Consider the following 57,671-nt stretch of genomic DNA (forward strand, 5'->3'; position numbering starts at 1 on the left):
GTCGTCGAATCACTGATGCGCAAGGACCCGACCGAGCGCCCCGAGTTCGAGGAACTCCGCGGCTGGCTGCGTTCCCTCATCCGGTCCGCACCCGAACCCGACATCGGCAGCCGCACGGTCACCGTCCCGTCGCCCGCGGCGCCCGTGGCCGCCGACCCCCGCCGCCTGCCCGTGGTCCGGCGCCGGGGCGAACTGGTGGGCCGCCGCACGCGCAAGCCCGCCGGTGCCCCGGCCCTCGCCCATGGGCGGCACAAGCGCACGGCCGGCCCACCGGACCGCGAGCGGGCCGCGGTCGCTGCGGCCCCCGCGCCGCAGCGTCTCGGCCGCCTCCTCGTAGGGCTGGTCCTCCTCGCCCTCCTGGGCGCCGTGCTGTACGCGTTGCTGTTCATGCCCCGCGCCAGCGAGAGCGCGGGCCAGGCCCCTCAGGACCGCACGGGCTCTGCCGGGGCCCTGAGCGCTGCCCCCGGCAGCGGTGCCTCCTTGGGCAGGGTGGGCCAGACGTCCGCCGCCGAGTCCCAGGACGGTGCGAACACCGACGCCGCCGCCTCCGGTGCGGCCAAGGGCTTCTCCCTCCGCGAGGACCCCAAGGGGTTCACCGTGGCCGTCGCCAAGGACTGGCAGCGCCGCGGCGCGAACGAGCGCGGCCAGGTCGTGTACGCCGGCGGCGACTACGAGCTCGTCGTCGTGCCCGGCCGCGACACCGTCGAACGGTTCGGCAACGACCCCATGGCCTACCAGCAGGACCGGGAGCCCGAGCTCGACCCCTACCGGACCTCCACCTGGTCGGGCGCTTCGGGGCTGCGGCGCATCGACGTCGGCGGCACCGCGTCGGCCGAGGGCACCTTCAACTGGAACGACCGCAGCGGCCGCCAGGTGTACGTACGCAACCTCGCCATGATCATGGACGGCCGCTACCACGTGCTTCTCGTCCGCGGCCCCATGGACGAACAGCGCTCGGTGGACGCCTTCTTCGAGCAGGCGACCGCCACCTACCGCGCCCACGGGTGACCCGGGGCCAGTTCCCGGCCGGCCCGCCGCTCAGACCGGGCCGCTCCTGAACCGCTCGCGCAACCGGTCCTTGCGCACCTTCCGCAGCGTCCCGTCCCGCGGCAGCTCGTCGACGAGTTCCAGCTGCTCGGGCAGCTTGTGCGCCGCCAGCCCGGCAGCCCTGAGATGGGCCACCACGGCCGGCAGGGTCAGCGGCACGGCGCCGGCGCGCTGCTGGATCACCGCACAGACCCGCTCGCCCCGCACCGCGTCCGGCAGGCCGATCACCGCGACGTCCGCGACTGCCGGATGAGTCCGCACCAGCTGCTCGACCTCGGCCGCCGAGACCGTCTCGCCCTTGCGGATGACGACGTCCTTCACCCGCCCAGTGAGCACCAGATACCCGTCCGCGGTGAACCGTCCGACGTCCCCGGTGCGCAGGAACCCGTCGGCGTCGAAGGACTCGGCGGTGGCGGCCGGATCGAGATAGCCCCGGCACACCGCCTCACCCCGTATCCGTACCTCTCCCTGTGCGCCGTCCGGCACGGGACCACCACCCGGACCGGTCACGCGGACCTCCACGCCGGCGGCCGGCCGCCCCTCGGAACCCGCCAGCCGTTCCGGCGGGTCCTCGCCCGGTGCACCCATGGTGATCACCGGCGCCTCCGTCATGCCGTACCCGTGCGCCAGCTCGCACCCCAGCTCCTTTGCCACCGCCTCGTGCAGCTCCGGCGGCCGTGGCGCGCCCCCACCGGCCAGCAGCCGCAGCGTCGGGACGATCCTCCGGCCCGGCTGCTTCCGCTGCGCGGCGAGGAACAGCTCGTAGAACGCCGTCGACCCGCCTGCCACGGTGACCCCGTTCCGGCGGTAGGCGCCGAGCGAGCCGGGGAGTGCGAAGTGCTCCACCAGCAGCACCGGCATGCCGCTCAGCAGCGCCGCCATCGTGTAGACGACGCCACCGACGTGCCCGTACGGGAAGGCGATCGATCCCACGTCACCGGGGCCGAGACCGAGCGCGTCCGTAAGGGCCGCCCCGCACCTGATCAAGGAGCGGTCGGTGTGCAGGACGCCTTTGGGAGCCGCCGTGGTGCCCGAGGTCCAGTGGACCCAACGGGGCCGGTCCCCTCCGTCGGGCGGTGGCGGGAGAACGGCCGGGTCGGCCTCCGGGAGCGGCTCGTACGCGTGCAGCACGAGCGGCGGCACCCGCAGGGCCCGGGCCAGCCGGCGGGCCATGGCGCTGTGGTCGAAGCCCCGCCACTCACCGGGAACGGCGCAGAACCCGGCACCCGTGGCCTTGAGCGCATGGCCGGCCTCGTGATCGCGGCACGCCGTGATGAGGGGGCTCTGCACCGCGCCGAGACGGGCCAGGGCCAAGGAGAGGACCACCGTCTCGATACGTGTGGGCAACTGCCACACGAACCGGCTCCCCGGCCGGACCCCCACCGTGTGCAGCCAGGCCGCCACGCGCTCGGCCCGCTCCCGCAGTGCGGCGAAGGACAGCCGCCGGTCGTCCGTGCCGGGGGGCTCCTGGGCGGCGCCGGCATCACCGGCGGGATCGGTGGCCTGGAGGAGTGCTGGAGCGTGCGGGGTGAGCGCGGCACGCTGCTCCACCAGCTCCCACAGGGTGCGGGACGACACCAGGGCAGGAATGGTGCGGGTGTGGGACATGGCCGCCGCCCCTCGACTGATTTGTATCTGACGAAGCGTCAGATACTTCGGACGTTAGGACTGGGCGCCTTGTCGGTCCAGGGGTGCGGAGCTAGCCTGCGCACACAGCAGCGAGCTGACGTGGTGTCAGACAGCGCGTCGGCTCGGGACAGCGCTCACCGGGGACGAGGACCGCCTCATGGACCTGCCGCGCATCGTCAGCGTCGACGACCACGTGATCGAACCGGCCCACCTCTTCTCGACGTGGCTGCCGGCCCGCTACCGCGACCGTGGCCCCCGCCCCGTCACCCAAGGCATCGGACCCCTGGTGTACCAAGGCGGGAAGTACCGCTTCACCACGGACCCCGACGGGCCGCCCACGGACTGGTGGGTCTACGAGGACCTGCTCTTCCCCTACAAGCGGGTGATCGCCGCCGTGGGCTTCGACCGGGACGCGATGACGCTGGAGGGCATCACCCGGGCCGAGATGCGGCCGGGCTGCTGGGACCCGGCGGAGCGGTTGAAGGACATGGACCTCAACCACGTCGAGGCCTCGCTGTGCTTCCCGACCTTTCCGCGCTTCTGCGGCCAGACGTTCGCCGAGGCACGTGACAAGGAGGTCGCGCTGGCCTGCGTGCGGGCATACAACGACTGGATGGTCGAGGAGTGGTGCGGCGACAGCGGTGGCCGGCTGATCCCGCTGTGCCTCATTCCGCTGTGGGACGTCGAGCTGGCCGTCGCCGAGATCCACCGCAACGCCGCCCGCGGGGTGCGTGCCGTCACCTTCAGCGAACTGCCCACCCACCTCGGGCTGCCCAGCATCCACACCGGCTACTGGGACCCCTTCTTCGCCGCCTGCGCCGAGACCCGCACGGTGATCAACCTGCACATCGGTTCGTCGTCCCAGATGCCCGCCGCGTCCCCCGACGCACCCCCCGCCGTCCAGGCCACCCTCTCCTTCAACAACGCGATGGCTTCCCTGGCCGACTACCTCTTCAGCGGCGTCCTCGTCCGCCACCCGGACCTGCGCCTGGCCTACAGCGAGGGACAGATGGGCTGGATCCCCTACGCCCTGGAACGCGCCGACGACGTCTGGCGCGAGCACCGCGCCTGGGGCGGCGTGCGCGACCTGATCCCCGAACCGCCGTCGGCCTACTACTACCGCCAGGTCTACTGCTGCTTCTTCCGGGACAGGCACGGTGTCGACTCGATCGACGTCGTCGGCCGCGACAACGCCACCTTCGAGACCGACTACCCCCACGTCGACTCCACCTTCCCCCACACGCGCGAGGTCGCCCTCGACCACGTACGGGGACTCGACGAGGAGACGATCCACAAGCTGATGCGCGGCAACGCCATCCGCATGCTCGGCCTCGACCTCGACGCCACACCGCACTCCGGCGTCTGAACCGGCCATGGACCTCACCGACACCGAGGACGAGCGGGACTTCCGCCTCCGCCTGCGCGACTGGCTGCGCCGCACCCTTCCCACCCTGCCTCCACCGCCCCCGGCCCACGACTGGCCGGCACGCCGCGCCTACGACTGCGGCTGGCAGCGCGCCTTGTACGACGCGGGGTACGCGGGCCTGCACTGGCCCACCGAAGCCGGCGGACACGGCGCCACACCTGCCGTCCACCTCATCTTCCTGGAGGAGACCGAACGCGCCGGCGCGCCCTACGTCGGCGCCAACTTCGTCGGCCTGCTGCACGCCGGCCCCACCATCGCGGCCGAAGGAACCCCGGCGCAGCGGGCCCGCTGGCTGCCGGCCATCCTGCGCGGCGACGAGGTGTGGTGCCAGGGGTTCTCCGAACCCGAGGCGGGCTCCGACCTCGCCGCCCTGCGGACCTGGGCGGTGCGCGAGGACGACACCTACGTCGTCACGGGCAGCAAGATCTGGACGTCGCACGCGGAGGTCGCCGACTGGTGCGAGCTCCTCGTCCGCACCGACTCCGCCGCGCCCCGGCACAAGGGGATCTCCTGGCTCGCCATGCCGATGAGCGCCCCCGGGGTCACCGTGCGCCCCTTGAGGACGCTGGCCGGGTCGACGGAGTTCGCCGAGCTGGTCCTGGACCGGGTGTCCGTGCCGGTCGGCCACCGGGTGGGGGAGGAGAACGACGGCTGGCGCGTCAGCATGGTCACCCTCTCCTTCGAACGCGGCACCGCCTTCGCCGGCGAGGTCGTGGCCTGCCGCCGCACCCTGGCGGACATGGCACGGACGGCACGGGACAACGGCCGCTGGGACGACAGCTCGCTCCGGAGACGACTCGGCCGCCTGAACGCCCAGTTCACCGCCCTCTGGCGCATGACGCAGTGGCACGCCTGCGCCGGCGACGCGCCACGTACCGGCGCAGCCGCGGTGAGCGGGTCGGTCTTCAAACTGCTCTACTCCCACGCACGCCAGGAGCTCTACGACACCGCTGCGGACCTGCTCGGCCCTGCCGCTCTCGATGCAGGCCACCCCTGGACCGCCGCCCGCCTGTCGTCCCTCTCCTACACGATCGCCGCGGGTACGTCGCAGATCCAGCAGAACATCATCGCCGAGCGCGGGCTCGGGCTCCCCAAGGGACGGTGAGCACCCCGTGGACTTCCGGCCGACCAGCGACCAACAGGCCCTCCGCGCGACCGCGCGCCGTTTTCTGGCCGCCCGGTTCCCCCGCGATCGGTTGCGCCGCACCGTCGATGCGGACGCGGCTGCCGGCGCCGACGACCGTCTGGACCGCGGCCTGTGGCGGGCCCTCGGCGAGGCCGGCTTCTTCTCGCTGCGGCTGCCCGAGAAGGAGGGTGGCGCCGGCCTGGGGATGCCCGAGGCCGTACTCGTCTTCGAGGAGGCCGGCCGGGCGCTCGTGCCTGGCCCCATGGCCGCCACACACGTCGCGGCCGGCCTGGTGCCCGGTGCCGCCGACGGAGCCGCCGTGGTCACCGCCCTGGACGGGCCGGGCGTCGTGGAGCACCTCGCCTCCGCCGACGCGGTACTGCTGACCGGCGGTCCCACCGTGCACGTCCTGCCCGCCGGCCGCGGCCCACGCCCCGCGCCGGACCTGCCCACCACCGTGCCGCTGCGTCCGCTCGACCCCACGACGCCGCTACATCGCATCCCCGGCCCGTTGCCCGGCGACGCGGGCCAGAGGCTCACGGGTACGGACGCGCAGCAGCTCCGGTTGCACGCCACTCTGCTCACCGCCGCCCAACAGCTCGGAAGCGCGGCCAGAACGCTGGACATGGCGGTGGAGCACGCCAGGAACCGCAAGCAATTCGGCCGCCCCATCGGCGCATTCCAAGCCGTGCAGCATGTCTGTTCGCGCATGCTCGCGCGTACGGACCTCGCACGCAGTGGCGTGTATGCCGCCTCTGTGACGATGACGGTGAGTGAGGTGTCGGCAGCCAAGCTGCTGGCCGACGAGGCCGCCGTCCGTAATGCCCGCGACTGTTTGCAACTGCACGGTGGCATGGGCTTCTCCTGGGAGGCCGATGTGCACCTTCACCTGAAGCGCGCCTGGGTCAGGCGAGAACAGTGGCAGCCACCCGCCCAGGCGGAGGAGCTCCTCGCACTCGCGCTCCTCGACGACGGGGGAATTGCTCCACGGAATGTGTGAAGAGGGCCCCGTGTCCTGCTGTCCTCGATGTGGGTGAAATACCGGATCGACCAGGGAAATGGTCACTCTGTGTCGATATCGACTTGTGTTCTTCGCGTTACTCGTCACGCTGCGGAGTCGGCGTGCGGCTCGGGTACTCTCCGTGGGACGCGAAGCGCTTGGGGAAGCGGCTGAGCGTCAACCAGGCTGTCCCGGCCGGGCCTCACTTACGGTGACGCCCTCGGGGCGTGAGGCGTTGTGTCCGCCGGTTCGGATGGTGTGAGCGGTGCAGGTGCTGCAGGTGCAGATGGAGGTCGGGCCCGACCCCGCGGAAGTGGGACGGGCTCGCCGGTGGGCCCGCTCACGGCTCACCGGTACGGGCATAGGGGCCGATGAGCCGCTGGTGGAGACGCTGCTTCTGCTGGTCTCCGAATTGGTCACCAACGCCGTGGTCCACACGGGCGGCCCGGCGGTCCTCCGGATGCTGTTCCCCGGCGGCGGAGGGGCGGCCGCGGCCGGCGTCACGGCGGGGTGTCGTGGCGTCAGGGGCGGGTCGGCCCTGCGGACCGTGCGGGTGGAAGTCGCGGACGTCAGCGCCCGCCCGCCCCGTCCGCGGTGCGCGGCGCGCGGGGACACCGGCGGCCGCGGTCTCGAGCTGGTCGAGGGTCTCGCCGACCGTTGGGGCTGGCATCGGGAGGGTGCCGGAAAGCGCATCTGGTGCGAGGTCGATGGCGGAGTCTCGCTGTTGAGTGGTGCTTTTGGGCCACAACGTGCCGCGACAAACCGGGCGTAGTCGACAAAGTCCAGACCAGGTGTTGACGTGAAGTGGTCACGTGATCACCCTTGGATGCAGCGATTCGTTGCGAGGGGACGTCGAGGGGCCCGTACAGGGTCGCTTGGCGAGTTCGGGTCGCGGCCCGGCGCGATACAGGGCTCAGGCGCCGGCAGCTGGGTGGCGGCGTACGGTGCCGTGCTCGGGGCGCGCATCCTCTACGCCGCCGCCCGCAGCCCTGTTCCTGCCCGGTGCTCAGAGCACGGCGACCGGTGCCACGGGTGACCCGACCCCGCCCACGAAGGGCTCGGGCGTCGCCATGAGCAGGAAGGCGTAGCGCCCTTCGTCCGCGCACGCCCGGGACAGCTCCTCCAGGTTCCAGTTCTGGCCCTGGAGCATGCCCATCTCGACCAGGTGCAGTGCGTGGACCGGCAGCCACAGGTCCGGCACCTCGGGCGGGACGATCTCGAACGTGAGCGTGTCGTTGGCCACCGCTGCCACGTCACGGGCGTGGAACCACTCCGGAGTGCGCAGCGAGAGTCCCGGTGAGGGGTGCGCGTAGGCGTCCTTCTCGCCCGCAAGATACCGCTGGATCTGGCCGGTCCGGACGAGCACGATGTCGCCGGGCCGAATCCTTGTCCCCGCCCACTCCTCCGCCGCCTCCAGGTCCTCCGGGGTGACCGCGTGGTCGCCCGCCAGTCGGTCCGTGCCACGCGCTGCGGCCACGTCGAGGAGGACGCCACGGGAGACGACGGGACCGGTCTTCTCGACGCCGTGGAAGGAGGCTCCGTCGTGGGGTGTGATGGAGTCGGCGGGGCGGCCGTTGTAGAGCCGGCCGCCGTGGGAGACGTGGGCGAGGCCGTCCCAGTGGGTGGCTGCCTGCAGCCCCATGGTCACGATGTCGTCGCTGGTCGCGACGGTCCCGGCCCCGAACAGTTCCCTGTTGACCGCCACCATGGTGTGCAGGGGGTTGATCCGTCCGGGGATCACTCCTGTCTGCACTCCGTCGTGTCGCAGCGGCAGTGCCAGCGGTACGCGCCGGCCGGACCGGACGGTTGCGACGGCATCGCGGACGACCGCGTCGGTGATCAGGTTGAGCGTTCCCTTCTCGTCGGAGTCGCCCCATCGGCCCCAGTTGTTGACGCGTCCGGCCAGGTCGTGGAACTCGGTGGGCAACGACATGCACCCCTCCAGATCGTTCGGTCCCATGAGGTGGTTCTCGTGACGTCGGCAGGTCTTGTGCTCCGGCCCGCCGGGGCCAAGAATCTAACGACTCGTCAGATTCTGCGGGAGGGGGCCGACCGTGGCGGACTTCTTGACGGGCAAAGTGGTCGCCGTCACCGGCGCCGGGCGGGGTATCGGCAGGGCCGTGGCACTGGCCTGCGCCGCCGAAGGGGCCGCGGTCGTCGTCAACGACTACGGCGTGTCCGTGGCCGGGGACGAACCGGCCAGTGAAGTTGCTGCCGCCGTGGCCAAGGAGATCGAAGCCGCGGGCGGCAGGGCGACGGCCGTCGCCGACGACGTGTCCACCATGGCCGCCGGCCGGCGCATCGTCGACACCGCCCTGGCGCACTTCGGCAGGCTGGACGGAGTCGTCTGCGCCGCCGGCATCCTCCGTGAGCGCATGCTCTTCAACATGACCGAGGAAGAATGGGACCCGGTCCTCGCCACCCACCTCAAGGGGACCTTCACCGTCTTCCGGGCCGCTGCCGCCGTGATGCGCCGGCAGGGATACGGCGCACTCATCGGTTTCACCAGCGGCAACCACCAGGGCAGCGTCGCCCAGGCCAATTACGCGGCCGCCAAGGGCGGAATCATTTCGCTGGTCCGGAGCGCGGCGCTCGGCCTGCACAAGTACGGCGTCACGGCCAACTGCGTCGCCCCCGTGGCCCGCACCCGCATGTCCGCCGGCGTTCCCATGGAGCTCACCGGCATCGGCGAACCGGAGGACGTGGCGCCCCTGGTCGTCTACCTGCTCAGCGACCGGGCCCGAGCCGAAGGCATCACGGGGCAGGTCTACACCGCCGCCGGCCGCCGCATCGCCCTGTGGGCCCAGCCCCGCGAAATCCGCGCGGTCTGTGCGGAGACGCCCTGGACACCCGACCGCATCGCCGACCTCCTGCCACGCGCCGTCGGCACCGACCCGATGCCCCTGCTGGAGCAGGTGCAGGCCATGGCCGAGGCCGCCGCCGAAGGCCGGCGCCCCAACGCCTGACCGAGGACGGCACACACCGCAGGGCCCGAGAACAGGGGGAGCACGTCATGGACTTCGCCTTCGGTCCCGAGGACGAGGAGCTCCGCCGGGAGGCCCGCACGTGGCTCGTTGCCCACGCTCCACCCACCTCGTCGCCGGTGGGAGACCGCGCGTGGGAACGCGAGCTCGCCGACGGCGGCTGGATCGGCCTGGGCTGGGACCCGGCCAGGGGCACCTACGGCAACCGGACCACCACCCTGACCGGCCAGGTCGTCTGGGCCGAGGAGTACGCCCGCGCCGAGGCGCCCGCCCGCCTCGGCCACTTCGGCGAGAACCTCCTGGCGCCCACCCTGCTCGCCGACGGCGACGACGACCAGTGCGCCCGCTTCCTGCCGCCGATCGCACGTGGCGAGGAGATGTGGTGCCAGGGCTACAGCGAACCCGGCGCGGGGTCCGACCTCGCCGCGCTGCGGACCGCCGCCGTCCGCACCGACGGGGGCCGTACCTACCGCGTCACCGGCCAGAAGATCTGGACGTCCCACGCCCATCAGGCGGACTGGTGTTTCGTGCTCGCCCGGACCACCCAGGGCTCACGACGGCACCACGGTCTCTCCTTTCTCCTCGTACCGATGGACCAGCCCGGCCGGATCGAGGTCCGGCCGATACGCCAGATGTGGGGCACCGCCGACTTCAACGAAGTGTTCTTCGACGGCGCCGTCGCGCGCGCGGACCACGTGGTGGGCGGTGAGGGCAACGGGTGGCGCGTGGCCATGGGCCTTCTGGCCCGCGAGCGCGGGGTGTCCACCCTGGGGCAGCAGGCACGCTTCGCCGTCGAGCTCGCCGAGGTCGTCCGCATCGCTGTGCAGACCGGTGCCGCAGAGGAGCCGGCGGTACGGGACCGGCTCGTACGGCAATGGGCCGACCTGCAGACCATGCGCTGGAATTCCCTCCGCGCCCTCGGGCAGGCGGGTGACCCGGGGGCGCCCAGCGCCGCGAAGCTGCTGTGGAGCGGCTGGCACAAGCAGCTCGGTGAACTGGCGATGCGCGTGCGCGGCACGCCCGCCGCCCTGGGACCGGACGACTGGCGCCCCGACGGCCCGTACCGCCTGGACGCACTGCAACGCCTGTTCCTCTTCAGCCGGGCCGACACGATCTACGGCGGCTCGGACGAGATCCAGCGCGACATCATCGCCGAGCGCGTGCTCGGCCTGCCGAAGGAGGCCCGGCCATGACGGCGTACGGCCACTGGATCGCCGGCGCCTGGCGCACGCCGGAAAAGGGGCACTATCCAGTTGTCAATCCGGCGACCGAACAGGTCGTCGGGGAGGCTCCGGAGTCGGCTCCCACCGACATCGCCGACGCCGTCACCTCCGCACGGGCCGCGCAGAGCGGCTGGTCCCGTACACCTCCGCGCGAGCGCGCGGCCGTGCTGGACCGGATCGCTGACGTACTCGCCGAGCGGGGCCGCGACCTCACTCCGCTGCTCCAGGCCGAAACAGGCGCCACGACACGCGTCACATCCACCCTCCAGTGGCCCACGGCGGTGGACCGCTTCCGCCGCTACGCGCGGGGCGCGACGGAAGCGGACGTCATCCCCCTCGCCCCCCGGCCTGTGAGGGCGAGCCCGCTGGCACCCGGCGGCCTGATCGGCGCAGCCGCGGTGCGCCGTCCCGTGGGCGTGGTCGGCTGCATCACCTCCTACAACTTTCCCGTCGTGAATCTCGCGGGCAAGGTCGCCCCCGCCCTGGCCATGGGAAACGCGGTCGTCGTCAAACCGGCACCGCAGGACCCCCTTTGCTGTCTCGAACTCGGTCCCCTCTTCCGGGAGGCCGGCCTCCCGGACGGGGTGTTCAACGTGGTCACCGGCTCAGGGGCGGAAGCGGGACAGGCACTCGTGGCCCACCCCGGCGTCGACATGATCAGCTTCACCGGTTCAACGGCCGTGGGCAGACAGATCGCCGAGTCCGCGGGGAGGTCGATGAAGCGCACCCTGCTCGAACTGGGCGGCAAGGGCGCTGCCGTCGTCCTGGGGGATGCCGACGACGAAGCAATCACGTCGGCGATCGGGGCGGTCGGTTCGGTCTGGTCGTTCCACAGCGGTCAGGTCTGCACGGCCCCGACCCGCGTGCTCGTACACCGGCCGTTGTACGAACGGGTCGTCACCGGCCTCCAACATTACGCTCAGTCACTGACATTGGGCGACCCTGTGGAAAACTCCACGATCATGGGCCCGCTGATCTCCGCCGCTCAGCGGGACCGCGTGGAGGCCCACGTGGCGCGGGCCCGCGCCGAGGGCGCCCGAGTCGTCGCCGGCGGCACCCGGCCCGACCTGCGGCCCGGCTTCTACGCAGCGCCCACGCTCCTCGCCGACGTCACCCCCGGCATGGCCGCCGCGCGGGAGGAAATCTTCGGGCCGGTCGTCGTGGCCCTGGCCTTCGACGACGAGGACGAGGCCGCCGAGATCGCCAACAGCACTCCCTACGGCCTCTACGACTACGTCTTCGGCGCCGACACCGCCCGCGCCTGGGCCTTCGCCGCCCGGCTCCGCAGCGGAAACGTGGGCATCAACACCGTCCAGCGGCACCCCGAGGCACCTTTCGGCGGCTTCAAGCACAGCGGGACCGGCCGCGACGGAGGCTCCTTCGCCCTCCACGCCTACAGCGAAGTGCAGTCACTCGTCTGGTCGTCCTGATGCCGCCGTCGGCCGCCCGCCCCGCGAACCGCCGCCCGCCGGGCCCCGCTCGTCGTCGGCCCGGCCACTCCGGGAGAGGACAAAGCCCATGAAAGGTGTCATTTTCGACGGCAGGCAGGCCGAGGTCGTCGACGACCTCGACATACGCGCCCCCGGACCGGGTGAGGTCCTGGTGGCCGTCACCGCCGCCGGACTGTGCCACAGCGACCTCTCGGTCATCGAGGGCACCATCCCTCACCCCGTTCCTGTGGTCCTCGGCCACGAGGGGGCCGGCATCGTCGAGGCCACGGGTTCCGGCGTCACCCACATCCGCCCCGGTGATCACGTAGCCCTCTCCACCCTCGCCAGCTGTGGATTGTGTGCCGACTGTGCCCGGGGCCGGCCCGGCATGTGCCGCGCCGCCAGCAGCAGACCGGGTCGCCCGTTCACCCGCCGCGGCACGGAACTCTTCCAGTTCGCGGCCACCTCCGCCTTCGCCGAACGCGTCGTCGTGAAGGCAGTGCAGGCCGTACGGCTCCCGCAGGACATCCCGCCGGCCTCGGCCGCGCTGCTCGGCTGCTCCGTCCTGACCGGCGTCGGCGCCGTACTGAACCGGGCGCGCGTGAGCCACGGCGACACCGTCCTCGTCCTCGGCGCGGGCGGCGTGGGGCTCAACGTCGTCCAGGGCGCGCGCATCGCCGGGGCGTCCGTCGTCGTCGCCGTCGACAGCAACGGAGCCAAGGCCGACCAGGCCCGCCGCTTCGGAGCCACACATTTCGTCGACGCGTCGAACGGCACCGATGTCGTCTCCGCCGTCCGGGAGATCCTGCCCAAGGGCGCGGACCACGCGTTCGAGTGCGTGGGAGACACCCGGCTCGTCCGCCTGGCCGTCGACCTGCTCGCGCGGCACGGGCAGGCGGTCCTCCTCGGCGTACCGCCCGCCGCCGCCGAGGCGTCCTTCCGCGTGACCTCCCTCTATCTCGACAAGTCGATACTCGGCTGCCGGTACGGGTCCTCGCGGCCGCAGCGGGACCTCGCGTTGTACGCACGGCTCTATCAGGAGGGACGTCTCCTCCTCGACGAGCTGGTCGCCGAGGTCCTCCCCGTCGAGGACTTCGCCCACGCGGTGCGACGGGCGGACAACCCGGGGGCGGCTCGGTGCGTCCTGTCCTTCACGAAGTGAACCGCTTCCTCCGCATGTGATCCCCCGCGGGGTCTTGCGCTGTTCGTCGTCCCCATGTGGGGTTGGCTCACGGCCGGCGGACCCGGGTAAGCACCCTTATTCCGGTGAAGTGGGACTATTCGGTAAAAATAGTGCGCCGGGTGGCCGACACCCGGCGCACGGTGGTGCGTCGGGGCCTCTCACAACGGAACCTCCCGGGCTGTGGGGGAATCTTTCATGCAGAGAGGGGCGGATATGACTCAGCAGGCCGAGCCGCACGCCATATCGGACGACACGACCGGTGTCGCACCCCGGCGCGCCGACGGGACGACGCGGCACGTCATACGCCACGACGGCTTCGGTGCCGCGTTCTGCGCGTCCATGGCGGCCCTGTCCGCCGAAGTCGTGATCGCCGGCACAGCCGGCGTGCTCTTCCTGCTCTCCCGCGAGCACGACGGCATCCCCAAGAGCATCCTTCCTGCCGCCCTGGCCACCCTCGGCGGTCTGCTGCTGACCGTGCTCCTCAGCGGTTTCGTCACCGCGGCCGCCGTCATGCCCGCACTCTCACTGGCGCGCCGCGAGGCCCGCCGCCGAAGCCGGAAGGAGACCGCGCTGTGGACGGCCGGGGCCGTACCCGTGGTCTCGGCCGCGGCCGTGGTCGTCTTCGGCACGGTGGCGGCACTCGGCAGCTTCTCGTTCGCCCGGCCGCTGAGCTACCTCATCTGGTGGGCCGCCCTCACCGTCGGCCTGTTGCCGGCGACGCTGGCCGCCTGGTCCGCGGCCCGGCGCTTCCATGAGGCGCGTGCCGGAAGCGTGGCCCGCAGGGTCTCACGCGACGGCGCGCTCGCCTGGCTGGTCATCGGCGCGGTGGGCGCGGCCGCGTACGGCACCGGGCTGGTCAAGGTGTACGAGCCGCCCAGGCTGACCAAATCCGACCTGGCCGGCGTCTGGACGGACGGCCGCGGCGGCACGGTCACCCTGGACAACGACGGCATGGCGGTCGCGGCGGGCCTGGACAACTTCGTCTGGGACGGGACGGGCAAGGACCGGCCCAAGGACTGCGACGGCTCCGGCACCTGGGCACCGATGAAGGACGGCGGACGGGTTCAGGGCGTCTCCCTGCGCATCACCTCCTGCGAGCTCACCCGTGACTGGAGCCTCATCGGCACGGAGAAGGAACCGCGGATCTTCCATGAGATCGGCAAGCCCGGCTCCGGCAAGCGCTACGTGCTGACGAAGATCGTCAAGCACCACAAGCACAAGAAATGAGGCAGGCGCCGAGCACCGGCTCGTCGTCCCCTTCTCGACCTCGCTCGCCCACCTCTTCACCCCTTGTACGTTCCGAACGCGTCGAACGTTCCGAAGGTGCCACGGTGAAAGAGCAAAGGACCGGCGCTCGCCGCCTCCTCGTCCGCGCCCAGTGCTTCCACACGCCCCACGACGATGAGGTGGTCACCTCCCGTGTGGACGGCGTGCACGGTGCAGTCGACCCAGGCCGGAACGCCGTCGAGGCGCGGTGAACCCGTCGCGGGCGCCGGCTCGTGGACCACTCCCGCGAACTTGTCGGCCCGTACCGAGGCGCTGACGGCGAAGCGGCGGCACAGCTCACCCTGGCCGGAACCCAGGACGTTGACGCAGAAGACCCCGGCGCGGGCGATGCGCGGCCAGGTCGCCGACGCCCGCCCGATCATGAAGACGACCAGGGGCGGATCCAGGGAGAGGGAGGAGAAGGCCTGGCAGACGAAGCCGGCCGGAGGCTCGTCGTCCTTTGCCGGGGCGGTGATCACTGTGACTCCGCCGGCGAAGTGGCCGAGGACGTTCCGGAACTCCCCGGGTGAGGGCGGAGGACGTTCGTCCGCTCCGACGGCGCGGAGCACGCGGCGGTACGGGCCGGCCCCGGCCCCGGGCTCGTACGCGGACGGTGCCGCGGCCGCTCGGGAGCCGGCCTCCCGCAGGTGGCGCAGGGCGACGGTCGCCATTCCGGCGTGTCCCATCATGGGAACCCATTGAATCCGAAGTGACTGCGGCCCGGAAGGGTTTGGCCCCCGGCCGCGCCCGGGCTGCCGCACCTCACCCGCGGCGCCTTGCCACGGCGCCCGTCCCGCCGTGCCGCTCGCGCCGCGCGTCTCGCACCATGCCCCCTCAGCACCCCCGGAACTCCGGCGGCCTCCGCTCGACGAAGGCGGCAATGCCCTCCGCCGCGTCCGCCGTCGCAGCGTTGATCTCCTGGGCCGCTGCCTCGGCGGCGAAGGCGGGGGCACGGCCGACGTCGAGCGAGGCGTTCACCAGCTGTTTCGTCAGGCTCAGCGCTTGCGTGGGGCCGTTGGCGAGGCGCTGCGCCCACGCCCGCGCGGCCGTGGGCAGCTCCTCGTCGGGGACGACCCGGTTGACGAGGCCGAAACGTTCCGCTTCGGCTGCGCCGAGAGCATCGCCGAAGAACATCAGTTCCTTTGCTCTCCGGGGCCCCACCAGTCGCGGCAGAAGGTACGTGCCGCCGCCGTCGGGCACGAGGCCGCGGCGTACGAACACCTCGGTGAAGCGGGCGGATTCGGCGGCCAGGACCAGGTCGCAGGCCCAGGCCAGATGCGCGCCGAGCCCGGCGGCCACGCCGTTCACCGCGGCGATCACGGGCTTCTCGCAGTCCAGCACGGCGCTGATCAACCGCTGCGCGCCCAGCTTGATCAGCCGGGCGACCTCACCCGGCGGGCGAGCGGCGACGGCCTGCGAGGCGGGGGCCGTCCGCAGGTCGGCACCGGCGCAGAAACCTTTGCCCGCACCCGTGAGGACGACGGCGCGGACGGCGTGGTCGGCGGAGGCGCGAGAAAACAGGGAAATCAATGAATCGCGCTGGTCAGGGGCGAGGGCGTTGAGGACACGAGGCCGGTTGAGCGTGATCCAGGCCACCCCGTTGTCAGTGGCGTGGAGTATCCATGAGTCAGTGGGCCGGGAAGGCGTGGCGGCATCGTCGCGCTCTTCGGTTCCGGCTTGTCCGTCGTGCCCGCCGGATTCGGTGGGCGAGGACTCACGGGGGGAGAAGTTCATGGGAGGGCTCCTTGTCCTACGGTCCGGCCGGCACGGCCGGGCCGGGCCGCGCGCCGTGCCTGCCGGGCGCGGTTGCTTGCTGCGGGTGCGCGCGGGGCCCGGCGTGCCCGGGACGACCGTCGGGTCAGCGGCAGACGGCCAGTGCGTCGAGGGCCACGGCGCCTTGGCCGCGTTCGAGGACGACCAGCGGGTTGATGTCGAGTTCGGCGAGGCCGTCCCCGAGTTCCAGCGCCAGACGCTGGACGCGCAGCACGGTCTCCACGAGGGCGTCCACGTCGGCCGGGGGAGTCCCCCGTACGCCGTGGAGGAGCGCGCGGCCGCGCAGTTCGCCGATCATTGCGCGGGCGTGGTCCTCGCCGAAGGGCGGCACGCGCACGGCGGTGTCGTTCAGCACCTCGACCAGGACGCCGCCCAGGCCCACGGTCACGGTGGGGCCGAAGAGGGCGTCGTGCGTGATGCCCACGGCCATCTCGACGCCCCGCTCGACCAGCTGGCAGACGAGAATGCCGTCCAGCACCAGCCCTTCGTAGCGGGCGGTGTCGGTCAGCTCCCGGTACGTGTCGCGGACCTGGCTGGCGGAGGTGAGACCGATCCTCACCAGGCCGAGGTCGGACTTGTGGCCCAGCCTGGGGCCCGACGCCTTCATGACGACCGGGTAGCCGATCTGCCCCGCCGCCCGGACGGCCGCGGCCGCGCTCGTCACAAGGTGCTCGCGGGGCACGCGTATGCCGTACGCGCGCAGCAGCTGTTTTGCCGCGTGCTCGCTCAGCTGCTCGCCGGGCTGCAGCAGTGCCTTGGCCTTGCCTGCGGAAGGGGACGGGGTGCGCGGGGCGTGGTCGAAGGGCGACTGGTAGCTGCTGACGAAGCGGTGGTGACCCAGGTAGGCGCGCAGGGCGGTGATGCAGTTGGCGAACGTACGGAAGGTCGCGACGCGCGAGGAACCCAGGAGGGTCGTGCGATAGGCGTCCTCGGTACCTGCCGGGGAGCCCCAGATGACGCACACCAGCTTCTCGGTCCGCTCGGCCGCCTCGACGAGGTCCTGGACGAGTCTGTCGCTCAGCGGCGGGAACGGGCCCGTGACCGGGCAGACCAGGACGCCGACGGACGGGTCCGCGAGCAGCGCGTCGATGATCTTCCGCCCACGGTGGTCGCCGACGGGGTGCCCGCCGCAGTCGACGGGGTTCGCGACGCTCAGGTAGTCCGGTATCCACTGGTGGAGCTCGGCCTGTTTGGCGCGCGAGAGGACGGGCAGCTCCAGGCCCGCGGCCGTGGCGAGGTCCGCGAAGTGCGCGCCCGTGCCGCCCGAGATCGAATACACGGCGATGCCGGTGGCCCGGGGCGGGCGGGCCCGCGCCAGCAGGGCGGCGGTGTCCTGCAGCTCGTCCAGGCCGTCCACGCGGATGACGCCGAACTGGCGCATGACCGCGTCCACCACGTCGTCCGCGCCGGTCAGTTTGCCGGTGTGTGACGCGGCGGTACGGCTGCCGGTCGCCGTCCGGCCGACCTTCACCGCGACGACCGGCACGCGCCGGCGGGCGGCGTGGTCGGCGGCGAGGAGGAAGACGCGACCGTCCCGGATGCCTTCCAGGTACGCGGCGACGGCGCCCACCTCCGGCTGGTCGGCGAAGTAGGAGATGAAGTCGGAGCACTCCAGGTCGGCCTCGTTTCCGGTGGGCGCCCAGTGGGACACGCGGATGCCCAGTTCCTGCAGGGCGAACAGGGGGCGGCCCTGGTGGCCGGACTGGGTGACCAGGGCGATGGAGGGCCCGGTGAGGTCGTCGCGGAACTGCTCGAAGGCGTTCAGGTTCGTGTTCGGGCCCAGCAGGCGTATGCCCGCCCGCTGTGCGGCGTCGACGAGCCGGGTCTGGGCCTGCGCGCCCGCAGGGCCGGTTTCGGCGAAGCCGGAGGCGAAGGCGACGGCGAAGCGGACGGTCCGGTCGGCGAGTTCCTCGATGACGGGGAGCGGGTCACCGACGAGCAGGACGGCGAGATCGATGTCGTCGGGCAGGTCGTGGACCGAGGGATGGCAGGGGAGGCCGTAGACGGTGGTACGGGTGGGGTGCACGGGGTGGAGTGCTGCGCCGACGTGGTCGGCCCAGGCGACGAGCCGCCGGGTGATCCCGGCGTTGGGGCGGCCCTCGGTCTCCGAGGCGCCGATGACCGCGACGGTTCCGGGGCGGAAGAACCGGTCGAGGTCCGGCACCTCGCGGTGCAGGGGGCGGCCGCTGACGTCCACGTCCCCCGCCGGGCCGGCCGGGCCGGGGAAGACGGGTCCGGGGCTGTCGCCACAGGCCACCACGCGGGACGGACGGGAGGTGGTGGTGAGGGTGCCACGTGTCGATCCGAGCATCGCCCACTCCTGCTCGCTGGCCAACAGGCTGACGTTGAGTCAGATTAGCGATCTGACAACCTGTCAGGAAGGATTCGAGCCGCAGAGCGACGGTCGGTACGCATGGGAGGTGCGTCTCCTTGGCGGAAGCGAGGCACAGGGAAGAGGGGCGCAGAGAAGAGGAGCGCAGGGGGGAGAGGCGTACGGAGGAGCGGCGTTTCGACGTCCCGGAGGTGGACGACTTCACCCGGCCCTACTGGGAGGCCGCAGCCGCCTGCCGGCTGCTGGTACGGCGCTGTCGCGCGCCCGGGTGCGGGCGGGCGCACCACTACCCGCGGGCCTTCTGCCCCCGCTGCTGGAGCACGGACGTCGTGTGGGAGGAGGTGAGCGGCCGGGCCCGGCTCTACACCTGGTCCGTGGTCCATGTGAACGACCTGCCGCCCTTCGGGACCCGGTTGCCCTACACGGCCGCCGTGGTGGATCTCGACGAAGGTCCGCGCATGACGAGCGAGGTGGTCGACTGCCCGGAGGGGCGGCTGCGGGTCGGTATGCCGCTCGTCGTGGCCTTCCGGGAGGATGTGGAGGCGGGGATCTCCGTGCCGGTGTTCCGGCCGGCGGAACGGCCGGTGGACGGGCAGGGAGGCGCCTCGGCGGACGGGTGAGCGCACCGCGGGATGCCGCCCTGCGGGGCGGCGCCCCGCGTCACCGTGTCAGTCCCGCCCCAGGATCACGGTGCCCGACGAGCAGAACCAGCCCCCCGTCCCCGAGGCGACGGCCAGCCGCGGCGGCGTACCGTCCGCGCGGTGGACCTGGCGGCCGGGCTCCGCCTCGCCGCGGAGCTGGCGTACGGCCTCGACCAGGAGGAAGAGGCCCCGCATGCCGGGGTGGCAGGCGGACATGCCGCCGCCGTCCGTGTTCACGGGCAGGGCGCCGCCGGTCGTCAGCGTCCCCCCTGACAGGAAGGCGCCGCCTTCCCCCTTGGCGCAGAAGCCCAGGTCCTCCAGCGTCACCAGGGTCATGTAGGTGAAGGCGTCGTAGATCTCCGCAACATCGATGTCCTGCGGGGTCAGACCGGCGCGCTCGAACGCCAGCCGGCCCGAGACGGCAGCGGGTGTGACGGTGAAGTCCTCCCACTCCGACATGGTGGTGTGGGAGAGTGCGGCGCCGCTGCCGAGCACCCACACCGGTGCGCAGGCCGCGTCGGCCACGTACTCCTCGGCCGCCAGGAGAACGGCGCACCCGCCGTCGGAGCGGATGCAGCAGTGCAGCCGGGTGAACGGGTCGGCGATCAGGGGGGCGGCGAGGACGTCGTCGACCGTGATGGGGGACCGGTACAGGGCGTGGGGGTTGTGGGCGGCGTTGGCGCGCGCCTGCACGGCCACCTCGGCCAGCTCTTCCAGTGTGGTGCCGTACTGGTGCATGTGACGACGGGCGGCCATGGCGTATTTGGCGATCAGGGTGTGCCCGTAGGGCGCCTCGAATTGCGCGGGCCCGCCCGTGCCGAACGACAGGGAGGAGGTGCGCCGCCCGGCCTTGATGTCGGCGCGCGCGGTGGATCCGTAGACGAGCAGGACGACCTCGGCGTGGCCCGCGGCAATGGCGTCGGCCGCGTGTGCGGCCATGACCTCCCAGGTGGCGCCGCCCACGGAGGTCGAGTCGACCCAGGTGGGGCGGAGCCCCAGGTGGTCGGCGACCTCCGCCGGGGCGAGGGCGCCCAGGCCGGCCGAGGCCAGCCCGTCGACGAGGGACCTGTCCAGCCCGGAGTCGGCCAGCGCGCGGCGGGCGGCCTGGGCGTGCAGGGCGTGGGCGGTGATGTTGTCGAGACGGCCGCAGTCCGAGAGGGCGACACCGACCACGGCAACTCTGCGCTTGCCGGATGGCTGGGGCATGGGCTGACGGTACATCAGCTCAACTGGCGCCCGGCACTGGGAGAGTTCGACGTGGCGCCCTAACCTGACAGTCCATCAGAGCGCATCAGTGAACCTCGTTGTGAGACGTAGGAGGGTCTGGTGGACGGTGCCTTGAGCCATGAGCAGGAGGCCATGCGGAGCGCCATGCGCCGGTTCCTGGCCGAACATTGCGGTCCGGCGGAGGTGCGCCGCGCGGTGGCGTCGCCGGCCGGTCATGACGAGGCGGTGTGGCGGCGCCTTGCCGCGGAGTTCGGGCTGCCCGGTCTGGCCATTGCACCGCAGTACGGCGGGGTGGGCTGCGGCAGCGTGGAGCTGGCCCTGGTCTGCGAGGAGGCGGGAAGGGCGCTGCTGCCGTCGCCCCTAACGGCCACGGTGGCGATCGCCGCCCCGGTCGTCGCATCCCTGGGGACTCCGGAGCAGCGGGCGCGGCTTCTGCCGCTTCTGGCGGCCGGGGAGCTGACCGGGGCGTTCGTCCTGCCGAACGGCTCCCTGCCGGAGGCCCTGGCGCTGACGGGGCCGAACGACGGCGACTGGGCGGGCGGCGGACGGGCGGGCGGCATCCAGGCACGCCGTCACGACGGCGGATGGCGACTGTACGGCGAGGCGGCGCAGGTGCTCGACGGCCACTGCGCGGGTCTGCTCCTGGTGGCGGCCCGGCACGGTGGCTACACGAAGGGGCGGACTCTGCTGTTCCTGGTCCGGCCGGAGCATCCGGGGCGCGTGCGCCGTACCCGTGCGACCTCGCTCGACGAGACGCGCCCCCAGAGCCGTGTCGAGTTGCGTGACGCCGATGCCGAACTCCTCGGCCCGGAGGGCGCCGATGTGCCGCGCGTGCTGGCGGGGCTGGCGGGGCCCATCGCGTCCGTCGTGGCGGCCGAGGCGGTCGGCACGGCCGACGGCGCCTTGCAGCGGACGGTGGAGTACGTGCGCGTACGGGAGCAGTTCGGCCGGCCGGTGGGGTCGTTCCAGGCGGTCCGGCACCGGCTGGCCGAGCTGCATGTGGCGGTGCGGGAGGCCAGGTCGGCGGCGTACTACGCGGCCTGGTCCGGCCGGCCCGACGTGGCCGGTCTGGCGCTCGCCGCCGCGCTGGAGACGGCTTCTCGCGTGACGGGTGAGGCGATTCAGCTGCATGGCGGCATCGGGGTGACGTGGGAGCACCCGGTGCAGCTGTACTTCAAGCGCGCCGCCTCCGACGAGCTGCTGTTCGGCCCGGTGAACCGGCTGCGCGCGCGGGCCGCGGAGACGGCGGGCGTGTTTGCCGCCGGGGCGGGTGGGGAAGCGGTGGTGCTGTGATGGCTGCCCTGGAACGCCTGGTGCAGAACGTCTCCACGAGCCGTGCATTCGTACGGGTCGCACCGCACGTCCTCCCGGCTGTCGACCGGGCCGTCCACCGGTTCACCGGCGGCAAAGTCCTGCTGAGCAACCGCCTGCTGCCCGGCCTGCTGCTGACCTCGACCGGTGCGAAGAGCGGGCTGGCGCGGCGTACGCCCCTCGCGTGCCTGCCCGAGCCGGGCGGGCGCAGCTGGGTCGTCGTGGGGAGCAACTTCGGCAGGCCGGGCCACCCCGCGTGGACGGCCAACCTGCTGGCCCACCCGGAGGCGGAGATCGGCTGGCGGGGAAGAAACGTTCCTGTGCGGGCACGACTCCTGCGCGGTGAGGAGCGTGAGGACGCCTGGGCGGCCGTCCTCCGGATGTGGCCGCCGTACGCGCGGTACCAGCAGCGGGTGACGCGGGAAATCCGGCTGTTCCGGCTCGAGCAGCGGTGACGGCTGCGGTGACGGCCGCGGTCACGTTGGCCGTAACGGTGGGGGCGGAAAAGGACGGGGAAAACACCGCGGCGGGCCGACCCGGCGCGAGTCCGGGCGGCCCGCCGCGTGCTGACGCAGATGACAGGACGTACGAGTGAAAGGTGCCGCTGTCGTGCGGCGGCGAGCCGTATGACCGGCGTTACCGGGTCGGCTTCTTGCCGGTGATGCCCAGGTGGACGAGCAGCGCCAGGTTCGGCTTGAGCTCGGCCTGCTTGACGCCCCAGGTCTGGAAGCCCTTCTGGTGGGAGGCGACGGCCGCGAGCATCGCGACGATCGCACCCGAGACGGCTGCCGGGTTGATGTCCTTGTCGATCTTGCCCTTGCTCTGCAACTCCTTCACCGAATCGGTGAGGGAGTTGGTGACGGCGCTGAGGATGCGCATGCGGATCCGGTAGAACCGCTTGTCGCCCTCGGCCGCCCCCAGGTCGATCACGCGCAGGATCGCGTCGTTCTTGCGCCAGAAGCCGAGGAAGCCGTCGACGAGGTCCTCGGCGGCCTGCCAGCCGGACTTCCCGGCCCAGGACCGGCCGGCCACCAGCTCGGTGAGGCCGGCTCCTTCCTTGGCCGTCTCCTCCGCGATTTCCAGAACGGCGCCTTCCACATCCGGGAAGTACTGGTAGAAGGTCGCGGGCGAGGTGCCGGCCCGGCGGGCCACGTCGATCACCTTGACGTCCCGGTAGGGGGACGAGCTCAGCATTTCACCGAGGCAGTCGAGCAGCTTCTGCCGCGTCGCCTGGCCGCGCCGGCCGGCCACCCGGCCGTCGACGGTACGTACTTGTCCTGTCATGCCGTCAGCTTACCGAGGGGTGATCGGAGCGCGATTCGGTCGCATGCAAATGGGGGCGGGGGTGGTGGATGGGGTATATCCGCAGGTCAGAGCGGGTGTTCGCGGTTGGGAAGAAGGAGCGGGCGGATTGGCCCGTACCGGTGAATTGTCTTATCAACGAGCTGTGGACCCGGTTGTCCACAGGCGGCTCCGGGCGTTGTCCACAGCCCGCGCGGAATTCCTTGACCGCCTATACCGTGGCAGCGAGAACACCCACCGTAGCGACCGCGGGCAGCCCCGCGCGCAGGCGCAAAGGAGCGGGACGATGAGCGCAGCCACGGACGGAATCCGGGAGGGCGTGCCCGTCTGGGCGGACGTCATGCTGGCCGACGTGGAGGCGGGCAAGCGTTTCTACGGCGAGCTGCTGGGATGGTCCTCCTTCCGGGACGCCGGCGGTGAATACGGGAACTACGCGCAGGCGTTCCGCGGCGGGCGGAACGTGGCGGCACTGGCACCCAAGCCGGACGGCCGGATGCCGACGGCCTGGACGGTGTACTTCGCCTCGGCGGACGCGGCCGCCACGGCGGAGAGGATCAGAGCCGCCGGCGGGCAGATCATCATGGGCCCCATGGCCATCGGCCCGTTCGGCACCATGCTGATGGCCGCCGACCCCGGCGGTGCGGTCTTCGGGGTGTGGGAGGCGGGCAGCCACAGGGGGTTCGAGGAACAGGGCGTGCCGGGCTGCTACGGCTGGACCGAGCTGTACACGTGGGACGCGAAGGCGGTCGACCCCTTCTACGAGGCGGTGTTCGGCTATGCGACGCACGACGTGAGCGAGGAGGCGGGCGTCGAGTTCGCCATCTGGACGCCGGCGGGCAGTCCGGGGACTCCGGAGAACGCGGTGGCCGGCCGGGCGGTCATGGACGACCGGTTCCCACGGGAGATGCCCGCGCATTTCCTCGTCTACTTCGTCGTCGAGGACTGCGACGAGACGGTGCGCAGCGCGCTCCGGCTGCACGGGAGGGTCCTGCGGGACCCGCAGGACACCCCGTACGGGCGGTTCGCGGTGCTCGCCGACGATCAGGGAGCCGACTTCGCCGTCATCGACGTGTCCGCCGGCAGGAACGGTCCGGAGCGGGCCTGACAGGACCTGGCAGGAGGGACGGGGAGCGGAGCCCGCATGGGGGGGGAGGGGTGGCGTGCGTATACGGGCGTGGGGCGGGAGGCGCAAGCCGGAATCGTCACTATCTGGTCGTATGTGACCTCATATGGCGGAGACACGGCGAAGCGTGACCCGGGTTCGCAACCGGGGCCCGCGCCAGGAAGAATCGGGGTGCGTACCCCGGGATAATTCCGCGGTGGACGCTGCACGGGGCTGAAACCCTTCAAGCCCCACGGGGAGGTGGCAGGCCAGTGGTGGAGCAGCTTACGCAGCACGACCCGAGACGGATCGGCCCGTTCGAGGTGCTCGGCCGGCTCGGTGCGGGCGGCATGGGGCTGGTCTATCTCGCCCGCTCGGCATCCGGCCGACGCGTGGCGATCAAGACGGTGCGCACGGAGCTCGCCGAGGACCAGCTCTTCCGCGTCCGCTTCACCCGCGAGGTGGAGGCGGCGCGGGCGGTCAGCGGCTTCTACACGGCGGCCGTCGTCGACGCCGACCCGCGTGCCGCGGTGCCGTGGCTCGCCACCGCCTACGTCCCGGCGCCCTCGCTCGAGGAGATCGTCACCGAATGCGGCCCCCTGCCGGCCCAGGCGGTGCGCTGGCTGGCCGCCGGTGTCGCCGAGGCGCTGCAGTCCATCCACGGCGCCGGCCTCGTCCACCGCGACCTGAAGCCCTCGAACGTGCTGGTCGTGGAGGACGGCCCCCGGGTCATCGACTTCGGCATCGCCTCGGGCGTCTCCAACACCCGGCTCACCATGACCAACGTGGCCGTCGGCACGCCCGCCTACATGTCGCCCGAGCAGGCCAGGGACTCCCGCAGCGTCACCGGTGCCAGTGACATCTTCTCGCTCGGCTCCACACTGGTCTTCGCCGCGACCGGGCACGCGCCCTTCCACGGTGCCAACCCTGTCGAGACCGTCTTCATGCTGCTGCGCGAGGGCCCGGACCTCAGCGGGCTGCCGGACGAGCTGCGGCCCCTGATCGAGTCGTGCATGCAGATGGCGGCGGAGAACCGGCCTTCCCCCGCCGATCTCCAGTCGCAGCTCGCCCCGCACCTGTTCGCCTCGGGCGGCGACGACGACAGCGGCACCGCCTCGGCCTGGCTGCCCGACAACGCCGTCTCCCTCATCGAGCAGCGCCGCGCCGGCCACCGGCCTGCCTCGCAGCCCGCGAGGGGCCGCAGCGGCGGCCGCGGCAGTGCCGTCGCCCCGCCGCCGCCCTCACGTCCGCCGGCGGCCGAGCCGTCGGTCGGCTACGAGCCGGCCGCGCCGCACGCCGGCCCCGCGTGGGGCAGCCGGGGCGGTACGGGGGCGCCGGACCCGCGCGGCGGCCTGAGCGCCCCGCCCGGCGTGCCTGCCGCAGCCGTACCGGCCGGCGCCCAGGGCCGGCACGCCGGTCCTGCCGCGGCTCCCGCCGTTGCGCCGCCGATGGGCGCCCCCGACGGCACCGTACGGCTCGGCGGCGCGCAGGTGCCGATCGGGCCGGGGCCGCGGGTCGCCGCGGCCCAGCCCGCCCAGGTGCCCGCCGCGCCCGTGACCGGCTGGGTGCGCCCTCCGGCGGGGGTGCCGGCCGTATCCGTGCCGGGCCAGACCTCGGCGCCGGCCGTCGCGCCCACGCCTGGGCCCGCGCCGGACGGGCAGACGGGCGCGCAGGGCGAGCCGGGCCGCTGGCGGCCGTGGCGGTTCCGCATGACGAACGACGTGTGGGGCACTCCGGTGGTCGCCGACGACCTGCTCTACGTGACGTCCTTCGAGGTGCACGCGCTGGACGTGGCCAGTGGGCGGCGGCAGTTCAAGACGCGGGACGTCGCCTGGGCGATGGCGGTCGCGGACAGCCGCATACACGCCTCCGACGGGCCCACGCTGTACGCGCTCGACGCCGCCGACGGCTCGGAGCGCTGGCGGCTGTCGACGGACGGCTGGGTGTACTCGCTCAAGGCCGACCGGGGCACGGTCGTCACCGGTACGCGGGGCGGTGGCGCCCAGGCCTGGGAGGCCGCCAACGGCGAGCTGCTGTGGGAGACGAGCGGCCTGCAGACCGACTTCGAGACGCCGGACTGCGGCCCTGTGATCCACGAGGGCACGGTGTTCGTGTGGTCCGACGGCCGGCTGCGCGCCCTGGAGGCGCGCACGGGCGCGGAGCGCTGGTCGTACCCCGTCGGGGACGCGGCGGCGTGCGGTGGCGTGCCCGTGCGGCTCGTGGTGGCGCCCGACGGGGTGGTGTACGTGTCGGCCGGTACGCGCGTGCTGGCAATCGACGCGGCCCGCGGTGACGTGCACTGGCGGTTCGAGGCCCCGGCGGTGTTCCTCTGTGCGCCCGCCTTCGCACCCGGCCCGGCCGTGACGGGCGGCGGCGTGTACGTCGCCGACTACCTGGGCACGGTGTACGCGCTCGACGCCGCCACCGGCCGTGACCGCTGGCGCATCGCCACGGAAGCGCGCCAGAGCAGCGAACCGGTGCTGGTCGCGGACGGGTCGGTGCACCTGGGCAGCGGCAGTGCGCTGTACACGCTGGACGCCGTGACGGGCACGCCCAGGTGGCGGTTCGCCGCCGGTGGCGACATCGTCGGCTCGCCGGTGGTCGCCGACGGCCGCGTCCACTTCGGTTCGGCCGACCACTGTCTCTACACGGTGGACGCCGTCGGCGGGCAGCTGCGCTGGAAGCTGGCCACGGGCGGCGAGATCACCGGTTCGCCGGTGGCGGCGGGCGGCGTCGTCTACGCCTGCAGCAAGGACCGGTGCGTGTACGCCCTCGACGCGGCCAAGGGCACCGGCCAGGCCCGCCGCTGATACCTGGCTCCCGGCCGCGGACCGCCGGCCGCCGACCGTGGACCGGTCAGCGCAAGCGGTGATCGCGGTCGCGGGCCGCGAAGCGGGCCGCCTGCGCGGCGGGCGGCAGGCTGCCCAGGGAGACGAGGTGCGGGGCCAGCGCGAAGGCGTGGGCCCGCGCGGCCTCCTTGGCCGCCCACAGGGCGCGCACGGTCCCCTGCACCGGCCCGGTCGGGTAGCGGGCGATGACGGCAGCTGCGCGCACCGCCGCCTCGACGGCGCCGCCGGGCGGAGTGAGCTCGGAGACGAGGCCGATCGCATGGGCGCGCCGGGCCGACAGGCGTTCGGCAGTACCCATCAGCGCCGTACGCGCGGCTTCGCCGAAGGGCATCCGCTCGGCCATGAGCACGGCCTCGTAGGCGCTGACCATCCCGTAGGAGGTGTGCGGGTCGAAGAACGTGGCGTCCTCGGCGGCCACCAGGAACTCCGCCTCGCCCAGCAGGTAGAACGCCCCTCCGCAGGCCATGCCCTCGACCGCCGCCACGACCGGTTTCCACAGCCCGGCCGCTTTCGGCCCGGCGGACAGCAACGGGTCGTTCAGCGCGTAGGGCGAGGCGGGCTGCGGGACGTCGGCCGAGCGGTCGATGCCCGTGCAGAACGCCCGGCCGCCCGCACCGCTGAGCACCACCGCTCGTACGGCGCCGTCCTCGTCCAGCTTGCGCCAGGTGCGCCGCAACGCGTCCACGGTCGGCAGGTCGAGGGCGTTGTGGCGGTGGGGGCGGTCGAGAACGACCAGCGCAACGCCCGTGTCCGCATGCTCGGTTCGTACGGTGGCCGCCGGGCTCACGGCTTCGCCTCCGCCAGTTGCCAGCGCGGGACGACGACGCCGGGGGCGAGTGCGGCGAAGACGACGGTGACGGGTGCGCCGATGTACAGGCAGGACGGGTCCACCGAGTCGAGCGGGGCGTCGGGTGCGGCGACGACGTTGCCCGGGAGGCGGATGCCGGTGGCGCCGGTGGGTTCCACCAGGACGACGTTGTAGGGGGACAGGTCGGTGTAGGCGGGCAGCAGGGGCGGGTGGGGGACGACGTACGACCAGATGTGCCCGCTGCCGGGGAGCTGCTGCCAGGTGGCGTCGAACGACTGGCAGTGCGGGCAGCACGGCCGGGGCGGGAAGCGGGGGGTCCGGCAGTCGGCGCACGCCTGGACGCGGAGTTCGCCGCGGGCGGCGAACTCCCAGAACGGGGCGCCGTCCGTGTCGGGGACGGGCAGGAGGAGGCCGGTGTCGGTGGTGGTCCGTGCCGCGGTGGTCATGCTCAACTCCTCAGCAGCAGCGCGGAGGTGGGAACGCCCTCACCGCCGGTGACCAGGCAGGTCGCCGCGCCGGGCACTTGCGCGGTGGAGGTGCCCCGCAGCTGCCGGACGCCCTCGGTGATGAGGTTGAAGCCGTGCACGTACGCCTCGCTGAGGCCGCCGCCGCTGGTGTTGAGCGGGAGCCGGCCGCCGGGTTCGAGGGCGCCGTCCTCGCAGAAGGCCGCGCCCTCGCCGCGGCCGCAGAAGCCGTAGCCCTCCAGGGAGAGGGGGACGAGTGCGGTGAAGGCGTCATAGATCTGAGCCACGTCGACGTCGGCGGGGCCGAAGTCGGCGGCCTTCCACAGCTGTCGGGCGGCGGTCCAGGACGGGCCGCGCAGCGGGTCGTCGCACCAGTAGTTGACCATGCCGTGGTGCTGCGCGGGCAGGGCCTGGGCCGCGGCGTGGACGTAGACGGGCCGGCGGCGGCAGTCGGGGGCCCGGTCGGCCGCCACGAGGACACAGGCCAGGGCGCCGTCGGTCTCCAGGCAGTTGTCGAAGAGACAGAGCGGCTCGCTGATCCACCGAGAAGTCATATAAGCCTCCCGGGTCAGTGGACAACCGTGCATGACCGCGGCCGGATTCTGGTTCGCTCGGTTGCGACAGGCCAGGGCGACGAGGAAGAGGTGATCCCGGGTGGCTCCGAAGGTGTGCATATAGCGGCGCGCGAGCATCGCGATCTCGTCGGCCGGGCGCAGCAGTCCGTAGGGGCGGGTCCACTGCGCGGGAGTGGGCAGCTGATGGACGGTGTCGCGCCACGGGCGCGGGCCCGAGCCGCGCTTGCGCGAGCGCCAGGCCACGCCCACGGTCGCCTGGCCGGTGGTGATCGCGGCGGCGAGGTGGGCGACGGTCGCGCAGGAACCGCCCCCGCCGTAGCCGACGCGCGAGAAGAAGGTGGCATCACCTGCGCCGATGGCCTTGGCGAGCTCGACCTCGTCCGTCTCCTCCATCGTGTACGAGGCGAAGCCGTCGACCTCGGAGGGGGGGATGCCGGCGTCGTCGAGCGCGGCGAGGACGGCGCGGCAGGCGAGTGTTTTCTCCGGTTCGGGAAGTCTGCGGGCGAAGGGGGTCTGACCAATGCCGACGATCGCGGTGGTGTCCTTGAGCGTTGCCGTCATCGCCACCTCCGGACTGTGGCTCGCCGGGTTGCCGGCGGTGCTGATGCGGGTGCTGACAGCGCCGAAGGCTACAGCTAATCTGACGGTCAGTCAGCTAGTGGTGGTGGCGCCGGTGCCGACGCCGATGCCGGAACCCGCGCACCGCCCCGCTGTGCGGGAGGGTGCGGGATGCGCGCAGACCGTGAGTTCGTCTCGCTGCCCCGGCTCGTCCGTACCGCCGCCGAGCGGTACGCCGACCGGGAGGCCGTCGTCGAGGGGCGGGCCCGCACCACCTTCGGCGGGCTCGGCGCTCGCGTCGAGCGGGCCGCGGCCGCCTGCATGGCGCACGGTGTCATGCCGGGCGACCGGGTGGCGGTCTGGGCGCCCAACGGCTGCGACTGGATCGTCGCCGCCCTGGGTGCGGTCACGGCCGGGGCGGTGCTCGTGCCGCTCAACACCCGGCTCAAGGGCGCCGAGGCCGTACGGCTACTCGGCCGGACCCGGACGAGCCTGCTCTTCGTCACCGGCCCGTTCCTGGGCGCGTCCTACGTGGCCACCCTGCGCGCCGCGGCGGGAGTTGGCGCCGGGCGGGGTGCCGGTCCGTTGCCGGGGCTGCCGCAGCTGCGGGAGGTCGTGGTCCTGGCCGGCGAGGCCCCGGCCGGCTTCCGCAGCTGGAAGGAGTTCACGGAGGCGGGTGAAGCCGTGCCGGCCGAGGTGGTCCGGGCCCGTGCCGACGCCGTACGTCCCGGCGCGGCGGCCGACATCACGTTCACCTCCGGCACCACGGGCGAGCCCAGGGGCGCCGTCATCAGCCACGACCGGACGTTGCGGGCCTTCGGGACCTGGAGCGACCTGGCGGGGCTGCGGGAGGGGGACCGCTATCTGATCGTGAACCCCTTCTCGCACACCTTCGGCTACAAGGCCGGCGTCATCGCCTCCCTGATGCGGGGCGCGACGATGGTGCCGCAGCCGGTCTTCGCGCCGGAGGTGCTGCCGGCCCTCGTCGCGGCCGAGCGGATCACGGTGCTGCCGGGACCGCCGACGCTGCTGCGGGCGCTGCTGGACCATCCCGCGCGGGAGGCGTACGACCTGTCGTCGCTGCGGGTGGTGGTGACCGGGGCGGCCGTGGTGCCGCGGGCGCTGGTCGACCGGTTGCGGGACGAGCTGGGAGTCCCCGTCGTGCTCACCGCCTACGGGATGAGCGAGGCCACCGGGCTGGTCACGATGTGCCGGCCGGGCGACCCGGCCGAGGTGGTCGTGCGAAGCTCCGGACGGGCGGTGCCGGACACCGAGGTGAAGGTGGTCGCGGCGGACGGCACGGCGCTGCCGGCGGGGGAGCCGGGGGAGATCCTGGTGCGCGGGTACCAGGTGATGTCCGGCTACTTCGAGGACCCGGAGGCGACGGCTGCCGCGGTGGACGCCGACGGGTGGCTGCACACCGGGGACGTCGGGGTGCTGGACGCCGACGGGAACCTCTCGGTCACCGACCGGCTGAAGGACATGTTCGTGGTCGGGGGCTTCAACGCCTTCCCCGCCGAGATCGAGCAGGTCCTGTGCCGGCACCCGGAGGTGGCCGAGGCGGCCGTGGTCGGGGTGCCCGACGCCCGGCTGGGCGAGGTGGGCAGGGCGTACGTGGTGCTCCGGGGCCCCGGGCGGCTGAGCGCGGGTGAGCTGATCGCCTGGGCGCGGCGCGAGATGGCGAACTACAAGGTGCCCCGCACCGTGGAGTTCGTGGCCGAACTGCCGCGCAACGCCTCCGGGAAGGTGGTCAAGCGGCTGCTGCGCGAGCGGCAGGGCTGAGCACGCTTCCCGGGCTCGCCGGGCTCGCCGGGCTCGCCGGGCACGGTAGCGGGGGCGCGGCCGCGGTGGTCGTGCGGTCGCGCCCCCGGACGCGGAGGGGGTTCGCCGGGCGTCAGGCCAGGCGGAGGGTCATGTCGGCCGGGTGGTCGTCACCCGTGGCGGGCCGGGCGCCGGGCAGGTGGGCGTGGTCGTCACCGGGGGCGTGCCGGGGGCCGGCCAGGGCGGGGTGGTCGTCACCGCCTCCGTTGGCGTGGTCGTCCAGGCCGTGGGCGACGACTGCCTGCACGGCCGCCGGCCGGGCGTCGGCTGGGTGGTCGTCGGCGGCCGCCGGCACGGTGCCGAGGATCGCCGCTGCCGCGGCGAGGCCGAGTATCGCCAGACCCTTCCTGACCGGCGCCGGGGCCGCCGTCATGGGCTTCTTGCTGATCATCGCAGTACTCCTCTGCTCGGGGGTGGTGCTTGGCGTGGGCAGTGCTGGTGATGTGCGTGTGACGGTGGTGCTGAGTGTGCCGTCCCTGCGGACAGCCGCAGGGGCCGGCATCGACGGCTCCCCCTCCGCGCCGTCGACGCCGGCCCCTGTCGATCCCCCGTGGTACCCCCCCCGGGTCACCTCGGCGGTTCCCCCGTGATCCCCCCTCACGGGAGGCGTCCCCCGTCCCCCCTTCCGTGGTGTCGTCCCCCGTTGTTCCCCCCGTTGTTCCCCCGTGGTGCTTCCCCCCTGCGGGGCCCACCGGCCGGACCGTCCCCCCCTACCCCCGTATCGGCGGTCCTCCGGTGGTCCCCGTCAGTCCCCGGGCCGTTCCCGTGGCCCCCGTCGTCCCCGACCCCCCGGGGACGCCCGCCGGGTCCGCGACTCCCCCGTCGCGTCCGGGCCGGCGGTGCGGGAGCTTCCGGCCGATGTGAGGCGGAAGCTCCCGACGCACGGGTCGTGCTCAGGGCCGTGCCGAGGGCGGTTTCAGAGCCGCGTGCCGAGCGGCCTGTCGCCCGTGGGGTGGTCGTCCATCATCACGGGCTGCGGGCCCGTGGGGTGGTCGTCCCCCAGCACCCGCAGCGGCGGGCCGGTCGGGTGGTCGTCGGCCAGCACGTTCCGCGGCGGGCTCGTCGGGTGGTCGTCCTGCGGTGTGGCAACGACCGGGTCGAATGTGCCCTCGTCGCTCATGGCTTCTCCAGTGATCAGTGCGAGTCGTCAGGTTCGATGGGGAAGTTTCGCTGAACCCGCCCGGCGACTCCCCCGAAGACCGCCGGACGGGCAACAGGGCTGTTCACCCCGAGGTGAGGCTCACCTACGACCCGCCTGCCCCCCGACGCGACGGATCGACTACTTCATAGTGTCGTCCCGCGATAAACGATCGATGAACGGGCACGTTGACGGCTCGTTCACCGGTCCCGGGCCACGATGGCGTCGCGCTGAAAGCGCGACGAGGCGACGAGGAGCACAGGAAACGGAGAACGAGCCGGACCGCGGCGCCCCCGGCCCTACGCCGCGACCGGGGACGACAGCAGTGCCCGGACCCCGTCCGCCTCCGAGGCGCCCAGCTGCTCGAACAGGCTCAGCGCCTCCGTCCAGCACGCCTGGGCGCGCCCGGACTGCCCCAGGGCGTCCAGGCACCGCCCCAGCACCGTGAGGATGATGGCGCGCCGCCAGTCGCCGCAGATGAGCCGCACCATGGCGAGGGCCTGTTCGGCGTGGGCGGCGCCCTCGGCGGGCTTGCCGCCGTACAGGTGCAGCTCGGCCATGCGGAAGACGGTCATGCCCTCCCAGAGGCGCTGCCGGTTGGCGCGGAAGATGGGCCGGGCCTCGGCGAGCCGGGCCATGGCCTCGTCGAGCCGGCCGGCCCGGGTGAGGGCCAGGGCGTAGGCGTAGAGGCCGTTGGCGAGCCGCCAGGACACGTCGATCTCGCGGTACAGCGCCATGGCCTCCTCGGCCAGCCGCACCGCGGACTCGATGCGGCCCGCCTCCAGGTGCACCCGGGAGAGGTTGCTGAGGGTGCTGGCCTCGCCGGGGCGGTTGCCGTCGGCGCGGAAGGCGTCCAGGGCCTCGCGGATGTAGACGTCGGCGTCCTCGTGGCGGTGCTCGTAGATGGCGGTGATGCCACGGTTGTTGGCGGCGTGGCACAGCGGCACGGGGTCGTCGCAGGCCCGTCCCAGGAGCACGGCGAGCCGGGCCTGTTCGTCGGCCTCCTCGAAACGGCAGGCCCAGTTGAGCACGTGGGTGAGCACGGTCCGGGCGCGGCCCTCGGCGCGCCGGTCGCCGGCCGCCTGCGTGGCCGCCAGCAGTTCGGTGGCCGCCCGCTCGTAGCGCCGGGCGTCGGCGCCCGATTCGGCCAGGTCCTTGGCGGCCAGCAGCAGGTCGACGGCGCGCTGGAGGACGTCGCCGGGCTCGTCGGCGTGGGCGTGCTGCCGTACGCACGCCAGCAGGCAGCCGGCCTCGGAGAACAGCCAGTCGCTGGCGGCGCCGCGGTCGGTGAAGGTCAGGCCGGGGTGCGTGGTGGGCGCCAGGTGTTTCAGGAGCTGTTCGCCGGGGCGCTCCAGGACGTACACGCCGGCGGCGGTGGCCAGGTAGAAGTCCAGCAGCCGGGAGAGCGCGGCGGCGCGTTCGGAGGGCGGTTGCTCGTCGCGTTCGGCGCAGGAACGCGCGTAGAGGCGTACGAGGTCGTGGAAGCGGTAGCGGCCCGGTGCGGCCGATTCGAGCAGCGAGGTGTCGACGAGCGACTCCAGCAGCTCCTCGGTGTCCTCCACGGGCAGGCCGAGCAGGGCCGCGGCGGCGGCCAGGGAGATGTCGGGGCCGTCGGCGAGGCCGAGCAGCCGGAAGGCGCGGGCCTGGGCGGGTTCCAGCTGCCCGTAGCCGAGTTCGAAGCTGGCCTTCACGGCGAGGTCGCCGGCGCGCAGTTCGTCGAGGCGGCGCCGTTCGTCGCCGAGCTTGCGGGCGAGGGAGGCGACGGTCCAGGTGCGGCGGGCGGCGAGGCGGGAGGCGGCGATGCGGATGGCCAGCGGCAGGAAGCCGCAGGCGGCCACCACGTCCATGGCGGCCTCGCGCTCCGGCGCGACGCGTTCCTCGCCGACGATGCGGGTGAAGAGCACCAGCGCCTCGTCGGGGCTCATCACGTCCAGGTCGACCAGGTGCGCGCCGGCCAGGCCGACCATGCGGGAGCGGCTGGTGACCAGTGCGGCGCAGCCCTCCGTGCCGGGCAGCAGCGGGCGCACCTGGGCGGCGTCGCGGGCGTTGTCCAGCAGGGCGAGCACGCGGCGGCTGTCCAGGGTGGAGCGGAAGAGGGCGGACCGCTCCTCCAGCCCCTCGGGGATGGCGGAGTCGGGGATGCCGAGCGCGCGCAGGAAGGAGCCGAGGACGGCCTCGGGCTCGGCCACCACGGGCCCGGTGCCCTGGAGGTCGACGTACAGCTGGCCGTCGGGGAAGTGCTGGCGGGCGGCGTGCGCGACGTGCACGGCGAGCGTGGTCTTGCCGACGCCGCCGATGCCCGCGACCGCGGAGACGGCCATGATGCGGCCCTCGGCGGTGGCCAGCTGCTCGCTCAGCTCCTGCACGAACGAGGTGCGCCCGGTGAAGTCGGAGACGGTGGCGGGCAGCTGGGCGGGACGGACGAAGGCGGGTCCGGCGACGGGGCGGTCGGCGGACGAGAAGTGCACGATGAGGTCGCTGTCGCCCTGGAGGATGCGCTGGTGGAGCTCGGAGAGCTCCGGGCCGGGGTCCACGCCCAGTTCCTCGGCGAGCAGCCGGCGGGTGTCGGCGTAGACGGCCAGTGCCTCGGCCTGGCGGCCGCTGCGGTAGAGGGCGAGCATCAGCAGCTCGCGCAGCCGTTCGCGCAGCGGGTGGGCGGCGGTCAGGGCGGTGAGCTCGGAGACGGCGTCGGCGTGGCCGCCGACGTCCAGGTCGAGGTCGAGGCGGTTCTCCAGGAGCGTGAGCCGCCACTCCTCCAGGCGGGCCCGCTGCGTCTCCGCGTAGGGGCCGGGCACGCCGGCCAGCGGTTCGCCGTCCCACAGGCGCAGCGCCCGGTTGAGCAGGTCGCGGGCGCGGGCGCGGTCGCCGCCCGAGCGGGCCTTGTCGGCCTCGCCGGCCAGCCGCTCGGCCTCTTCCGTGTCCAGGCAGCCGGGCGCGACCCGTATCGCGTACCCGCCGGACTCGCTGACCAGGGCCTCGGCGTCGGGCCCGAACGCCTTCCGCATCCGGGACGCGTAGGTGCGCAGGGCGGCGAGGGCGGCGTGCGGCGGTGCTTCGCCCCACAGGGCGTCGACCAGCTCGGGCGCGGTGGCGGTGCGGCCGCCGCGCAGCAAGAGGGCGGCGAGCAGCGCGCGCTGCTGGGGCGCTCCGGTACTGAGCTGTTCCTCGCCGCGCCAGGCGCGGACGGGTCCGAGCACGGTGAAGCGCAGCTGCCGCCCGTGCCCTGTGTCGCCGGCCATCGTGACCCCCTGCCTGTACCGCTCGGTCGCACCGGTCAGTCTGCCTTGTCCGGGCCCTTCGCGTCAGCAGCGGTCCGGCCCTCTCCGCCCGTTCCGCAAGGAGATGGCGGACACGATGGCTGACGGGTCGTCAGGACGGCGCTAACGTGTCGGCCATGGCGCGCTTATCCGGATCGTTCCCCGCCATCGTCTCGGTCGACGACCACACCGTCGAGCCCCCCGGTGTCTGGACGGACCGGCTACCGGCGAAATTCCGTGACAGCGGTCCCCGGGTGGTCCGGGCGCCGGTCAAGGACATGTCCTTCGTCGGTGGCCGGTTCTCGCCCGTCATGGGCGGGCCCGGCGACGAGGGGCCGGTGGCGGACTGGTGGATCTATGAGGATTTGTGCCGTCCGCTGACGCGGCTGGATAGTGCCGTCGGATGCTCCAGGGACGACGTCAGGGTGGAGGGGATCACCTACGAGGCGATGCGACCGGGCTCCTACAGTGTGCCCGACCGGCTGGCCGACATGGACGTCAACCACGTCCGGTCGGCGCTGTGCTTCCCCACCTTCCCGCGGTTCTGCGGCCAGACCTTCGCCGAGGCCGCCGACCGCGAGCTGGCGCTGCTCTGCGTACGCGCCTACAACGACTGGATGGTGGAGGAGTGGTGCGGCCCCCGGGCGCAGGGCCGGCTGATCCCCCTCACCCTCGTGCCGCTGTGGGACGCGGAACTGGCCGCCGCGGAAGTGCGGCGCAACGCCGCGCGGGGCGTGCGCGCCGTGTGCTTCTCCGAGATCCCGCCCCACCTGGGCCTGCCCTCGGTGCACGGCGACGGCTGGGACCCGTTCCTGCGGGCCTGCGACGAGACCGGGACGGTCGTGGCCATGCACATCGGCTCCTCCTCGCGCATGCCGTCCACCTCGGCGGACGCGCCGGCCGCCGTCGGCTCCACGCTCACCTTCGCCAACTGCTGCTTCTCGCTCGCCGACTGGCTGCTGTCGGGCGCCTTCGAGAAGTTCCCGGGTCTGCGCATTATGTACGCGGAGGGACAGATCGGCTGGATCCCGTACATCCTGGAGCGCGCGGACACCGTGTGGCGCGAGAACCGCGGCTGGGGCGGGATCGCGGACCGGGTGCGCCGTCCGCCGTCGGAGCTGTTCGCCCGGCACGTCCACGGCTGCTTCTTCGACGACGCCTTCGGGCTGCGCAACCTGGACGCGATCGGCGTCGGCAACGTCCTGTACGAGACCGACTACCCGCACTCCGACTCCACCTGGCCGCACTCCCGCGAGGTCGCCGAGCGCCAGATGGCGCACCTGGCGCCCGAGGTGGTCGAGCGGATCGTGTGCGGCAACGCGATCGAGCTGCTCGGGCTGACGGAGGACGGGCTCTGGCCGGGGCCGTCCTGACCGGCCCGGGGTCCTGTCCGGGCCTGTCCGACTCGTCCGTGCCCCGACCCGGCGCGGTGGCCTTGTGCGCGGCCCGGCGTGCCCTTGACGGTGGTGGCGGGCGGTGCCACAGTCGCTGCCAGCTCAGCTGACGAACCATCAGATCGCGGCGGGCGCCGCCGCGTGGCGACGACGGGCGGTGACTCCCTTGGAATTCGGGATCTTCGTGCAGGGCTACGTACCGGCGAGCCGCTCACGGAGCGACCCCATGGCCGAGCACCACGCCCTGATGGAGGAGGCCGCGTACGTCGTCGAGGCCGACCGCTCCGGCTTCAAGTACGCGTGGGCCTCGGAACACCACTTCCTGGACGAGTACTCCCACCTCTCGGCCAACGACGTCTTCCTCGGCTACCTCGCCCACGCCACCGAACGCATCCACCTCGGCTCCGGCATCTTCAACCCGCTGCCGCAGGTCAACCACCCCGCCAAGGTCGCCGAGAAGGCCGCCATGCTCGACCACCTCTCCCGCGGCCGCTTCGAGTTCGGCACCGGCCGCGGCGCCGGCAGCCACGAGATCCTCGGCTTCCTGCCGGGCGCGACCTCCATGGACGTCACCCGGGAGATCTGGGAGGAGACGATCGCCGAGTTCCCCCGGATGTGGCGCCAGGAGGAGTACGAGGGGTTCACCGGCCGCCACTGGTCGCTGCCCCCGCGCAAGATCCTGCCCAAGCCGTACGGGCCGTCCCACCCCGCCATGTGGTACGCCGCCGGGTCGCCCTCCTCGTACGCCATGGCCGCCCGCAAGGGCCTGGGCGTGCTCGGGTTCAGCGTGCAGAAGGTCGCCGACATGGAGTGGGTCGTCGACTCGTACAAGACGGCCGTCAAGGACGCCCGGCCCGTCGGCGACTACGTCAACGACAACGTCATGGTCACCACGACCGCCATCTGCGCCCCGACCCACGCCGAAGCCGTCCGGATCGCCGCCGGCGGCGGCCTGCACTACCTCCAGTCGCTGCTCTTCCGCTACCACGACACGTTCCCGCGCCCCGAGGGCATACCGCGCTGGCCCGAGCTGCTCCCCGAGTACACCGAGGAGATCATCGAGCTGCTCATCGCCGAGGAGCTCATGGTCTGCGGCGACCCCGACGAGGTGCTGCGGCAGTGCGAACGCTGGGAGCGGGCCGGCGCCGACCAGCTCGCCTTCGGCCTGCCGATCGGGGTGCCGTACGAGGACACGATGACGACGATCCGGCTCATCGGCGAACACGTCATCCCGAAGATCGACACCGATCCGGTGCATCGCACGACACGGCTGCGCCAGGCCGCGGGGGCAGCGCCCGGCCACTCCTAGCGGCGCACTGCGGGCCCGCGCGCCCCTGCATGCCGCCGGGGCGGCGCCTCCCGGGTCGCCGCCCCGGCCCGTACCGCTCACCGACATGACAGACGAACGGGGACAGCCGAACGGACAGTCCGAGGAGTCCGAGGACCCGAGGGAGAGGACCGACCGTGCTGGACCACCTGATCCGCCGCGCCACCGTCGTCGACGGCACGGGCGCACCGTCGTACGTCGCCGACGTCGGCATCCGGGACGGGCGGATAGCGCTCATCGACCGGACACCCGGGGCGGTCAAGGCCGGCGGCCGGGTGGGCGGACGGGGCCGCACCGAGGAGTGGGCCGACGGGCTCGTCCTCGCGCCCGGCTTCGTCGACCCGCACACCCACTACGACGCCCAGCTGTTCTGGGACCCGCTCGCCTCCCCGTCGACCAGCCACGGCGTCACGACCGTCGTCGGCGGCAACTGCGGCTTCACCCTTGCGCCGCTGCACCCGGACCGGCCCGCCGACGGCGACTACACGCGCCGGATGATGAGCCGGGTCGAGGGCATGTCGCTCGCCGCCCTGGAGGAGGGCGTCCCCTGGACGTGGTCCGGGTTCGGCGACTACCTCGACGCCCTGGAGGGCCGCATCGCCGTCAACGCCGGCTTCATGGTGGGGCACTGCGCGCTGCGCCGGTACGTCATGGGGCCCGACGCGGTCGGCGGCACCCCCGACGACCGGCAGCTGCGGCGCATGGTCGCCCTGCTGCGCGACGCCATGGAGGCGGGGGCCTGGGGCCTGTCGACCACGCAGTCCGGCTCCCACACCGACGGCGACGGACGGCCCGTCGCGTCCCGCCACGCGCTTGTCGACGAACTCCTCGCCCTGGCACGTGCCGTGGGAGCGCACGAGGGCACGCAGCTGGAGGCCATCGTGGACGGCTGCCTGGACCGGCTGTCGCCCCAGGAAGCCGACCTGCTGGTGGAACTGTCGGCACTGGCCGGCCGGCCCCTCAACTGGAACGTCCTCACCGTCGACTCCGCCGTGCCCGAGCGCGTCCCGCACCAGCTCGCGCCCAGCGCACGCGCCCGCGCCGCCGGCGGACGCGTCGTCGCACTCACCCTGCCGGTGCTGGCGCCGATGAACATGTCCCTGGGCACGTTCTGCGCCCTCCACCTCATCCCCGGGTGGGGCGAGGTGCTGGGGCTGCCGCTCCAGGAGCGCATGCGCAAGCTGCGCGAGCCCGGCGTACGCGCCGAGCTCCTGCGCCGCGCCACCGGGCCCGAGGCCGGGGTCTACCGCCGGCTGACCGACTTCGCGCGCTACGTCGTCGGCGACACGTACACCAAGGAGAACGACGGCCTGACCGGCCGCGACATCGCCGGGATCGCCGCCGAGCGCGGCACGGACCCCTTCGGCACGCTCGTCGACATCTGCCTCGCCGACGACCTGCGCACCGTCCTCTGGCCCACGCCCACCGACGACGACCCCGCCAGCTGGGAACTCCGCCGCCAGGCGTGGGAGCACGAGGACGTCCTGCTGGGCGGCTCCGACGCGGGCGCCCACCTGGACCGCATGTGCGGCGCGTCGTACCCCACGCGCTTCCTCGCCGACTGCCTGCGCGGGCGGAAGCTCGTCCCGCTGGAGCGGGCGGTCCAGATGCTGAGCGACGAACCGGCGCGCCTCTTCGGCCTCCGCGACCGCGGCCGCATCGCCGAGGGCCACCACGCGGACCTGGTGCTCTTCGACCCGGAACGGGTGGACGCGACACCCCCGGCGCTGGTCCGCGACCTCCCGGGCGACGGCGCACGCCTCGACTCGCGCGCCCTGGGAGTGGTGAGCGTACGCGTCCACGGCGCGGAGATCATGCGGTACGACGTGGCGACAGGCGAGCTCCCGGGGCGGGTACTGCGCTCGGGACGGGACACGGAGACGGTGGCGACGGGGTGAGGGGGAGCACCCCCGCCGCAGCGGCTACGCGCCGGCCGGCCAGGTCACCTCGGGCCGGACCTCCGGCAGCGCCCACGGTTCGAGAGAACCGTCGAGCAGCTCGGCGAGGAACTGCACGGCGCCGCCCGCGTAGTGCCACCACGCCCCGCTGCGGGACGCGACGGTCACAGGCCAGTCGTCCGGCCCGGCGCCGGCCGTCGTCCACAGGAACAGGTCGCCGGAGAGCGACTCGGCCCAGGGGAGAAGCCCGCCGGGGGCCGGGTGGGGCGGCAGGCCGGCCGTCATGCCGTCCTCCCACCAGTCGTGCACGATCTCCAGGTTCTGGCGGACGCCGCGCAGCCACGCGTGTTCCCGGCCGGGCGCCGGCAGGGCGACGGCGAGGAAGCCGCCCAGCCGGAAGTGCCGGTGCTGCTCGGCGAGCAGCCTGAAGTCGCCGGGCAGGGCCGTGCCGAGCGCCGTGCCGATCAGCGCCCAGTCGGGGACGGCGGATTCGGTGCGCCGGTGCCGCGCCAGGCCGGGCGCGGCCCGCTCCAGCACCCGTAGGGCCTCCGCGGGGCCGGTGATCCGGTGGCGCGGGGCCTGCGTGCCGACGAGGTCGTCGGCGATGCCGTCTGCGAGGCCGTCGGCGGGGCTGCTCATGGGGGTTCTCCTGTCAGGAATCCGGATGAACCACGGCGATCCGGTGTGGCATTCTCTCCCCATGCCGATCAACCGAAAGGGCCGTGCCGCGTAGGCGCCCCGAAGAGGTCCGCGCCGCGCTCCCGCGCCGGCGCCGGCCCCACGACCACCTCGCGCCGTCCCTCGTCATCGACGGGCTGTCCGCGCGCACCCTGGCGGAGATCTCCCGCCTCGAACGCACCCGCACCTACCTCTTCCGGGGCGAGGTCAGCCAGGCCGTGAGGCTCTGGAAGGATCACGTAGGCCTTCCCGTCCGCGTCCTCGCCCACCACTACGAGCAGGGCTGCCTCTACTGGGACTGCTGCGGCGACCCCTTGGAGGCGCGTGTGCTCCTCGACGACGTCATGCAGGCACTGTCGCGTAAAAGCGCACGGGAACTGAGGGCGGAGCTGCGCCGGTTCGACGAGCTGTGGCACCGGCGCTCGCCCCTGGCGCCGTTCGTCGGGGACGTGTCCTTCCGGGGGCTCCGCGCGGTCCTTTACGCCGAACTCCCGTGGTGACCCCTACTTCCCGGCGCCGTACAGCACCGCGTACACCGCCCGCGCCCGGCTCCCGTCCGGCTGGGTCCAGGAGCCCGCCACGTGGCCCGTCGCGCCCTCCGGGAGGGGCTGCTCCGGGCCCGGGCGCAGCACCCTGTGCAGGCGCAGCACGAGGCCCTGCGGCGTGGTCAGGTCCGTGCTCTCGGTCCCGTCCGTGACCTCCGTGAAGAGCGCCGGAGCCGGGCCCGTGAACGAGCGCGTCACGTCCTCGTCCGGCGTGTCGCTGATGCTCTGCGCCTGGGCGCGGGCACGGCCCTCGATCAGCGCGACCAGCTGCGCGGTCAGCACCGGGTCGTGGCAGCCGTCGTACACCCACCGCTTGCCCAGCACCCCGTGCTCCAGGGTGCCGACCAGGGCGTGGTCCACGCCCTCCAGTGGCGCGCCGCGGTACGTGAGCGGCGCGAAGTACGTGGTGTCCGTGGTGGCGTCGGCCGTCACGATGAACTCCATGCCGACCTCGCCCTCCGGGTCGTCGAGGCGGAAGCCGCCGGCCGTGGACAGCTGCGGAGCAGCGCTGCCGCCCCGGTACCACGGCCTCGACGGCAGCCAGGAGGTGAGCAGTTCGCCCTTGGTCGGTACCAGCGTGGTGCGGTGGATGACAGCCATGCGGCGCTCATTTCGTCGTGCGGAGTGCGGGGTACGTACGGATGTTCCCCACCCTGTCATCCTCCCGGCCGTCTTCCCACCGCCTTACGCGCGCCGGTTGTGCGTGCCCGGCGTGTAGCCGAAGGAGCGGCGGAAGACGTCGATGAACGCGCTGGCCGACGACCAGCCGCAGCGGTGGGCGACCGCCGTGACCGGCACGTCGTCGGCCAGCATGCGCAGCGCGTGGTAGAGCCGCGACTGGGTGCGCCACTGCGGGAACGTCATGCCCAGCTCGGCGCGGAACAGCCGGCTGAGCGTGCGTTCCCCCGCCCCCACGGCGGCCCCCAGGGCCGCGAGGGTGCGGCTGTCCGACGGGTCGGCGTGCAGCATCGCGCAGACCGCCGCGAGCCGCGGGTCGCTGGGCGTGGGCAGCTGCACGGGCTGTTGCGGCGAGGCGCGCAACTGGTCGCGGAGGACGGCGAGCAGCCGGCGGCGCTCCGGACCGGTGTCCTCCGGGTCGCGGGTGTAGGCCAGTATCAGCTCGCGCAGCAGCGGGCCGACCGTGAGCACGGTGGGCGCGTCCAGGCCGGGCGGGTTGTCGCCGGCGGGCAGGCCCACCAGGTGCAGCTCCAGGTGGCCGTGGGCGCGGTGCGCGTGGACGGTGCCGGCGGGCACCCAGATGGCGCGGGTGCCGGGCGCGAACCACGTGCCGGAGTCCGTGGTCACGGCCAGCACGCCCGAGCCGGCGTAGACGATCTGGTGGTCGTCGTGGCGGTGGGCGTCGATGCCCTCCCCGGCGGCCAGCGTCCTGACCCGGGTCGGTGCCTCCGGCGTGTGGCGGATGTTCGACATGGGTTGGCAACTTAACGGAAGCGCGACACCGGGCGCCGTCGGCACGATCGGTGCATGACGCGTATGACGCAGCAGTCCCGGGCCTCGTCGCCCCACCACCCGATCCTCCTCCTGTCGCTGGGCCACGCGTGCGTGGACGTCTACCAGGGAGCGGTGGCCGCGCTGGTGCCGTTCTTCGTCTCCGAGCGGGCGTACGGCTACGCCGCCGCCTCCGGCATCGTGCTGGCCGCCTCCCTGCTGTCGTCGGTCGTGCAGCCGCTGTTCGGGGCGCTCACCGACAAGTGGGCCATGCCGTGGCTGCTGCCGGTGAGCGCCCTCACCGGCGGCGCGGGCGTCGCGCTGAGCGGCGTGAGCGGCTCGTACGCCCTCACGCTCGCCGCGGTCGCCGTGTCCGGCATCGGCGTCGCCGCGTACCACCCGGAGTCCGCCCGCGTGGCACGCAACGCCAGCCGCGGCAGCCACACGGCCATGAGCTGGTTCTCCCTCGGCGGCAACCTCGGCTTCGCCGCCGCCCCGCTGCTGGTCGCCGCCGTGGTGGCCACCGGCGGGCTGCACGCCACCCCGCTGCTGGCCGTCCCCGCCGTCGTCGGTGCCGCGCTGTGCGCGGCGGCCCTGCGTGCCGTCGCCGCGTCGGCCCCCGCCGGTGGCGGCCCGGCCGCCGGCCGGGCGGACGCGGACGAACAGCGCGACGACTGGGCGTCGTTCGCCAAGCTGTCCGCGGCCATCGTCTGCCGCTCGGTCGTCTTCGTCGGCCTCAGCGCGTTCATCTCCCTCTACGCGCGCCAGCGCACCGGCGGCGGGGACGTCGCCGGCACGGCCGCCCTGTTCCTGCTCTACCTCGGCGGGGCGGCGGGCACCCTGGCGGGCGGGCGGCTCGCCGACCGTTACGGGCGTGTCCGCGTCGTCCGCTGGTCGTACGGGCTGACCGTGTTCGCCGTCGCCGGGCTGGTGCTCGTGCCCGGCCCGCTGCTCTTCGTGTTCACCGCGCTCACCTCCGCCGTGCTGTACGTGCCGTTCTCGCTGCACGTCACGCTGGGCCAGGACTACCTGCCGCGACGCGTCGGCACCGCGGGCGGTGTCACCCTCGGGCTCACCATCAGCATCGGCGGCCTCGCCAGCCCCGTCATCGGCGCCCTGGCCGACGCCACGTCCCTGCGCACGGCGCTCACGCCCCTCATAGCGCTGCCCGCCCTGGGCCTCCTCTTCCTGCTCCCCCTACGGGAGCCCGGCACCACGCCGCTGTCTGCGGGCGACCGGCGGTCCAAACCCGCCACGACCCGGACCTGACCCGGAAGGCTCCCTGAGACCCACCGGATGACATCCCCGCCTCACGCCCCCGCCTCACGCCCCCAGGAACACCGGATTCGTCAGCGCCACCATCGGCCGGTCCGCGCCCCCGCGCCGCACCTCCGCGCGTACGTACGCGGACCGCGCCGCCGACGTCCCCCACTCCAACCGTCCGTCCGCGGGCAACGGCGCCGTGAACACCGGCCCCTGGTCCGTCACCAGCCGCACCACCGCCCCCGGCACCCCCGTCACCCCCAGCCGTACCGTCACCGGCTCGTCGTCCGCGCGCACCCGCAGGCGCCCGCCGATGCCCGCGCGCCCACCCCGCGCCCCGTACGCCTCGAACGTGAGCCCCACCGCCGACGACTCCGCGATCCAGCTGCGCCCCGCCCGCAGCCCCGCCAGCAGGTCCTGCCGGGACAGCGAGTCCGCCAGCACCACCGTCTGCGGCAGGCCCACCACCTGCGGCTCGCGGTGCGCGTCGCTGTTGCCCATGGCCGGCAGCCAGCGCCCGCCGCCGCGCGCCGCGGCGGCCAGCCCCGCGTCCCAGGCGGCCACCGCCATCTCGTCGTCCGGCGTCCACGGCCCGTTCCACACCTCCACCACGTCGGCGTGCTCGTAGCCGAACTTCCACGAGCACCCCGGGCAGTCGGCGAACGGGTGCGCGGGGACGACCAGTCCGCCCGCCCGCCGGATCGCGCGGGCGAACCGTGCGAAGGCACCCTGCCCGGCACCGTCCCGGGCCCGGTAGCGCCAGTCCACGAAGACGCCCGGGTCCGTGCCCAGCGCCAGCACGTGCCCGTTGCGCGTCGTGACCTCCTCGCCCGTCAGGATCAGCAGGTCGTCGCCCCACAGGCCCTGCCACGCCCCGTGCGCCGACGTCGTGTTGTGCTCCGTCGTCGTGATCCAGTCCAGGCCCGCCGCCCGCGCCGCCGCCGCGATCTCCGCGGGCGTGCGTCTGCCGTCCGAGTGGACGCTGTGCAGGTGGTTGTCGCCCCGGTACCAGGCGCGGCCGCGGCCCGCCGCCCGCTGCGGCGGGTGCACCACCGCGGGCGTGCGGCCCGCCGGCCCGTACCGCAGCGTCACGCGCACCTCGTACGCCATGCCCTGCGGCGCCACCGTGTACGGGCCGAGGACCACGTGCCAGGTGCCCGGGCGGACGGGGCCCGGCAGGTAACCGGGCGTGGCCCGCTCCGTACCCACCACGAACTCCGTGCGCGCCCCGCCCGACCAGCCGCGGAAGCCCGCACCGCCCAGGGCCGTGCCGCGCTCGTCGAAGATCCCGACGTCGCAGGCGTTGCCCAGGGTCCCCGGCGGCACCTCCGGCCGGTCGTACGTGTACGAGACGGCGAGCTCCCGGACCCCGGCGGGCACCTCCACCGGCAGGTACACGTAGTCGGGCGCACCGGCCGGCAGCCGGCCCGTGAGCGTCCGGGTCTCCTCGCGTGCGGGACCGTCGGCGCGGGCGGAGGTCACGCCCTCCACGGTAAGGGCGCCCGCCGCGCCCACGACAGCCGTCATCCGGAACACATCGCGTCGGCGCATGGGACCGTTGTACGCCCGAGTGGCGGACAGCGGAACGAGCCCGGCCGCCGTCCCGTGCCGAAGGGGGCCGCGGCGGGCCCCGCACGGTTACCGTGGTCGCACGCGACGACGGAGGTGCCCGCCATGCGCATCGCCACCACGGTCTTCCTCACCGACGAGACCATCACCCCGGTACGGCTCGCCCGCGAGCTGGAGCAGCGCGGATTCGCCGGGCTGTTCCTGCCCGAGCACACCCACATCCCCGTCAGCCGCGACACGCCCGCCCCCATGGGGGAGCCGCTGCCGCCGGAGTACGGCCGGATGGTCGACCCCTTCGTGGCGCTGTCGCAGGCCGCGGCCGTGACGCACCGCATCGCGATCGGCACGGGCGTCACCCTCGTCGCCCAGCACGACCCCGTCCTGCTCGCCAAGCAGGTCGCCAGCCTCGACTTCCTCAGCGGCGGCCGCTTCACCTTCGGCATCGGCTACGGCTGGAACGTGGAGGAGGCCGCCGACCACGGCGTGGACTGGGCCCGGCGCAGAGAGGTGGTGCGCGACCGGATGGCGCTGATGCGCGCGCTGTGGGCGCCGGAACCCACCGCCTACGAAGGCGCCTTCGGCTCCGTGAGCGCCAGCTGGGCGCACCCCAAGCCGCTGCACCCGGCCCGCCCGCGCCGGGACGCCGCGCCCCTGGTGGGGCCGCGCACCCTCATCGGCGGCACGGCCGGGCGCCGGCTGTTCGCGCACATCGCGGAGTACGCCGACGGCTGGCTGCCCATCGGCGGCAGCGGCCTGAAGGACAACCTGCCGCGGCTGCGCCTGGTGTGGGCCGAGGCCGGGCGCGACGGGGAGCCGGCCGTCGTGCCGTACGCCGTGCACCCCTCCAAGGACAAGCTCGCCTACTTCGCCGACCTGGGCATCGAGGAGGTCGTCGTGGGCCTGCCCTCGGCCCCCGAGGCCGACGTGCTGCGGGCGCTCGACGCGCACGCGGAATTCCTCTGACGCAGCCCGGCCCGGGGGCCCGGCGGAAACGGCCTCCGGCCGACGTGGGGAAACGGCCTCCGGCCGACGTGAGGAGCGGCACACACACCGCCTCCTTCCCGTACGCGGCGCTGTCCTTGACCGCTCGTATGCTCGGACAATGACCTCCAGCGCACAGCGTCCGACACCGCAGGCCGCACCCACCGCCAACGCCATGCGCCGCGCCCTCAGACGCGCCCGCGACGGCGTCGCGCTGGACGTCGCCGAGGCCGCCGTGCTGCTCCAGGCGCGCGGCGCCGACCTCGACGACCTGTGCGCCTCCGCCGCGCGCGTCCGCGACGCGGGCCTGGAGGCCGCCGGCCGCCCCGGCGTCATCACGTACTCCAAGAGCGTCTTCATCCCCCTCACCCGCCTCTGCCGCGACAAGTGCCACTACTGCACCTTCGCCACCGTCCCCGGCAAGCTGCGGCGCGAGGGCCACGGGATGTTCATGTCGCCCGACGAGGTCCTGGCCATCGCCCGGCGCGGCGCGGAGCTCGGCTGCAAGGAGGCCCTCATCACCCTCGGGGACCGCCCCGAGGACCGCTGGCCCGAGGCCCGCGAGTGGCTGGAGGCCGCCGGCTACGACGACACCATCGCCTACGTCCGCGCCATCGCCATCCGCATCCTGGAGGAGACCGGCCTGCTGCCGCACCTCAACCCCGGTGCGATGTCGTGGACGGACATCCAGCGGCTCAAGCCCGTCGCCCCCTCCATGGGCATGATGCTGGAGACCACCTCGGAGCGGCTGTGGCGCGAGCCCGGCATGCCGCACTACGGCTCGCCCGACAAGGAGCCCGCCGTCCGGCTGCGCGTCCTGGAGGACGCCGGGCGCAGCAACGTGCCCTTCACCAGCGGCCTGCTGATCGGTATCGGCGAGACGTACGAGGAGCGCGCCGAGTCCCTGTTCGCCCTGCGCCGCGTGTCCCGCGCCTACCACGGCATCCAGGAACTCATCATGCAGAACTTCCGCGCCAAGCCGGGCACGGCGATGCGCGGCATGCCCGACGCGGAGCTGGACGACCTCGTCGCCACCGTCGCCGTCGCCCGCCACATCATGGGCCCCTCCGCCTGCCTCCAGGCGCCGCCCAACCTCGTGGACGCGGAGTACGGCCGCCTCATCGGCGCCGGCGTCGACGACTGGGGCGGCGTCTCGCCGATCACCCCCGACCACGTCAACCCCGAGCGCCCCTGGCCGCAGATCGACGAGCTGGCCCGGCACTCCGAGGCCGCCGGCTTCCGGCTGCGCGAACGCCTCGCCGTCTACCCCGAGTACGTGCAGCGCGGCGAGCCCTGGCTCGACCCGCGGCTGCTGCCGCACGTCCGGGCCCTCGCCGACCCGGCGACCGGCCTCGCCGACGAGGACGCGGAGGTGCGCGGCATCCCCTGGCAGGAGCCCGAGGAGGTCTTCGTCGCCACCGGCCGCACCGACCTGCACCGTGCCGTCGACACCGAGGGCCGCACCGCCGACCGCCGCGACGACTTCGACGAGGTGTACGGCGACTGGGAGGCGGTGCGCGAGGCGGCCGGCGGACCCGCCCCCGCCCTGGAGCGCCTCGACGGCGACGTACGGGCCGCGCTCGCCCAGGCCGCCGACGACCCGACGCGGCTCACGGACGACCAGGCCCTGACGCTGCTGCACGCCGACGGCGCGGCCCTGGACGCCGTCTGCCGGATCGCCGACGCGGTGCGGCGCGACGTGGTCGGCGACGACGTCACGTACATCGTCACGCGCAACATCAACTTCACCAACGTCTGCTACACCGGCTGCCGCTTCTGCGCCTTCGCGCAGCGCCGCACCGACGCCGACGCGTTCACGCTCTCCCTGGAGCAGGTCGCCGACCGCGCGGAGCAGGCGTGGAACGTGGGCGCGGTGGAGGTGTGCATGCAGGGCGGCATCCACCCGGACCTGCCGGGCACGGCCTACTTCGACATCGCGCGGGCGGTGAAGAAGCGGGTGCCGGGGATGCACGTGCACGCCTTCTCGCCGATGGAGGTCGTCAACGGCGCCACGCGCACCGGGCTGTCGGTGCGGGAGTGGCTGGCCGAGGCGAAGGACGCGGGGCTCGACACGATCCCGGGCACGGCGGCCGAGATCCTCGACGACGAGGTCCGCTGGGTCCTCACCAAGGGCAAGCTGCCCACCGCCACCTGGGTCGAGGTCGTGCGGACGGCGCACGAACTGGGCATCCGCTCCTCCTCCACGATGATGTACGGGCACGTGGACCAGCCGCGGCACTGGCTCGGCCACCTGCGGCTGCTGGCGGAGATCCAGCAGGAGACGGGCGGTTTCACCGAGTTCGTCACGCTGCCGTTCGTCCACACCAACGCGCCCGTCTACCTGGCGGGCATCGCCCGGCCCGGCCCGACGATGCGCGACAACCGCGCGGTGACCGCCATGGCCCGGCTGCTGCTGCACCCGCACATCACCAACATCCAGACGAGCTGGGTCAAACTGGGCACCGACGGTGCCGCGGAGATGCTCCGCTCCGGCGCCAACGACCTGGGCGGCACGCTGATGGAGGAGACCATCTCCCGCATGGCGGGCTCCTCGTACGGCTCGTACCGCTCCATCCGCGACCTCGTCGCCATCGCCGAGGCGGCGGGCCGGCCGGCCCGGGCGCGGACGACGCTGTACGAGGACGTGCCGGCGGAGCGGCAGGCGGCGGCGCTGGCCTCGGACGGGCACCTTCCGGAGCTGCTGCCGGTGCTGGACACGGACTGACGGGAAGTGTTGCGGATCTGTCGCCGGGCCCCGACGGCCCGGCGACAAGGCCCGCATATGGTGACGGGCATGTCGTGGCCCCAGAACCCCACCCCGAATCCGCACCAGCACCCTCAGCAGAACGCGCAGCAGCCGCAGTACCCGCCGCCGCCCCAGGGCGGCTTCGGCCCGGCGCCCGCGTGGGGCCCGCAGCCGGGGCAGTTTCCCCCGCCGGGGCAGCCGGAGCAGCCGCGGCAGCCGGGGAAGAGCAACAAGACGCTGTTCGCCGTCGTGGGCGGTGTCGTGGCGCTGGCCCTGATCGGCGGTGCGGCGTACGCCCTGGTGGGCGACGGCGGGGGGCGACGACGGCGGCAAGGACGCGGCCGCCGGCAAGGCGACGCCGTCGCAGGCCCCGGCCAAGCCCGGCGACCAGCAGGACGGCGACAAGGACGGCGGCCAGAACGGGCAGCAGAACGGCGGCAAGGCGCAGCCCCTGGTCCCCGGCTGGCAGACGCAGACGCGCGCCGAGCACTTCTTCCAGTACGACGTCCCCGCCAAGGGCGAGAAGTGGAAGGTGCTCCCCCCGGACACGTACGTCGCGTACACCGAGGGCGGCAAGCCGATCGTCACCATGTCGGGCGCCGCCAGCTACCACGAGGGCGGCTGCGCCTCGAAGGCCAACCCCGACCTGCTGGGCGAGGCGGGCCAGGGCCAGCTCGCCACCGTCGGCACGACGGGCGGCGGCAAGGACGGCGACCTGAAGGAGAACGCCCGCAACTGGGCGGGCAACTGGGGCTTCGCCGCGTACGGCGGCACGGCCCACAAGCCGAAGATCGAGATCACGGACGAGAAGCCGTGGAAGAACAACGGCATCGACGGCTGGACCGCCACGGCGAAGGTGACCGTCACCAACCGTCCGAGCGAGTGCGTGCCGGCGACGGCGATCGTGAAGAGCATCGCGCAGAAGATGCCGGACGGCACCTTCCACGGCTGGGTGATCTACGCGGACCAAGGGGTGCCGGACGCCCTGTCGGCCGAGCAGATCGACAAGATCATGAACACCGTGCGGCCCGCCCCCGGCAAGCCCGGCACGGCGTAGGAACGGTGGAGGAGCGGCGCCGGGCGGTTGGCCCGAACGGGTGACGGCGGGCGGGCGCCGCACGTTGACCCGACGGCATTTCCTGGACACGACCGAGCCCCCTCGGCCGGAGCGGTGATCCGGGCGAGAGGGCTCTGGGCGGACAGTGCGGTACGGCGGTACGGACGTGCTGGTGACGCTGTGGTGCTGTGCCGGGTGCTCCGCGGTCGGTCGGGTCAGTCGGGTCGGTCGGGTCGGGGGTGCCGTCGGCGAGCGGTCAGCGACCCTGTGCGGCGCCGTTGACGGTCGCCACGAACGCGGTCCAGGCGGTCGGCGAGAAGGCGAGCGCCGGGCCCTGGGGTGCCTTCGAGTCGCGCACCGCGATGGACCGGGGAAGGGGCGAGGCGACCTCCACGCAGTCGCCGTGGGCGAGCGAGTAGGAGGACTTCCGCCAAGCCGTCTTTCCCTGCTGAATGGCCATGGTTGCTCCGTTGCCTGTGAGTGCAGCTGATCGCTGGTGATGGGCGTGGGTCACTGGTGTTCCGTCTGACCGGAACGCGGTGTCCGCGGGATTCCCGAGGTGCGACCGACGTTACGCGCCAACATCAGCTGATGAACGGGGCCTTCACCCGACCGGATGGCATATTCCATTCAGCTCTTCCCCCCCGGGGCGGAGGGGGTGTACGGTTCCGCCTTCCCCGGATCTCCTTCCCCTCGGGTCTCGGTCCTCGCCGTCCTCGGGCCTCAGTCCTCGCCGTCCTCGGTGGCGGTCGCCCAGTCCTCGGCGACCTTCAGGATGAACCGCCGCGAGTCCTCGGCGTTCAGGGCCTGCATGCGCAAATGCTCGTACATCACGCTGTACGCCTGGACGTCGTTCGGTTTTTCCAGATACAGATCGCTGGTGATGCCCTCCAGGTACACCGTGCTGGCGTCCTGCGGGTCGTGGAATTCGAGGATCGAGAATTTGCCGTACATACCGGGGTGGGCGCCCACGGAATAGGGCAGCACCTGCACCGTGATGTGCGGCCGCATGCTGAACTCCACGAGATGTTCCATCTGTTCGCGCATGATGGCGTTGCTGCCGACGACGCGGCGCAGCGCCGACTCGTCGATGACCGCCCAGAGGCGCAGGGGATTCTCCGGATCGGTGATGCGTTCCTGCCGCCGCATCCGGACCTGCACCCGCCGTTCCACGTCGGCCGTGGTCGCCTCCGGCCAGGAACCCTCGGTGACGGCACTGGCGTAGTTGGGTGTCTGCAACAGGCCGGGTACGAGCGAGCCTTCGTACACGCGCAAGGACGCGGCGTCCGTCTCCAGGCCGATGTAAACGCTGTAGGGAATGTCGCCGAAGGCGTGCCACCAGCCCTGCTGGCGCGACTCCTTGGCCATCTGCATCAGGGAATCGACAATGCGGTGGTCCTCGACGCCGTAGACGCTGCACAGGTCGCGGACGTCGCGCTGGCTGATGCTGCGACGCCCGTTCTCCAGACGGCTGATCTTCGACTGCGACACCAGTAGCCGCTCGGCCACCTCCTCGGCCGTCATGCCCTTGAGTTCGCGGAGCTTGCGCAGCTCCTGCCCCAGTCGGCGCCGCCTCACGGTGGGGTTGACACTGGACGCCACGGACGCACCTCCGGCTCCGTCGTGCTGCTGTTCTCCTGCTCCGCAGCCTGCCACCACTGGCCGGGGCGGCGCTGGAAAATGCTTACACCAAGTCCGCCCGCGGTGATCCGCGCCCGGCGACAGCTGACGTAGGGGTGCTACGGCGCCGCCACCGCCCGCCGCACATGGCGAAGCGCGGGGCGGCGGGCCGCGCCGTCGCCGAAACGGACGCGGCCGGCCGTCGCCCCGCGCACTGGAGCGGAGGAACGGAAGTGCGGTGGTGCGGTCGTGCGGAGATGCGGAAGTGCGGTGGTGCGGTCGTGCGTGGGTTGTGCACTAAGGGTTGCTGAACCGTTTCACGAGGCGGCCGCGCGGGCCATCACGCCACGGTGCGCAGCCGTTCGCGCCGCCGTACGGCGCCCCGTGCCGCCGCCGGCGGAGGAACCGGGCGCGGCCGGTGCCCGCCGGGGCTGGGCGGCGGCACCGTTCTGCACGTCCATCACGGCGTGCGCCACGAGCCCGCCCATGGGGTCGTGCCGGATCAGGTCCCGCAGCCTGGACCGCGAGGAACGCCCCTCGTTGCCCGGGTAGAGATGCTTGCCCAGACCCACGGCGTGGGCCAGGGCGGCGAGCGCCGCGGTCCGCGGGTCCGGCGGCACGCCGGTGCGGATCGCGCTGTCCAGCCGGGCCCTGATCTCCCGGCTGATGGCGGTGTCGGTCGCCTGGTAGCGCGTGGTCGGCAGCACCCCGCACATCTGACCCGCGACGGCATGCACCATGCCGCACCGCTCCAGGTGGGTCAGATACGTCTGGCGCAGCCCCAGCCGGGGCCCGCCGATCCAGTGCACCGCCCGCACGGGGCTGCCGCGGCGCCGCAACAGCTCGAGTGCGGTGTCCAGGGTCGGATCACCTGTCGGCCGTGGGTGGACCACGGCGATACGATCCCCGTCTGGGGCTATCCGTCCCGCCAGAGCCAGCTCCACTAGCTGGGCTCCGGCAAGACCGAGGTCCAGCGACTGCGGCTGCGCCGTGGTGCCCGTGGCCGGGTCCAAGGCGAGCAGCAGAAGCTCCTCCGGAATTGTTCTGCGGCTCCTGCCCATCCATGCCTCCCCGCGTGGATGACTGACAGGGTGACCCCTCTCACATTGGTCTGTCGAGAGTGCGTGGTGACTTCGGGCGGGAACCGGTAGGTATGTCGTCTCGTCTTGCACGTGGGTGAAGCCCGACCATGCCCTCTGACGGCCTCGCGTTCCGGCGGGACGGCGGCAGAGGACACTGGTAGACGTTGAGAGGATCGGGGAGCGGGGCGCTTGTCGCCACGCCTCGGCGTATGGTGCGGGAAATTCGAGGAGGCATCGGTGGCGGGCGAGTCCCCCGACAAGTCGGAGCAGCGTAAGTCGTCGGGGGAGACGACTGGCAGGGCCGGCAGTGAGCGCGACCCCAGGCTCGGCGTGGCCCGGGAATCCCGGACGGCGACGGATGCGCCGGACACGACCGATACACCGGATGCGCCGGACACGGCGTCCGCGGCTGCAGAGAAGGCCGGGAACGGCGACGGCGGCAGCAACGGCAACGGCAATGGCAACGACGGCGCGACCGACGGCAAGGGCAACGCCCGCCTGAAGGCGGCCGTGGCGGCCTGGGTGGCCGGCGAGGAGGACGAGGCGTCCTCGCCGTCGGCCGGCGAGGCACGCCCGAAGGCGGATGCCGAGGCGAAGCCGGAGCCGGAGGCGAAGGCGAAGGCCGAGGCCAAGGGGGAGCCCGAGGCCAAGCCCGGGCCCAGGACTGACGCCGCGGCGGAGACCGCCGGTGAGAAGCCGGCCGGCGACAAGCCGGCGGCCGACCGTGCCACGGCCGTCTTCCGTACCGTCCGTCCGAAGGACGAGGCCAAGGGCGACGAGGACGAGGCGGGCGACGAGAAGCCTGCCGCCGGCCGGCCTGCGCCCGACAAGGCGACGGCCGTCTTCCGTACGGTGCGCCCGAAGGCCGACGCCTCCGGCACCTCCGACGCGGAGAAGAAGCAGCCGCAGGCCGACCGTGCCACGGCTGTCTTCCGTACCGTCACTCCCAAGGGCGACAACGCCCCCGACGCAAAGCCGGAGACGAAGCCGGCTGCGACCGCCGGCCCCAAGGCGGAGCCGAAGAGCGAGCCCAAGGCCGAGCCCAAGGCTGCCCCCAAGGCGGAGGTCGAGGCCGGCTCCGAGCCCGCCGCCCGGAAGCCCGCCGCCGACCAGCCGACGGCCGTCTTCCGCGCCGTTCGCCCGGCCGACGCGAAGGCAGAGGCAAAGACCGGCTCCAAGGCAGACCCCAAGGCCGACCCCGGGGCAGACTCCAAGACCGCCCCCAAGGGGGACTCCGGTGACCAGCCGACCGAGCTGCTGAAGGCGCCGAAGCCGGAGCCGGAGGGCAAGAGCCGCTTCGTCCCGCTGAAGAAGGACGACGCCCCGGCGAAGCCCGCTGCCAAGCCCGCAGCGAAGGCCGCCGCCCCCAAGGCCCCCGCCCCCAAGGCCCCGGCCTCCGCGCCGGCCGCGCCGCCGGCGCCGCCCAAGCCCGCCATCCCCGTGTCGGTGCCCCCGAAGGCCCCGGCCCCGGCCGGCGGCCCCGCCGCCGGCTCGCAGGGCCCCCAGGGCCCGCAGGCCCCGCTGGACCTGCTGGCACAGCTGACGAACACCCCGCCGCCGCCGGAGACGCCGGTGCGGTCGGCCCTGCGGCGCGTGAAGATCTGGACGCCGCTGGTCGCCCTGCTGGCCGTCGTCTTCGTCGTCGTGCAGGCGTTCCGTCCGCTGCCGGCCCCCAAGCTGGCGCTGGGCGCGCACAAGTCGTTCACCTTCGCGGGCGACAAGCCCGACATGGCGTGGCCGTCGCAGGGCCAGTCCGCCGCGAAGGTGCTGGGCGCCGGTGACGTCGGTACGTCGGGCGAGCAGAAGCCCGTCCCGACGGCGAGCGTCGCGAAGGTCATGACGGCGTGGGTGATCCTCAAGGACCACCCGCTCAAGCCGGGCGAGAAGGGCCCGATGATCACGATCGACGCGCAGGCGGCCCGCGAGTCGCAGGCGAAGGACGAGTCGCGCCTGGTCGTCTCCGAGAACCAGCAGTTCTCCGAGTACGACATGCTCCAGATGCTGCTCATCCCCTCCGGCAACAACATCGCGCGCCAGCTGGCCCGCTGGGACGCGAAGTCGGAGGAGGAGTTCGTCGCGAAGATGAACGCCGCCGCCAAGGACCTCGGGATGACGAACACCACGTACACCGACCCGAGCGGCCTGAAGGAGACGACCCGGAGCACGGCCGTCGACCAGGTGAAGCTGGCCGAGGTGGCGATCCAGAACAAGGTCGTCCGGGAGATCACCGGCAAGACCAACACCGACATCCCCGGCCTGTCGGAGCGCATCTACAACAACAACGACAAGCTGCTCGTCAAGCAGACCGGTGTGCTGGGCATCAAGACCGGCTCCAGCGGTCCGGCCGGCGGTGCGCTGATGTGGGCGGTGAAGAAGACGATCGACGGCAAGGAGCAGCTGATCGTCGGCGCCACCATGGACCAGCGCAACCCGAACTCCAATGACGCCAACGCCCACCTCGCCGTGGCACTGGACACCAGCTACAAGCAGACCCGGGCCATCCAGGACGCGCTCACCAAGACCACCGTGGTGAAGAAGGGCGACGTCGTCGGCTACGTCGACGACGGCCTGGGCGGCCGTACGCCGCTCGTCGTCACGAAGGACGTCGAGGCCGTGGGCTGGGCCGGGTTCACGACGAAGTTCGCGCTGGCGGACGGCGGCCGCAAGCTGCCGCACACGGCGAAGGCCGGTACGGAGGTCGGCGAGCTGACGGTGGGCACGGGCGCCGGGCAGGTGCGCGTCCCGGTGGCGCTGCAGAAGGACCTCGCCGAGCCGTCCTTCGGCGCCAAGCTGACCCGCATCAGCTGATCCACAGCAGCAGACCGCACCGGCCGGCCCGCATCAGCAGACCGCACCGGTCGGGCGGCACCGGCCGGCGTGCCGCGCGGCTCCTGGTCCGTACGAGTGGTACGGACCAGGAGCCGTCGCACGGCCGCCGGGCTCGGCCGGGGGACGGCGCCGGGGGCGTGTTAGCGTCGCGGGGGTTTTGCCCCGTGCCGTCCGCCCCGGCCGGGCGTCCGGGAGGATGTCCGGGAAGATGGGGAGATGCGGACATGCCGACGGCGGGGACATCAGGATTCCGGGGGGAAGACGGGGAGAGAGCAGTGACCACCGCGGGGCCGGTACGGGCCGGGCAGCCGGGAGAGCCGGGCGGCGAAGGAGCCGCGCCGGGTACCGCCGTACCCCAGGAGGACGGCGGGGCGGGGCGGCCCGCCTATCGCCGGCCGGCGTGGGCCGTCGTCCCCGGCCACCGGCGGCTGCGCACCGCCCGTCGCCGGCTCCTCACGGGCACCGTCGCCACCACCCTGGCGGTCGCCGCGGCGCTGCACGTCCTGTGGGTGCTGCTGTTCGCCAACAGCGGCGGTGACCTCGCCGCGCAGGACGCGTGGGCCGAGTTCGCGCTCCAGCACCCCGACTCCGCGTACAACCTGGCCTGGTACGGCGGCATGCACCCCGTCTCGTACAGCGTCATCTCGCCGTACCTGATGGCGCTGCTGGGCGTGCGCACCACGATGATGATCGCCGGGACGGTCTCGGCCGGCCTCATCGCGATGATCGTCGAGCGCAGCCGGGCCGTGCGGCGCCCGCTGTGGCCCTCCCTGTACGGCGCGTTCGCGCTGGCCTGCAACGCCATATCGGGCCGGGTGACGTTCGGGCTGGGCATGATGTTCGGCCTGGCGGCAGTCGCCGCGGTCTTCGCGTGGCCGGTGCGGTGGCGCACCGACGGCCGGTACCGCTGGGTGCGGGCCGCGCTGGCCGCGCTGTCGGCCGGGCTGGCCACGGCCTCCAGCCCCGTGGCGGGCCTCTTCGTCGGCGTCGTCGCCGCCGCGCTGTGGCTGGGCCGGCGCCGCCCGGCCGCGTACGCGCTGGGCGTGACGCCGGTGATCGTGGTCGCCCTGTCGGCGTGGCTGTTCCCCTTCTCCGGGCAGCAGCCGATGTCCTGGGCCTCGACGATCCTGCCGCTCCTGGCCGGTGTCTTCGGCTTCGTCTTCACGCCGTGGTCCTGGCGGACGGTGCGGACCGTCTCCGCCCTGTACGTGCTCGGCGTGCTGCTCGTGTGGCTGATCCCGTCCCAGATCGGCACGAACATCTCGCGCCTGGGCATGGTCTTCGGCGGCGTGGTGCTGGTCGCCGTGCTCACCGGCATGGAGCGGCCGGCCCGCGCCGACCTGCTGCGCGGCGGCCGGACGTGGACGGCCGCGGTCCTCGCCCTCGTGACGTGCACCGCGTGGCAGACCACCAACTCGGTCAGCGACATCATCCACACCACGCCCGCCGCCTCCTGGGCGCGCGCGGTCGCGCCGCTCGTCGACCGGTTGCAGCACGTGGACGCCACCCGTGGCCGCGTCGAGGTGGTGCCCGCGCGCAGCCACCGCGAGGCGTCCGCCCTGGCCCCGTACGTCAACCTGGCCCGGGGCTGGAACCGGCAGGCCGACCTGAAGCGGAACCCCCTCTTCTACGAGGAGGGCAGGCTCACCACCGACAGCTACCGCGCCTGGCTCAGCCGCTGGGCCGTGCACTACGTCGTGCTGCCCACCGGCGAGCCGGACAACGCGGCCGTCGAGGAGGCCAAGCTCGTCGCCCGGGAGC

46 protein-coding genes (2 of these 46 only partly in view) are annotated in these 57,671 nt (G+C 73.2%); 26 read left to right on the top strand and 20 right to left on the bottom strand.

Annotated elements, in window-relative coordinates; translation table 11 throughout:
* Positions 1-1,008 carry the final stretch of a serine/threonine kinase C-terminal domain-containing protein gene (locus IE305_RS21900; RefSeq protein ID WP_190131376.1) on the top strand. The gene continues 1,338 nt to the left of window position 1, outside the view, so 1,008 of the gene's 2,346 nt are visible here — the last part of the coding sequence; its start codon lies off the left edge, out of view; its stop codon occupies positions 1,006-1,008.
* A 30-nt stretch (positions 1,009-1,038) separates the two neighbouring features.
* Here the strand turns inward: IE305_RS21900 and IE305_RS21905 are convergent, their stop codons facing one another.
* Positions 1,039-2,655, bottom strand: a complete 1,617-nt coding sequence (locus IE305_RS21905; RefSeq protein ID WP_190131377.1) for a class I adenylate-forming enzyme family protein — start codon at positions 2,653-2,655, stop codon at positions 1,039-1,041.
* Positions 2,656-2,833: 178 nt separating this feature from the next.
* Between IE305_RS21905 and IE305_RS21910 the strand changes: the two genes are divergently transcribed.
* The 4 genes from IE305_RS21910 (at position 2,834) to IE305_RS21925 (ending at position 7,000) form a co-directional block, all read left to right on the top strand.
* Positions 2,834-4,042, top strand: a complete 1,209-nt coding sequence (locus IE305_RS21910) for an amidohydrolase family protein (protein WP_190131378.1) — start codon at positions 2,834-2,836, stop codon at positions 4,040-4,042.
* Between the two features lie 7 nt (positions 4,043-4,049).
* Complete coding sequence (locus IE305_RS21915) at positions 4,050-5,207, top strand: acyl-CoA dehydrogenase family protein (RefSeq protein ID WP_190131379.1); 1,158 nt, start codon at positions 4,050-4,052, stop codon at positions 5,205-5,207.
* Between the two features lie 7 nt (positions 5,208-5,214).
* Complete coding sequence (locus IE305_RS21920; protein WP_190131380.1) at positions 5,215-6,228, top strand: acyl-CoA dehydrogenase family protein; 1,014 nt, start codon at positions 5,215-5,217, stop codon at positions 6,226-6,228.
* Between the two features lie 265 nt (positions 6,229-6,493).
* The gene (locus IE305_RS21925; RefSeq protein WP_190131381.1) at positions 6,494-7,000 is read left to right on the top strand and encodes an ATP-binding protein; all 507 of its coding nucleotides are present in this window, start codon (positions 6,494-6,496) and stop codon (positions 6,998-7,000) included.
* Positions 7,001-7,234: 234 nt separating this feature from the next.
* Here IE305_RS21925 and IE305_RS21930 read toward each other — a convergent pair whose 3' ends face one another.
* Positions 7,235-8,161, bottom strand: a complete 927-nt coding sequence (locus tag IE305_RS21930; protein WP_190131443.1) for a cyclase family protein — start codon at positions 8,159-8,161, stop codon at positions 7,235-7,237.
* Positions 8,162-8,282: 121 nt separating this feature from the next.
* Here IE305_RS21930 and IE305_RS21935 point away from each other — a divergent pair, with 121 nt between their 5' ends.
* The 5 genes from IE305_RS21935 (at position 8,283) to IE305_RS21955 (ending at position 14,275) form a co-directional block, all read left to right on the top strand.
* The gene (locus IE305_RS21935; RefSeq protein ID WP_190131382.1) at positions 8,283-9,194 is read left to right on the top strand and encodes an SDR family oxidoreductase; all 912 of its coding nucleotides are present in this window, start codon (positions 8,283-8,285) and stop codon (positions 9,192-9,194) included.
* Positions 9,195-9,241: 47 nt separating this feature from the next.
* Positions 9,242-10,405, top strand: coding sequence for an acyl-CoA dehydrogenase family protein (locus tag IE305_RS21940; RefSeq protein WP_190131383.1), 1,164 nt, complete (start codon positions 9,242-9,244; stop codon positions 10,403-10,405).
* The gene (locus tag IE305_RS21945; protein WP_190131384.1) at positions 10,402-11,865 is read left to right on the top strand and encodes an aldehyde dehydrogenase family protein; all 1,464 of its coding nucleotides are present in this window, start codon (positions 10,402-10,404) and stop codon (positions 11,863-11,865) included. Before IE305_RS21940 ends, IE305_RS21945 begins: the two co-directional genes overlap by 4 nt.
* An 88-nt stretch (positions 11,866-11,953) precedes the next feature.
* Positions 11,954-13,027 (top strand): Zn-dependent alcohol dehydrogenase, encoded by a 1,074-nt coding sequence (locus tag IE305_RS21950; RefSeq protein ID WP_190131385.1) that lies wholly within the window; start codon positions 11,954-11,956, stop codon positions 13,025-13,027.
* A gap of 234 nt (positions 13,028-13,261) precedes the next feature.
* Positions 13,262-14,275, top strand: a complete 1,014-nt coding sequence (locus tag IE305_RS21955; RefSeq protein ID WP_190131386.1) for a hypothetical protein — start codon at positions 13,262-13,264, stop codon at positions 14,273-14,275.
* A gap of 56 nt (positions 14,276-14,331) precedes the next feature.
* On the opposite strand, the gene IE305_RS21960 is transcribed toward IE305_RS21955, so the two are convergent.
* From IE305_RS21960 to IE305_RS21970, 3 genes are all read right to left on the bottom strand, one after another.
* Entirely contained in the window at positions 14,332-15,003 is a 672-nt protein-coding gene (locus tag IE305_RS21960) for a flavin reductase family protein (RefSeq protein ID WP_229891313.1), read from the bottom strand.
* A 145-nt stretch (positions 15,004-15,148) separates the two neighbouring features.
* Entirely contained in the window at positions 15,149-16,048 is a 900-nt protein-coding gene (locus IE305_RS21965) for an enoyl-CoA hydratase/isomerase family protein (protein WP_190131387.1), read from the bottom strand.
* Between the two features lie 124 nt (positions 16,049-16,172).
* Positions 16,173-18,398, bottom strand: coding sequence for an acetate--CoA ligase family protein (locus IE305_RS21970; protein ID WP_190131388.1), 2,226 nt, complete (start codon positions 18,396-18,398; stop codon positions 16,173-16,175).
* 212 nt (positions 18,399-18,610) lie between these two features.
* Here IE305_RS21970 and IE305_RS21975 point away from each other — a divergent pair, with 212 nt between their 5' ends.
* Positions 18,611-19,039, top strand: a complete 429-nt coding sequence (locus IE305_RS21975; RefSeq protein ID WP_229891332.1) for a Zn-ribbon domain-containing OB-fold protein — start codon at positions 18,611-18,613, stop codon at positions 19,037-19,039.
* A gap of 48 nt (positions 19,040-19,087) precedes the next feature.
* On the opposite strand, the gene IE305_RS21980 is transcribed toward IE305_RS21975, so the two are convergent.
* Positions 19,088-20,266 (bottom strand): thiolase C-terminal domain-containing protein, encoded by a 1,179-nt coding sequence (locus tag IE305_RS21980; protein WP_229891315.1) that lies wholly within the window; start codon positions 20,264-20,266, stop codon positions 19,088-19,090.
* Between the two features lie 120 nt (positions 20,267-20,386).
* Between IE305_RS21980 and IE305_RS21985 the strand changes: the two genes are divergently transcribed.
* Together IE305_RS21985 and IE305_RS21990 are read left to right on the top strand one after the other, a co-directional pair.
* Entirely contained in the window at positions 20,387-21,580 is a 1,194-nt protein-coding gene (locus IE305_RS21985) for an acyl-CoA dehydrogenase family protein (RefSeq protein WP_190131391.1), read from the top strand.
* Positions 21,580-22,053: a nitroreductase family deazaflavin-dependent oxidoreductase gene (locus tag IE305_RS21990; protein WP_190131392.1), complete on the top strand. Its 474-nt coding sequence runs from the start codon at positions 21,580-21,582 to the stop codon at positions 22,051-22,053. The genes IE305_RS21985 and IE305_RS21990 overlap by 1 nt, the downstream gene beginning before the upstream one ends.
* 181 nt (positions 22,054-22,234) lie before the next feature.
* Here the strand turns inward: IE305_RS21990 and IE305_RS21995 are convergent, their stop codons facing one another.
* Positions 22,235-22,882 carry a TetR family transcriptional regulator gene (locus tag IE305_RS21995; RefSeq protein WP_190131393.1) on the bottom strand — a complete coding sequence of 216 codons (648 nt, stop codon included), beginning with the start codon at positions 22,880-22,882 and terminating at the stop codon, positions 22,235-22,237.
* A gap of 304 nt (positions 22,883-23,186) precedes the next feature.
* Between IE305_RS21995 and IE305_RS22000 the strand changes: the two genes are divergently transcribed.
* Positions 23,187-24,005 carry a VOC family protein gene (locus IE305_RS22000; RefSeq protein ID WP_190131394.1) on the top strand — a complete coding sequence of 273 codons (819 nt, stop codon included), beginning with the start codon at positions 23,187-23,189 and terminating at the stop codon, positions 24,003-24,005.
* Positions 24,006-24,274: 269 nt separating this feature from the next.
* Positions 24,275-26,812 (top strand): protein serine/threonine kinase AfsK, encoded by a 2,538-nt coding sequence (gene afsK / locus IE305_RS22005; protein WP_190131395.1) that lies wholly within the window; start codon positions 24,275-24,277, stop codon positions 26,810-26,812.
* A 46-nt stretch (positions 26,813-26,858) separates the two neighbouring features.
* On the opposite strand, the gene IE305_RS22010 is transcribed toward afsK, so the two are convergent.
* From IE305_RS22010 to IE305_RS22020, 3 genes are read right to left on the bottom strand one after another with little or no spacing between them, the layout of a single operon-like run.
* Entirely contained in the window at positions 26,859-27,638 is a 780-nt protein-coding gene (locus tag IE305_RS22010) for an enoyl-CoA hydratase/isomerase family protein (RefSeq protein ID WP_190131396.1), read from the bottom strand.
* Positions 27,635-28,105, bottom strand: a complete 471-nt coding sequence (locus tag IE305_RS22015) for a Zn-ribbon domain-containing OB-fold protein (protein WP_190131397.1) — start codon at positions 28,103-28,105, stop codon at positions 27,635-27,637. Before IE305_RS22015 ends, IE305_RS22010 begins: the two co-directional genes overlap by 4 nt.
* A 2-nt stretch (positions 28,106-28,107) precedes the next feature.
* On the bottom strand, positions 28,108-29,259 hold the full coding sequence (locus tag IE305_RS22020) for a lipid-transfer protein (RefSeq protein WP_190131445.1): 1,152 nt from the start codon (positions 29,257-29,259) through the stop codon (positions 28,108-28,110).
* A 168-nt stretch (positions 29,260-29,427) separates the two neighbouring features.
* Here IE305_RS22020 and IE305_RS22025 point away from each other — a divergent pair, with 168 nt between their 5' ends.
* Positions 29,428-31,038: a FadD3 family acyl-CoA ligase gene (locus IE305_RS22025; protein WP_190131398.1), complete on the top strand. Its 1,611-nt coding sequence runs from the start codon at positions 29,428-29,430 to the stop codon at positions 31,036-31,038.
* A 112-nt stretch (positions 31,039-31,150) separates the two neighbouring features.
* On the opposite strand, the gene IE305_RS22030 is transcribed toward IE305_RS22025, so the two are convergent.
* From IE305_RS22030 to afsR, 3 genes are all read right to left on the bottom strand, one after another.
* Positions 31,151-31,468 carry a hypothetical protein gene (locus IE305_RS22030; RefSeq protein ID WP_190131399.1) on the bottom strand — a complete coding sequence of 106 codons (318 nt, stop codon included), beginning with the start codon at positions 31,466-31,468 and terminating at the stop codon, positions 31,151-31,153.
* A gap of 525 nt (positions 31,469-31,993) precedes the next feature.
* On the bottom strand, positions 31,994-32,197 hold the full coding sequence (locus tag IE305_RS22035; protein WP_190131400.1) for a hypothetical protein: 204 nt from the start codon (positions 32,195-32,197) through the stop codon (positions 31,994-31,996).
* Between the two features lie 317 nt (positions 32,198-32,514).
* The gene (gene afsR, locus IE305_RS22040) at positions 32,515-35,454 is read right to left on the bottom strand and encodes an SARP-family global regulator AfsR (protein ID WP_190131401.1); all 2,940 of its coding nucleotides are present in this window, start codon (positions 35,452-35,454) and stop codon (positions 32,515-32,517) included.
* A 155-nt stretch (positions 35,455-35,609) separates the two neighbouring features.
* On the opposite strand from afsR, the gene IE305_RS22045 reads away from it, so the two are divergent.
* The 3 genes from IE305_RS22045 to IE305_RS22055 all read left to right on the top strand — a co-directional run bounded on the left by IE305_RS22045 (position 35,610) and on the right by IE305_RS22055 (position 40,091).
* The gene (locus IE305_RS22045; RefSeq protein WP_190131402.1) at positions 35,610-36,845 is read left to right on the top strand and encodes an amidohydrolase family protein; all 1,236 of its coding nucleotides are present in this window, start codon (positions 35,610-35,612) and stop codon (positions 36,843-36,845) included.
* 187 nt (positions 36,846-37,032) lie between these two features.
* Positions 37,033-38,175 (top strand): LLM class flavin-dependent oxidoreductase, encoded by a 1,143-nt coding sequence (locus tag IE305_RS22050; RefSeq protein WP_190131403.1) that lies wholly within the window; start codon positions 37,033-37,035, stop codon positions 38,173-38,175.
* A 155-nt stretch (positions 38,176-38,330) separates the two neighbouring features.
* A complete protein-coding gene (locus IE305_RS22055) occupies positions 38,331-40,091 on the top strand; it encodes an N-acyl-D-amino-acid deacylase family protein (protein ID WP_190131404.1) in 1,761 nt (586 codons plus the stop codon).
* Positions 40,092-40,115: 24 nt separating this feature from the next.
* Here the strand turns inward: IE305_RS22055 and IE305_RS22060 are convergent, their stop codons facing one another.
* Positions 40,116-40,730, bottom strand: a complete 615-nt coding sequence (locus IE305_RS22060) for an SMI1/KNR4 family protein (protein ID WP_190131405.1) — start codon at positions 40,728-40,730, stop codon at positions 40,116-40,118.
* A gap of 83 nt (positions 40,731-40,813) precedes the next feature.
* Between IE305_RS22060 and IE305_RS22065 the strand changes: the two genes are divergently transcribed.
* Entirely contained in the window at positions 40,814-41,269 is a 456-nt protein-coding gene (locus IE305_RS22065) for a hypothetical protein (RefSeq protein ID WP_229891317.1), read from the top strand.
* 3 nt (positions 41,270-41,272) lie between these two features.
* On the opposite strand, the gene IE305_RS22070 is transcribed toward IE305_RS22065, so the two are convergent.
* Together IE305_RS22070 and IE305_RS22075 are read right to left on the bottom strand one after the other, a co-directional pair.
* Positions 41,273-41,914: a maltokinase N-terminal cap-like domain-containing protein gene (locus tag IE305_RS22070; protein WP_190131406.1), complete on the bottom strand. Its 642-nt coding sequence runs from the start codon at positions 41,912-41,914 to the stop codon at positions 41,273-41,275.
* A gap of 84 nt (positions 41,915-41,998) precedes the next feature.
* Positions 41,999-42,745, bottom strand: coding sequence for an AraC family transcriptional regulator (locus IE305_RS22075; RefSeq protein ID WP_190131407.1), 747 nt, complete (start codon positions 42,743-42,745; stop codon positions 41,999-42,001).
* Between the two features lie 54 nt (positions 42,746-42,799).
* Between IE305_RS22075 and IE305_RS22080 the strand changes: the two genes are divergently transcribed.
* A complete protein-coding gene (locus tag IE305_RS22080; RefSeq protein WP_229891318.1) occupies positions 42,800-44,032 on the top strand; it encodes an MFS transporter in 1,233 nt (410 codons plus the stop codon).
* 54 nt (positions 44,033-44,086) lie between these two features.
* Here the strand turns inward: IE305_RS22080 and IE305_RS22085 are convergent, their stop codons facing one another.
* Entirely contained in the window at positions 44,087-45,577 is a 1,491-nt protein-coding gene (locus IE305_RS22085) for a CehA/McbA family metallohydrolase (protein ID WP_190131408.1), read from the bottom strand.
* A gap of 123 nt (positions 45,578-45,700) precedes the next feature.
* On the opposite strand from IE305_RS22085, the gene IE305_RS22090 reads away from it, so the two are divergent.
* From IE305_RS22090 to IE305_RS22100, 3 genes are all read left to right on the top strand, one after another.
* Complete coding sequence (locus IE305_RS22090; protein ID WP_190131409.1) at positions 45,701-46,558, top strand: TIGR03619 family F420-dependent LLM class oxidoreductase; 858 nt, start codon at positions 45,701-45,703, stop codon at positions 46,556-46,558.
* A 139-nt stretch (positions 46,559-46,697) separates the two neighbouring features.
* Positions 46,698-49,301 (top strand): bifunctional FO biosynthesis protein CofGH, encoded by a 2,604-nt coding sequence (locus tag IE305_RS22095; RefSeq protein ID WP_190131410.1) that lies wholly within the window; start codon positions 46,698-46,700, stop codon positions 49,299-49,301.
* 304 nt (positions 49,302-49,605) lie between these two features.
* Positions 49,606-50,379, top strand: coding sequence for a DUF8017 domain-containing protein (locus tag IE305_RS22100; RefSeq protein ID WP_190131411.1), 774 nt, complete (start codon positions 49,606-49,608; stop codon positions 50,377-50,379).
* 256 nt (positions 50,380-50,635) lie between these two features.
* Here IE305_RS22100 and IE305_RS22105 read toward each other — a convergent pair whose 3' ends face one another.
* The 3 genes from IE305_RS22105 to IE305_RS22115 form a co-directional block, all read right to left on the bottom strand.
* Positions 50,636-50,839: a DUF397 domain-containing protein gene (locus IE305_RS22105; RefSeq protein WP_190131412.1), complete on the bottom strand. Its 204-nt coding sequence runs from the start codon at positions 50,837-50,839 to the stop codon at positions 50,636-50,638.
* Positions 50,840-51,102: 263 nt separating this feature from the next.
* Positions 51,103-51,981 carry a helix-turn-helix domain-containing protein gene (locus IE305_RS22110; protein ID WP_190131413.1) on the bottom strand — a complete coding sequence of 293 codons (879 nt, stop codon included), beginning with the start codon at positions 51,979-51,981 and terminating at the stop codon, positions 51,103-51,105.
* A 335-nt stretch (positions 51,982-52,316) separates the two neighbouring features.
* Positions 52,317-53,060, bottom strand: coding sequence for a GOLPH3/VPS74 family protein (locus IE305_RS22115; protein WP_190131414.1), 744 nt, complete (start codon positions 53,058-53,060; stop codon positions 52,317-52,319).
* A gap of 258 nt (positions 53,061-53,318) precedes the next feature.
* Here IE305_RS22115 and IE305_RS22120 point away from each other — a divergent pair, with 258 nt between their 5' ends.
* Both IE305_RS22120 and IE305_RS22125 read left to right on the top strand, forming a co-directional pair.
* Positions 53,319-55,889 (top strand): D-alanyl-D-alanine carboxypeptidase family protein, encoded by a 2,571-nt coding sequence (locus tag IE305_RS22120; protein ID WP_190131415.1) that lies wholly within the window; start codon positions 53,319-53,321, stop codon positions 55,887-55,889.
* Positions 55,890-56,185: 296 nt separating this feature from the next.
* Positions 56,186-57,671: the 5' portion of a DUF8823 domain-containing protein gene (locus IE305_RS22125; protein WP_373311709.1), read on the top strand. It continues 416 nt past the right edge of the window; 1,486 of the gene's 1,902 nt are visible here — the first part of the coding sequence; the start codon lies at positions 56,186-56,188; the stop codon falls past the right edge of the window.

The sequence above is a fragment of the Streptomyces mashuensis genome (assembly GCF_014654785.1).
In the GTDB taxonomy this organism is placed as follows: Bacteria; Actinomycetota; Actinomycetes; order Streptomycetales; family Streptomycetaceae; genus Streptomyces; species Streptomyces mashuensis.

Excerpts from the sequence above, each read along its gene's own strand:
- IE305_RS21905 (WP_190131377.1), bottom strand. The coding sequence starts at position 2,655 with ATGTCCCACACCCGCACCATTCCTGCCCTGGTGTCGTCCCGCACCCTG.
- IE305_RS21910 (WP_190131378.1), top strand. The coding sequence starts at position 2,834 with ATGGACCTGCCGCGCATCGTCAGCGTCGACGACCACGTGATCGAACCG.
- IE305_RS21915 (WP_190131379.1), top strand. The coding sequence starts at position 4,050 with ATGGACCTCACCGACACCGAGGACGAGCGGGACTTCCGCCTCCGCCTG.
- IE305_RS21930 (WP_190131443.1), bottom strand. The coding sequence starts at position 8,161 with ATGTCGTTGCCCACCGAGTTCCACGACCTGGCCGGACGCGTCAACAAC.
- IE305_RS21940 (WP_190131383.1), top strand. The coding sequence starts at position 9,242 with ATGGACTTCGCCTTCGGTCCCGAGGACGAGGAGCTCCGCCGGGAGGCC.
- IE305_RS21945 (WP_190131384.1), top strand. The coding sequence starts at position 10,402 with ATGACGGCGTACGGCCACTGGATCGCCGGCGCCTGGCGCACGCCGGAA.
- IE305_RS21950 (WP_190131385.1), top strand. The coding sequence starts at position 11,954 with ATGAAAGGTGTCATTTTCGACGGCAGGCAGGCCGAGGTCGTCGACGAC.
- IE305_RS21955 (WP_190131386.1), top strand. The coding sequence starts at position 13,262 with ATGACTCAGCAGGCCGAGCCGCACGCCATATCGGACGACACGACCGGT.
- IE305_RS21960 (WP_229891313.1), bottom strand. The coding sequence starts at position 15,003 with ATGATGGGACACGCCGGAATGGCGACCGTCGCCCTGCGCCACCTGCGG.
- IE305_RS21965 (WP_190131387.1), bottom strand. The coding sequence starts at position 16,048 with ATGAACTTCTCCCCCCGTGAGTCCTCGCCCACCGAATCCGGCGGGCAC.
- IE305_RS21970 (WP_190131388.1), bottom strand. The coding sequence starts at position 18,398 with ATGCTCGGATCGACACGTGGCACCCTCACCACCACCTCCCGTCCGTCC.
- IE305_RS21980 (WP_229891315.1), bottom strand. The coding sequence starts at position 20,266 with ATGCCCCAGCCATCCGGCAAGCGCAGAGTTGCCGTGGTCGGTGTCGCC.
- IE305_RS21990 (WP_190131392.1), top strand. The coding sequence starts at position 21,580 with ATGGCTGCCCTGGAACGCCTGGTGCAGAACGTCTCCACGAGCCGTGCA.
- IE305_RS21995 (WP_190131393.1), bottom strand. The coding sequence starts at position 22,882 with ATGACAGGACAAGTACGTACCGTCGACGGCCGGGTGGCCGGCCGGCGC.
- IE305_RS22000 (WP_190131394.1), top strand. The coding sequence starts at position 23,187 with ATGAGCGCAGCCACGGACGGAATCCGGGAGGGCGTGCCCGTCTGGGCG.
- IE305_RS22015 (WP_190131397.1), bottom strand. The coding sequence starts at position 28,105 with ATGACCACCGCGGCACGGACCACCACCGACACCGGCCTCCTCCTGCCC.
- IE305_RS22020 (WP_190131445.1), bottom strand. The coding sequence starts at position 29,259 with ATGACGGCAACGCTCAAGGACACCACCGCGATCGTCGGCATTGGTCAG.
- IE305_RS22025 (WP_190131398.1), top strand. The coding sequence starts at position 29,428 with ATGCGCGCAGACCGTGAGTTCGTCTCGCTGCCCCGGCTCGTCCGTACC.
- IE305_RS22030 (WP_190131399.1), bottom strand. The coding sequence starts at position 31,468 with ATGATCAGCAAGAAGCCCATGACGGCGGCCCCGGCGCCGGTCAGGAAG.
- IE305_RS22035 (WP_190131400.1), bottom strand. The coding sequence starts at position 32,197 with ATGAGCGACGAGGGCACATTCGACCCGGTCGTTGCCACACCGCAGGAC.
- afsR (WP_190131401.1), bottom strand. The coding sequence starts at position 35,454 with ATGGCCGGCGACACAGGGCACGGGCGGCAGCTGCGCTTCACCGTGCTC.
- IE305_RS22045 (WP_190131402.1), top strand. The coding sequence starts at position 35,610 with ATGGCGCGCTTATCCGGATCGTTCCCCGCCATCGTCTCGGTCGACGAC.
- IE305_RS22060 (WP_190131405.1), bottom strand. The coding sequence starts at position 40,730 with ATGAGCAGCCCCGCCGACGGCCTCGCAGACGGCATCGCCGACGACCTC.
- IE305_RS22070 (WP_190131406.1), bottom strand. The coding sequence starts at position 41,914 with ATGGCTGTCATCCACCGCACCACGCTGGTACCGACCAAGGGCGAACTG.
- IE305_RS22075 (WP_190131407.1), bottom strand. The coding sequence starts at position 42,745 with ATGTCGAACATCCGCCACACGCCGGAGGCACCGACCCGGGTCAGGACG.
- IE305_RS22080 (WP_229891318.1), top strand. The coding sequence starts at position 42,800 with ATGACGCGTATGACGCAGCAGTCCCGGGCCTCGTCGCCCCACCACCCG.
- IE305_RS22085 (WP_190131408.1), bottom strand. The coding sequence starts at position 45,577 with ATGCGCCGACGCGATGTGTTCCGGATGACGGCTGTCGTGGGCGCGGCG.
- IE305_RS22090 (WP_190131409.1), top strand. The coding sequence starts at position 45,701 with ATGCGCATCGCCACCACGGTCTTCCTCACCGACGAGACCATCACCCCG.
- IE305_RS22095 (WP_190131410.1), top strand. The coding sequence starts at position 46,698 with ATGACCTCCAGCGCACAGCGTCCGACACCGCAGGCCGCACCCACCGCC.
- IE305_RS22105 (WP_190131412.1), bottom strand. The coding sequence starts at position 50,839 with ATGGCCATTCAGCAGGGAAAGACGGCTTGGCGGAAGTCCTCCTACTCG.
- IE305_RS22115 (WP_190131414.1), bottom strand. The coding sequence starts at position 53,060 with ATGGGCAGGAGCCGCAGAACAATTCCGGAGGAGCTTCTGCTGCTCGCC.